Consider the following 57,671-nt stretch of genomic DNA (forward strand, 5'->3'; position numbering starts at 1 on the left):
CGCAGCGCGACAACGCGCGCTGCGCGGCACCTCCCGCCCAGCGCCACGACGCACGCCGGGAGCGGCTCTGCGCCCCTTCGATGCAGAGCGCGCTTCCCTGGCATGCGCGGAGCTTATTTGCCGCCCTTCAACTCACCCAAATCGATGAAGCCGTCTTCCTGGCTGTATGCAGGCACGCCGTGGATGCCGACGTCCAGGCCGACCAGTTCTTCATCTTTGCTGACGCGAAGCGGAACGGCGAGGTTGATCAGCTTCAGGACCCCCCATGTCAGCAAATATCCCCAGATGCAAACGACTGCAAGGCCGAGAGCCTGCACGCCGAGCAGCCCGAACCCGCCTCCGTAAAACAATCCGGCTGTTCCTTCGCGGATAGCATCCGGCTGCGCGAACAAGCCTACTGCAACGGTTCCGATACACCCGCTTATGCCGTGAACCGGGAATGCGCCTACAGGATCGTCGATTCCCTTGGATTCCAATATTTCAGTGGCATACACCATGGCGATTCCGCATACGATTCCGATAATAATGGCCGCGACGTCACTTACAAACGCACATCCGGCGGTAATCCCGACAAGGCCCGCCAATGCGCCGTTGATGACCATCGGAGGATCGGCTTTGCGGTACCGAAACATGGTGAACAAAATGCAGGTTGCGCTTCCGGCCGCAGCGGACAGCATCGTCGTTACCGCAATATGTCCGATGGAGGTATTCGTAGCGCTGAGCGTGCTTCCCGAGTTGAAGCCGAACCAGCCGAACCAGAGAATAAAGGCGCCTACGGACGCGAGCGGCAAGTTGGACGGAGGCACGATGTTGGCCGACCCGTTTGCCGAAAATTTGCCGATGCGGGGACCGATAATGATGGCTGCCGCGAGCGCCGAGAAGCCCCCGAGAGCGTGTATGACGGCGGACCCGGCAAAATCGACCATGCCCAGCTTACCCAGCCATCCGTTAGCGGCCCAAACCCAATGGCCTGCGATCGGATAAATCATTCCCGTCATGGCGATTGTATATAAAATATAGGCGCGGAAATTGATTCTCTCGGCAACGGCGCCGGATACGATAGAGATGACCGCGATAACGAAAGCACATTGAAACAGCCAGTACGTTTCATGGGATATGGATAAATCGATATGTGTCAAGTCTCCTCCCATGAAAAATCCGCTCGTGCCGATGAAGCCGCCGGCATCTTTTCCGTACATGAGCCCAAAGCCGACAAAATAAAAAATAAGTGCCCCGAAAGCGATATCGACGAACACTTTCATAATGATGCTTACCGCATTTTTTTGCCTGACAAAGCCTGCTTCCAGCAAGGCGAAGCCGCCTTCCATGAGCAAAATCATGGCTGCCGTCAGAACGACCCAAATGGTGTCCAAACCGCTGGAAAGCTGTTTAATTGCATCCATTATCCCATCTCTCCTTGTATATTGAGCAATACTTTCGCCTAAATTATACGTTTCTGATGATAAACATGTCAACGAATGACGTAAGAATACGTAACATATTATCCGTAATGTTCGTAATCTGCCAAAAAGCATGTAAGTTATTTCGCATATACCTGCAAAAACTCGGTCTCCAGACTGAGGACACCTTCAATCCCTCGTCTCTTTTCATTGCCGGCTGCATCTTATAGACTAGAGGTATCTTAACAAACACGTACACAATTGGAGGAAGCAAGCATGAATCCGAATCTGTTCGGGCGAATCTTCTGGGGGCTTATTCTTGTCACCGCAGGCGCATTTTTCCTGCTGGATCAAATGGGGCTCATCAAAATCGATATCGCGTATATCTTTTCCACTTACTGGCCAATCATTCTCATTTTCTATGGTTTGACGGGATTCGTTTGGCAGCGCAAGTATCATTGGGGAAGTTCCGTCTGGAGTGTACTGCTGTGCGGGGTAGGCACCATTTTTTTGCTTCATAACTTGAAGCTTACCGATTTGTCGATCGGGGAAATGTTTCGATACCTTTGGCCGGTGGCGCTGATTTTGTTCGGGCTGAATGTGATTTTCAAACCTTGGAAAAAGCATTCGCACGCCGATCGGGATGCTTACCGCGATGCGAAAAGAGACGCAAGGGAAGCGCGGCGCGCGGCGCTTCGCGAAGAGCGCGAGAAATACAAGCGTCAATGGAAGGAATTCAAGTGGGAGCATCATGCGTCATCCGATGCATCGGCCCATAAGGAAGACAAGCCCGAGATCAAGAGAGAACTGAGCGAAGAAGAGAAGGCGGTGCTGAAAGACATTCACGGCGAGTTTGATCCGCACAAATACGGCGATGCTTGGAAAACTGCGGAGGAAACCGCTTCGATTAACCTGTCCAAGCATGAAGACGCGACCGGCAAATCGCACCGGGGGCCCCATCACAATCACCGGCATCCGCGCTATCAAACGTTTGGCGGCGATCATTCCGGAGATACGATTCACAGGCACGGCTTTATCGGCGACGTGCACATGGGGCAGGAGCCATGGGAGCTCAAGCCGCTGCACATCTCTCATTTTATCGGGGATTCCGTCATCGATTTGACCCGCGCCTCCGTTCCTTTGGGGGAGACGCCGATTTTTGTGACGGCTTTTATCGGGGACGTGAAAATTTTTATTCCCAACGATATCGATCTGGAGGTCAAAGTGATGGCCAACTCGTTTATCGGGGATATGAAGGTACTCGATCGCCGGGAAAGCGGGTTTATGAGCAGCGTTCGGACGGAAACCGCCCATTTTGACGAGGCGCAGCGGAAGCTGATCGTGACGACCAGCATGTTTATCGGAGATATTACGATTAAAAAAATAGGTTGAGGTCGGATCATGTACAAATTGCGGATGTTCAATATGAAGTGGCAGCTTTTGAGCTACTTCTTTATTGCAAGCTTGATCATAGTGTCCAGCATCTTTATCGCGCTTGAATATTTCCAGGATTATTTCGCTTACTGGGAATTCAAAATGTGGTTTTTGATCGCCATTCTGGCGGTTTGTTTATCCACGGGCTATGTGGCAACGAGAAGGTGGCAGCGCAAAGTGGACGAACTTCACCTGGCCATGCTGGAAATATCGAAAGGCAACTTTTCCAGCCGGATTGAACTGGAACCGGTCGAGCCTTTCCTCTACCTGTATGATACGTTCAATACGATGGCTTCGGCTATCGAGGCCCGCGTACAGCTGCTGCAGCAGTTGGGCGAGGCCGAGGCGATTCGTGACCAGGAACTCACCGAAACCGCGGTTATGGAAGAAAGGCGGAGGCTTGCGCGCGATCTGCATGATACGGTCAGCCAGGAGCTGTTCGCTATCCATATGTCGGCGTCCTCGCTTCCGAAAATGCTGGAAAAAAATCCGGCCGCAGCCGAAGGCGTCATGACTCAACTGATTCAAATGTCGCATCATGCGCAAAAGCAGATGCGCGGACTCATCTCGCAGCTGAGGCCGATCGAGCTGAACGATATGACGCTGCAAGAAGCTCTGGAGAAATGGTTCCCCGAATATTGCCGGGCCCATGAACTTCAGGGCCAGCTTGATGTTATCCTCGGCGAAGCCATATCCGAAGCGATCGAGCACCAGCTGTTTCTCATCGTACAGGAAGGGATGGCGAATGTCGTTAAGCACGCTTCCGCGGAGGAAGTCCGCTTGTCGATTCACGAGCGGGAGCACCAATACATTTTGCAGCTGCAGGATAACGGCCAGGGCTTTGAACGGAGCGGCATTCCTTCGGCCTCGCACGGGCTGACGACGATGAAGGAAAGAGCGCAGAAGCTCGGCGGCGATGTGGAAATCTTCAGCAAACCGGGAGCGGGAACGAGGGTGCAGGTGAAAATTCCGCGTTTTGCGGACGATACCGAAGAAGCGATTGTCAAAAGGAGAGGAAAAGTCGAATGAGTAACGCGATAAAAATTATGATCGTCGATGATCACGATATGGTCCGGGTGGGGCTACGAACTTATATATCTTTGGAACCGGATTTGGAAGTGATCGGGGAAGCCGGCAACGGAAAAGAAGCGCTCGACCTGCTGGAGGGCGCACTTGCGGAATCGCTCCCGGACATCGTGCTGATGGATCTGACGATGCCTGTCATGGACGGTATTGCCGCCACCAAGCTGATCGGCGAAAAATATCCCCGGACCAGAGTCATCATGCTGACGAGTTTCCTGGAAGAGGCGAAGGTCGTTGAAGCGATCGAGTCCGGGGCCATCAGCTATATGCTCAAAACCGTCTCATCGGATCAGCTCGTCCATGCCATTCAGAGCGCATACCGCGGTATGCCGGTCATGAATTCCGACGTTTCTCTCGCGCTGACCAGAGGGATCCGGCAAAAAAGCGCCAAGCCTGAGGAGGACGTACTCACGACCCGCGAAAAAGAAGTGCTTCTCCTCATCGCCGATGGGAAGAGCAATAAAGAAATATCCGAAGAGCTGTTTATCAGCATCAAAACGGTAAAAACCCACGTCAGCAATTTGCTGATGAAGTGCGAGCTGGAGGACCGGACGCAGCTTGCCATCTACGCCCACCGCAAAGGATGGGTTTGACCGGAGGCGGATTCGCACATAAAATCTACATTTTGGCACATTCTAAAGCGTAAGAACTTCAATTCGAACGACTAAAGGAGTGTCAGACCCATGCAACTCATTTCTTCCTCGCTGGAGCAAGTGCAGGAGAGTTTCGGCAGTGTGCGTGAACGCTTGCATGAATTCGACTTTGCCCTGGGCGGCAACTGGGACTACGATCACGGATATTTCGACCGGCATTTGGACGAGGCGAACAAAGTTTGGCTGCGCATCCCGTTCCAAGTCGTAACCGGTCGAATCGAAGGCGACAGTGAGGCGACGGATGCCGTCGTCAGGCTCGGAACGCCTTTTGTGCTTAAGCATGTATATAATGAAGGACTCGATTACGATGCCGAAGCTGCAACTTACGGCGCGATGGTCGATCAATTTCAGACGCCTCTCGATTCCGACGCGAAAATTGAGGAAAATTGGATCGAAGAAGCGGCGGAATTACTGCAAAAAGTGGAGCAATCCTGGGCGCAATAAGCAAAATTTGTTTTTTTACCTCCCGTTTATTGATTTTTAATGTTGGTTTAAGGTTATGGGTGCATGATAGAGCCATAGACAACTAGACCTACAATATTTGGACCCCATAGCATGCACTCATTCTTATTCAAACATGGAGGTAAGAAAAATATGGAAGACAATAAAAAGGATTACAGCGATTTTTTCAAGCCGCAGAACAACGATAACGGCTCGGACAAACCGCACAACGAGCAATCATCCAACCAAGAAAGGCCTTCCTACTATTATTCTTACGGTCCTTACAAGTCGGCATTCAGCGATAACAACAGCTCGGAGCCTTTGACCACATCGGTTTCTGGCGCAGAGGGCACATCAAGCGTTGAAGTGACCCCGCCCAAAAACCTGCGTTCGTTCAGCTTCCAGTCCGAGTCGGGGCAACCGGGAGGTCCGGGGCAATGGGATTACAATACACGTAAACGTACGTCCGGCAAAAGCATTTTCGCCGCCTTCATGGCAGGCGCTCTAGTAGTTGGCGCATTGATGTTCGGAGCGGACAAAATGAATCTGTTCACAGGCCATCAACCGCTGTCAGCCAGCAGCTCTTCCGCATCGACGAAAACTTCGGCCGCTGGCTCAAGCAGCGGCAGCAACGATTTGAAAAACGTAGGACTCGACTTCGCGCGTCCGAACAACATCTCCGAGATTGCGCAAAATGCGGGTCCGGCCGTAGTCAAAGTCGAATCTTTTGTCAAGGCGAAGAAATCGACCCGCGGCAGCGGAAACTCCTTGTTCGACGATCCGTTCTTCCGCCAATTTTTCGGCGATGACGGCAGCGGCGGCAGTGGCGGTGGAAGCCAAAACGACAGCCAGCAAGATTCAGGCAGCGGCACCTTGCAGGAAGCGGGCATGGGTACAGGGTTTATTTTTGAAAAATCCGGCTACATTTTGACCAATGAGCACGTGGTCGACGGCTCCGACGAAGTTCACGTAACCGTTCAAGGCTACGACAAGCCGTTTACCGCCAAGCTGCTGGGCAACAGCTACGATCTCGACTTGGCGGTGCTCAAAATCGAAGGCGCCAAAGACTTCCCGATCCTTCCGCTCGGCAAAGCCGAAGACGTGAACGTCGGCGACTGGGTCGTCGCGATCGGCAACCCTTACGGGTTCGACCATACCGTAACCGTCGGCGTGCTCAGCGCCAAAGAGCGTCCGATCAGCATTCCGGATTCCAAGGGAACCCGCGAGTACAAACATTTGCTGCAAACCGACGCATCGATTAACCCCGGCAACTCCGGCGGTCCGCTGCTGAACTTGAACGGCGAAGTTATCGGCATCAATACGGCGGTAAGCGCGCAGGCGCAAGGCATCGGATTTGCGATTCCGACCAGCACGATCTCATCCGTTCTCGAAAACTTGAAAAACAACGTGGAAATTCCAAAAGAGCCGGTTCCGTATTTGGGCGTAGGCTTGCAGGATATCGGCAAGGATTGGGTCAGCGAACTGAAGCTTGAAAATACGGACGGCGCCCTTGTAGGCAGCGTTCAGCGCAAAAGCCCAGCTTTCCAAGCCGGACTGCGCCAATATGACGTCATCGTCGATATTAACGGCGCCAAAGTGAAAAGCTCGCAAGATCTGATCACGAAAGTTCAGGCGACCAAAGTGGGCGACAAAGTGACGCTGGGTGTTATCCGCGACGGCAAACGCATGGAAGTCCCCGTAACGATAGGCGATAAAAACACATTGTCGGCGACAACCAACAAATAAGACTCAGTTGCATTAAAGGAAGTGGAGACCCGCGGCCGCAAGCTTGCAGGCTCTGCTTTCTTTTTGCTTTCGCGCGATTTTGTTACAATGTATATATCAGGGTTGTAAAATGAAGGGTACAAGAAAGGCGGCTGCTTGCATGAGAGAAAAAATTTTAGTAATAGACGATGACGAAAAAATCACTTCAATGTTGAGGCGGGGCCTTGCCTTTGAAGGATATATGGTAGTGACCGCAAGCAATGGCGCCGAAGGCTTGAAGCAGACGCTGCTGAACGATCCGAATCTGATCGTTCTCGATGTGATGATGCCGCAGATCGACGGCTGGGAGGTCGTGCGCCGGGTTCGCGAGAGCGGCAGCGAGGTGCCGATTCTGATGCTGACAGCCAAGGACGAAATCAGCGACCGGGTCAAAGGTCTCGACCTCGGCGCCGACGATTACCTCGTGAAGCCTTTCGCGCTCGAGGAATTGCTGGCGCGGGTCCGCGTACTGCTGCGCAGACGCGCTGAGCGTCCGGAGCAGCCGACAAACCGGCTGACTTACGAAGATGTGACGCTCGATCTGGATACGCGCGAAGTTTTTCGCGAAGACAAGCTTGTCGAGCTGACGACGAAGGAGTTCGATCTGCTGCATTTGTTTATGCTGAATCCGAAGCGGGTGCTGTCACGGGACATCATCATGGAAAAAATTTGGGGCTACGATTACAGCGGCGAATCCAACGTGCTCGAAGTTTACATCGCCCTGCTTCGCCAAAAAACAGAAGAACACGGGCACAAGCGGATCATCCAGACAGTCCGCGGCGCCGGCTACGTGTTGAGAGGGGAATCGTAAGCGATGTCTCTCCGCCTCCGACTAACGCTCTGGTATTCCGGCATATTGGCGGTGACCATGCTTGTTTTCGGTATCGGGCTTTATTTTTTTCTGAACTATTTTTTGTATGATGGCGTGAAAAGCGATCTCAAAGAGGAAGCCGAAATGAGCTATTCCCGCGTGCAAAAAAGCGTCGCTCTTTCGATCAAAGGGCTGGTCATCGATCTGGAGCTGGAGAACAGAGACTTGAATTCCAATAACATCTCATTGCAGCTGTACAACGTAAAGCTCAAAACGGTGACCCGTTCGGCATTGCTGCTATACAACGGCATTGCTCTGCCTGTTCCGCCGCTTGACAAATTTGCGCATACACCGTCTTATTTTGAAAAGACGAAAGTAGCCGGGAACCAGGATATCCTCATTTATCACATGGGAATATACGGGAGCCTGGACAGACCGGATGAATTGGTCGGGGTGCTGGAGGCTGCTTTTCCGATCGGACACTATGAGTCGACCCTGCTCAAATTGCGTTATGCGCTGGTATTCTGGGCTTTGATTACGATTGTTCTGGCTGCATCCTTGGGCTGGTTCATGTCCAGAAAAGCGTTGATGCCTATCGATCAGGTCATCGAGGCGGCGAATCAGATCGAGAGCGGGACTGACCTTGAGAAGCGGATTCTTTATGACGGTCCGCAGGATGAAATCGGCCGCTTGACGGAAACGATCAACGGAATGCTGTCCCGCATTCAAGTGACGTATTCCGATCTGGAGGAAGCTTACCGGGCTCAGCGCCGCTTTGTATCGGATGCTTCCCACGAGCTGCGGACGCCGCTTACGACGATACGCGGGAATGTGGATTTGCTTGAGAAAATGTGGAAGCAGACTTCCGGCAATGCGCAGCTCGCCACGCCGGATCAAATGCAAATATCGCTGGAAGCGATGCAGGATATCGCCGGTGAAGCGCAGCGCATGAGCAGGCTGGTGAACGATCTGCTCGCGCTTGCGCGGGCGGATGCGGGAGTGCAGATGGAGATGTCCGAGCTCGATATGCTGCCGCTTGTTCAGGAGGTCATACGCCGAACGCAATTTTTGTCGCGTACAGCCGACTGGCAGGTGGGCGATCTGGATGCGCTGAACGACGCCGTCGTGCAGGGAAACCGCGACTATTTGCAGCAGCTTTTGTTCATTTTCATCGAAAATGCTTTCAAATATACGCCGTCAGGCGTCGTCATGCTCGATGCGCTTCGCTCGCCGGGCCTTGTCGGGCTGCGGATCGCCGATACCGGGATCGGCATGAACAAGGAAGATGTGCCGCACATTTTCGACCGTTTTTATCGCGCGGATCTGTCCAGAGGCCAGACGAGCGGCACAGGACTCGGCTTGTCGATCGCCAAATGGATTATTGACGAGCACCGCGGCTCGATCGAAGTTACAACCCGCAAAGACGAAGGCAGCACTTTCATCATCTGGCTTCCCGCCAACTTCCCTCTAACCGTTTAATCCGTTATAATGAAAGAACAAAACTTATATCCGGAGCAGGTGGAGCAAGCATGAAAGTTGTCAAAATATCGCCAAGAGGCTACTGCTACGGCGTCGTAGACGCAATGGCTTTGGCTATGCAAACGGCTAAAAACCTGAATCTGCCAAGGCCTATATATATATTAGGAATGATCGTGCATAATTCGCACGTGACCGACTTCTTTAAGGAAGAAGGCGTAATTACGCTCGACGGCGAGAATCGTCTGGACATTTTGGAGCAAATCGATACCGGAACGGTCATCTTTACGGCGCACGGCGTTTCTCCGGAAGTAAGGCGCATGGCGCGGGAAAAGGGGCTTACCGTCGTTGACGCCACATGTCCGGACGTTACCAAAACCCATGACCTGATCCGCGAAAAGGCTGCCGATGGCTATGACGTGATATATATCGGCAAGAAGGGCCATCCCGAGCCGGAAGGCGCTGTCGGAGTCGCTCCGGGACACGTGCATCTGATCGAGAAGCTGGAGGAAGCGGAGAAGCTGGACATCCGTTCGGAACGAATTATTATTACGAATCAAACGACGATGAGCCAGTGGGACATCAAACATATTATGAACCGCCTGCTGGAGCTGTTTCCCAAAGCCGAAATTCACAATGAAATATGTCTGGCTACCCAGGTACGGCAGGAGGCGGTGGCCGAGCAGGCTAAAGAAGCCGATCTGGTCATCGTCGTCGGAGATCCGAAGAGCAACAATTCCAACCGTCTGGCCCAAGTATCGGAGGAAATTGCGGGCGTCAAGGCGTACCGGATATCCGATATCACCGAGTTGGACCGGAACTGGCTTGCCCATGTTCGCCAGGTAGGCGTCACTTCGGGCGCTTCCACGCCGACTCCGATCACCAAAGAGGTCATTGCGTATTTGGAGAGCTACGATCAGAAAGACGAAACCACTTGGGAAATGAAACGTACTATAAATATGAAGAAGCTCATTCCGGCTGCAAAATCCAAAACAGCGGCGAACGAGTAATTGTTACCAATTCAACTTGATAGGATTGAGAACCGGCATGCAAAGTGCACAGAAGGTGAAACCCAAACATATTCGCTACGATTGGAAAAGCACCAAGAAATGGTTCAAGTATAAGTATTTGCTGCTTTTGCGTGCCAAAGGGGGGCCGTCAAAAGTAGCGCGGGGATTTTCGATCGGTTTGGCAGTCGAAATGTTCACGCTGCCTACGGCCGGATTTGCCTTCCTTCTCATCTTTCCTCTAGTATATTTGCTAAGAGCGAATTTGGCGGGGGCATTAATCGGATTTGTGTTCGGCAAAATCATTTATATCCCGCTCGCATTTTTGAACAAGCATGTCGGAGACCTGCTGGTTCCTAAGCCTTTCAAACATTATCTCATTCATCATTTGCCCGACCTGTTATCGAATATTATCCGCGGAAGCCTGGATTTGATCGTAGGCGGGATGGTCGTTGGAACGATGCTCGGCATTATTATGTATTTCCCTATTTTATTGCTGCTGAAATATCATACGAACCGCAGGAAAGAAAAGCGCAGAATTCGCAAGGCGGAGCTCCTTTTGCCGAACGGCGCGGAATAAAAATAAATTAGTGCTTGACGAACTTTCGTCAAGCATTGTATATTTACTTTAGTGATTAAAAGCGTAGAAGCGAGCAAGCGTTTAAGCATTTAAGCGTTCAAGGGGTTATGCGACAAGTTGGAGCAACACAGTTTATCGGCCAGCAGTAGACTGGTTCATATTTTAAGGAGCGTGAATTCAGATGATCGCAATTACATCGAACAAAATTTCCGGCGAGCGGATCCAGGAGCTCGTTCAATGGATTGAAAAGCACGACGTGCAAGCGCACGTATCCAAAGGGGAAGACCGCACGGTTATCGGTATTATCGGCAAAGCGGATCCCAAGATGGCGGAGCAGCTTCGTCAAATGTCGGGAGTTGAGCAAGTGGTGAAAATTTCCAAATCCTACAAGCTGGCGAGCCGTGACTTCCACCCGGCCGATACGGTGATCAAGATCAAAGACGTGGAAATCGGCGGAGAGCAGCTCGTCATCATGGGCGGCCCTTGCGCGGTGGAATCTCCGGAGCAAATCGACGAGATCGCCCGTCTGGTCAAAGCCGCAGGCGGCCAAGTGCTCCGCGGCGGCGCATTCAAGCCGAGAACAGGTCCTTACAGCTTCCAGGGCGTAGGCGTCGAAGGCTTGATCATGATGGCCGAAGCGGGCAAAAAGCACGGCCTTCTGACCATCACGGAAGTGATGACGCCGGAATACGTGGACGTATGCGCGGAATACGCAGATATCCTGCAGGTGGGAACGCGCAATATGCAAAACTTCGATCTGCTTCGCAAATTGGGAACGATTCAGACGCCTGTACTGTTGAAGCGCGGCTTCAGCTCTACATATGACGAGTTCCTGAACGCGGCCGAATACATTCTTGCAGGCGGAAATCCGAACGTTATGCTCTGCGAACGCGGAATCCGAACATTTGAAACCTACACGCGCAACACACTGGATCTTTCGGCAATTCCGGTGCTCAAACAGCTCAGCCACCTGCCTGTCATTTCCGATCCGAGCCACGGCACGGGCCGCCGCGAACTGGTAGAGCCGATGACCAAAGCATCGGTTGCAGCCGGAGCGGACGGTTTGATTATCGAAATGCATACGGATCCTGATAATTCAATGACAGGCGACGGCGTGCAATCCCTGTTCCCGGATCAATTTGCCAAATTGCTGGTCGATTTGGAAAAGCTCGCACCGCTTCTCGGAAAGAAATTCGATACGAAAAAAGAGCCGATTCTGGCTTAAATAAAGCTCTCACCGGAGGCTGCGCTTCTTCGAAAACGAAGAAGCCGGCCTTTTTCCTGCTTTTTTCACAAATCTGTGAACAGTGTAAGCATAGCTGACACATCCATAAAAAATACCTGACATAAGTATTGACGGTAAGAAGTTAAAAGCTATATAATATGTGCAAGATAACAAGAAAAAGTTGAACAATCATCATGCAAAGTACGTTGAATGTACGGAAATAGGAGGTATTTTTAAAATGTCAGTTCAAAACGTGTTGAACCTCATCAAGGAAAAAAACATCGAGTGGGTAGATTTCCGTTTCGTAGGTCTTTCCGGTAAACAGCAGCATATTTCTTTGCCTGCGACGGAAGTGGACGAAGATACTTTCGTAAACGGCGTAGCTTTTGACGGTTCCTCTATCCCGGGCTTCCGTGGTATCGAACAATCTGACATGGTTATGATGCCAGATACCGAGACTGCGTATGTAGATCCTTTTACAGCGCATCCGACTTTGGTTATTATGAGCAACATTCATACTCCAGAGGGCGAACGCTATGACCGCGATCCTCGCAGCATCGCTCAAAAAGCTGAAGAGTACCTGCAAACTACAGGTATCGGTACAACTGCAAATTTTGCTCCTGAATCCGAGTTCTTCATCTTTGACGATGTGCGTTACGAGTCCGGCATGAACAAATCCTACTTTGAAGTGGATTCCGAAGAAGCAGCGTGGAACTCCGGCCGCAAAGAAGAAGGCGGAAACCTGGCTTACAAAATCCCTGTTAAAGGCGGTTACGTTCCAGTAGCTCCAACCGACAGCCAACAGGACATTCGTTCCGAAATGTGCCGTCTGCTTGCGGATACAGGTCTTCGCATCGAGCGTCACCATCACGAAGTTGCTACAGCGGGTCAAGCTGAAATCAACTTCCGTTTCGACACTTTGACTAAAACTGCAGACAACCTGCTCAAATACAAATACATCGTTTCCAACACAGCTAGACAATACGGCAAAGTGGCAACATTCATGCCAAAACCTCTGTTCGGCGACAACGGCAGCGGTATGCACGTTCATATGTCCATCTTCAACGGCGGAGAGCCTCTGTTCTATGAAAAAGGCGCTTACGCGAACTTGAGCGAAATGGCTATGCATTATATCGGCGGTATCCTGTACCACGCTCCTGCGCTGATCGCAATCACAAACCCAAGCACGAACTCTTTCAAACGTCTGGTTCCTGGTTACGAAGCGCCGGTTAACCTGGTATTCTCCAAAGGCAACCGTTCCGCAGCCGTTCGTATTCCGATCGCAGCTGTGACTCCTAAAGGCTGCCGCATCGAGTTCCGTACTCCGGACAGCACGGCTAACCCATACCTTGCTTTCGCAGCTATGCTGATGGCGGGTCTTGACGGTATCAAAAAGAAAATCGATCCGACCGCTCTTGGTTACGGTCCTTTCGACAAAAACATCTATGAAATGTCCGATGCTGAAAAAGCGGAAATCCGCAGCGTTCCTGGCACGCTGGACGAAGCTTTGGACGCTCTTGCGGCAGATTCCGACTTCTTGCTTGAAGGCGGCGTATTTACGCAAGATTTCATCGACAACTACATCGAATTCAAACGCGGAGAAGCAAAACAAGTGGCTATCCGCATTCATCCGCACGAGTACTCCCTGTACTTCGATTGCTAATCTGTACGCTCTTATACTATTATTAAACAAGCTGGTTCTTCGGCAGTCATTTGCCGGAGGACCAGTTTTTGCATCTAAATACGACACCCACTGACGGGAAGGATGAGCTGGAATGAACATAGCCTTACTTGCGGGAAGCAATCGGAAAGCGGCAGCGAGCACGGGGCTGGCCAAATATATCAAGCAAGCGATCGAGCGGAAGGGCAATCAGGCTGTGTTGATTGATTTGTATGCAGCGCCTCTGCCGTTTTATTCGCCCGATACGGTATATACCGATCACGAAGGGCTGGCCGCGCTGGCAAAAGCGATGCTGGGTGCCGACGGCATCGTGCTCGCATCGCCGGAATATCACGGCAGCATGACCGGCGTTCTCAAAAATGCGCTCGATCACCTTGGGCAGGATCATTTTAAGGGCAAAGCCGTGCTCGCAGCCAGTTCCGCCGGAGGGGCGGTCGGCGTCAGCACGCTCCAACATATGCAAGTAACGGTGCGCAACCTGCACGGCATCAACTGCCCGGAATGGATCTCGATCGGCGGCGATCAGAGAGCAGGCTTTGAAGACGGGCCTATAGAAGCCCAGATAAGCCCCAATGTGCAAGCCCGCGTTCACCGGGCGGTTGACGCTTTTCTGCATCTGGCGGGCTTGCTTAGGAAATAAGCATGGCTCTAGCCGGATGGGGGGGGCTGGAGCCCTAAAGTTTGGCGCGGCCGTTCATGAAACGGCTGGCTGAGCAGCCCGGAAAACCTGCGAAAGTGCAGGTTTTTTCCGGGAAAGCGGCTCGTTTTGGCGAAATTCCTGCAATTGTGCAGGAATTTTCGATGAAAATGAGCCTGAGCCCGCGCATTCGATGAAAACCTGCACATTTGCAGGAATTTTTCGTTGCCGGCGTATTGACGAGCAAAAACCTGCACTTTTGCAGGTTTTCTTCGCGCAGCCGGGCAGATGTGCTGCTGGGCCAAGCAGGCTGCCCTGTGTCAATGCGCAGCCAGAGCTGTAACGGTACCGCCGATGATTTCCGGCGGTCATCTCCAGCGGACTGTACTAAAGCCATGAATCTTGGCTGAGGAACTGGCCGGACTCCATTGCAAGCTTGGCGTGTCAATGCCTTTTAGTGGTAAAATGATAGAGAATTGGAGAACGAACGAATAGCGGGAAGAGCGGCAAGGAGAAACCCATGGAAGCAAAGCCAATAACCGACCATTTGCAGCATCATTTGCGGATTCTTTTTATCGGCTACAATCCGAGTATCCGCTCGGGAGAGACGGGCCATCATTATGCGAGCCCAAGCAACCGTTTTTATCGCATTTTGCATGCGGCTGGGTTGACGGATCGCTTGTACAAGCCTCAGGAGGACGGGGACATGCTCCGCCTTGGTTACGGCTTCACGAATATTGTCGCCAGACCTACCCTGACGGCCGCCGAGATTGCGCCGGAGGAATATAAGGAAGGCCGGGAGATTTTGCGCAAAAAAATCGAAATTTACCGGCCGCGAGTCGCATGTTTCGTCGGAAAAGGCGTGTATGAGCAGTACAGCGGCAGACGGGGAATGGCCTGGGGAGTACAGCCGGAACCGGTCGTGCCCGGCGTCATCGAATATGTGTGTCCCTCCTCCAGCGGCCTCGTTCGCATGAAATTGGAGGAGATGGTGTCAATATTTGGCGGGATGCTGACGTTAAGCGAAGCAGAGGAGGATAAAGGATGAACATTCCATGGCTCGAATGGGCGAAACAAATTCAGGCGATCAGTCAGGCCGGGCTTGAGTATGGCGAAAACGGGTACGATCTGGAGCGCTACGAGGCGCTGCGCAGCATCAGTGTCGAGATGATGAGCTACTTTACCGAAACGCCGGTTGAAAAGGTGAGAGAGCTGTTTGCCAGCGATTCGGGCTATGCGACGCCGAAAGTGGATGTAAGAGCCGTCGTCTTCAGGGAGGACAAGATTTTGCTTGTCCGCGAAAGAGCAGACGGCGCCTGGTCTATGCCCGGAGGCTGGGCGGATATCGGCTACACGCCCTCCGAGGTCGCCGTCAAGGAGACCAAGGAGGAAGCCGGCTACGACGTCAAGCCGGTCCGTTTGCTGGCGCTGCTGGACAAAAAGCGCCACCCGCACCCGCCCTCGCCGAACCACGTGTACAAGATATTCATCTTGTGCGAACTGGAAGGCGGCGAGGCGTTGACGGACGCCCTGGAGACGACGGGCGTCGGCTTTTTCGGCGAGAGCGAGCTGCCGCCGCTCTCGATCGAGCGGAACACCGCCTGCCAGGTGCAGCGAATGTTCGAGCTTTACCGCAGCCCCGGTTCGCAGGCGCTGCTTGATTAGCATAACGTTGCAAGCATACGTTCAAACTGTACCGAATCGTTCAAGTTTTAAACGTAATCCCAAAAAGCTTTTGTGAATGTAACGAGCCGAGACACCCTTATTTCGTGGTAAACTGTCCGTTTGAACGATGGGGGAACCGGTTCGTTACAATGCAGCTGCCGGTCAGAGCGTTTGAAGGAATGCGTAAATCCGTTCCAACGCTTCGTCCAGCAAAACCTGCGAAGTCGCGTAGGAGCAGCGGACAAACCCTTCTCCGCCGGAGCCGAAAACTTGCCCGGGAACGGTTACGACATTGGCCTCCTGCAGCAGCCTGTGAGCAAACTGTTCCGAGCTTAACCCGGTATGCGCGATCGAAGGAAACGCATAGAAGGAGCCCAGCGGTTCGTGGCAGGGAAGCCCGACCTGCCTTAAGCCTTGGACGAACGACTTCCGGCGCTTATTGTAGGAGGCGATCATCCGGTCTTTTTCCTCCAGGCCGTTCCGGAGGGACTCGATAGCGGCAATCTGGCCCAAAATAGGCGCGCACATGAGCGTGTACTGGTGAATTTTCAGCATCGCCGAAATGAGCTCCCGGTGGCCGCACACATAGCCGACCCGCCATCCGGTCATGGCGAACGCCTTCGAAAAGCCGCTGACCACCAGCGTCCGGTCTTTCATTCCGGGCAGCGAAGCGAAGCTGACGTGTGTGCTGCCGTACGTCAACTCGGCGTAAATTTCATCCGAAATTACTACGAGGTTGCGTTCTTCCACAATTTTAGCTATCGGCAGCCAGTCCTCGCGGGTCATAATTCCGCCTGTCGGATTGTTCGGGTAACAAAGCACAAGCACTTTGGAACGGGGAGTCAGCTTTGCTTTCAGCGACTCTGCCGTAAGCTTGAACTGATCTTCGGCAAAAGTTTCGACAGCTACGGGCTTGCCCCCGCCCAGAAACGTAATCGGCGAATAAGAAATGTAGCAGGGGACCGGGATCAAAATTTCATCGTCCTGCGTAATCAGGGCGCGCAAGGCCAGATCGATGGCTTCGCTGCTGCCTACGGTAACCATGATTTCGTCAGCGGGGTCGTACGTCACCTGAAAGCTAGCGGACAAGTACTCCGCAATCGCCTCCCGCAGCTCGGGCAGCCCGGCGTTGGGCGTGTACGAGGTTTTGCCTTTTTCCAGCGCATGAATGCAGGCGTCCCGGACGTGCTTTGGCGTAACGAAATCCGGCTCGCCTACGCCAAGCGAGATTACGTCTTTTCTGCCTGCCGTGAAATCGAAAAACTTGCGGATGCCCGAAGGCGGCATATCGCGCACCGCAGGCGTCAATAGTTCCCTTATGGATGAATGAGTCATGCTGGTTTCCTCCTTTTTTTGGAAAACAAAAAAACCCGCCCCATAAGGGACGAGTTATTACCCGTGTTACCACCCTAGTTTCACTTCATGCGAAGCGACACTCCGTTCACGTATCCATCAATACGTGTTCCCGTTAACGCTGGAATTGCGGCAGCACCTACTTGGTTTTCAGCCTGCTTCTCGGAGATGGCTTTCGGTTATCGTCTGAACGTTGGCTCGCACCTGCCCCAACTCTCTGCGGATCAGCCGGATAACTTACTCTTTCTCTTCACAGAATTTCGAACTCATATCAAGTTGAGGTTATTATAAGCATAGACGCTGGAAAAAAGCAAGACCTAAATTATTCAACTCGCTGAAAAGTGGGGAGCAGGTATCGCATGCAGGCCCCTGGGACAAGGCGGCTTGGCAGGGGAAAGCCTGCGAAAGTGCAGGTTTTTTCTGTAATCAATGGGTCATTTTGGCGAAAATCCTGCGATTGTGCAGGAATTTTCGATAAAAATGAACCAAAGCCCATATTCGCGGCGAAAAGCCTGCACAATTGCAGGAATATGTCGTAGCCAGCGTGTCAACCGAGTAAAAACTGCACTTTTGCAGGTTTTCTTCGCGAAATCAGGTGAATTGTGCGTCAGGTTCAGGCATGTGAGGTTCTGGGAAGCTTGCAAAAAGAAAGTGCAGGGATTTTCGCCCAAAAGACAAAGAGACGGGGCTTTAGTCGCCTAACCTGACAGTATTGGCGGGTATCGGCGGGAGCGACATCGGTGGGTGCTGATGGAAGTTGGCGCTGCGAGAGCGGCACCGGCGTGAGCGGGCAGTGGCGAGCGCGACAGGCGGAAGCCGGAGCTAGCGGAAGCGGCTCATCGACGAAAGCGGCGAGCCTCACTGGGCGCGGGTATCAGCGGAAGCAGGCGCCCACGAAAGCGGCATTGACGAGCGAGCGCGGGTACCGGCGTGAGCGGGCGCCCGCGAAAGCAGCATCGACGAGCATGGGTACCGATAGCGGCGGCAGTGAGAGCCAGCGGAAGCAGGCGCCCACGAAAGCGGCATTGACGAGCGAGCGCGGGTACCGGCGTGAGCGGGCGCCCGCGAAAGCAGCATCGACGAGCATGGGTACCGATAGCGGCGGCAGTGAGAGCCAGCGGAAGCAGGCGCCCGCGAAAGCAGCATTGGCGAGCGCGGGCACCGGTAGCGGCGGCAGTGAGAGCACCATTGGCGAGCGCGGGCACCAGTAGCGGCGGCAGTGAGAGCCAGCGTGAGCGAGCAGTCAGTGGCGGGAGCGAGCGCCGCTGGAAGCCGGCCGCGCGGCGTCAGTGCAGACCCGGCGCGCCCAGCGGGAACGCGCCGAGCGGCTCGTAGGCCGGCTGTCGGCCCAGGTGGCTGCGGTAGAGGACGATGTCCTCTACCCGCCACGCGGCCCAGCCGGCCGCAGGCGCCGCCTCCGCCAGCGCGGCGCGCCGGAAGGGCCCCGCCGCTGCGCGGTAGCGGCGGGCCAGTGTGATGTGCGGCCGGTAGGGGCGAGCCTCGGCCGGGAAGCCGTGGCGGGCGCAGGCGCCGCTAACTTCGCGCTGGAGCTTGCCCAGCGCATCGAGGTCGCCGGCAACGCCCGCCCACAGCACCGTCGGCGCCGCCGGCGGCCCGAACACGCCGAGTCCTTCGGCGTGCAGGGCTAGCGGTGTCGCCGACGCGGCGAGCTGGCGCAGGTCGTGCGCCAGCGCTTCCGCAGTCCCGGCGGATGCGTCGCCGAGGAAGCAAAGCGTAATGTGGACGTCCTGCGGATGCGTCCACTTGTGAAAAGGCAGCTTCTCCTGAGCGCTGCCTTTCCACGCGTCCAGCGCCGCTTTGGACGCGTCGGGGAGACGGATGCCGACGAACAGCCGGTACGGGTCGGCGGAAAAATTTTGAAGAGACATACTATTCCTCCTAGAGCTTTGTATTGGTGCCGTTTGACATGCGGACTTAAAGCTTAGCATGTCCAGCAGAGGTTTTACTTGATGCGTGAGGCGAATCTTGCTATCATAACCATAGTATATTAAGCAAAGGTGGGTTATTCATGAGCAATCGTGCGTATAATTTTAATGCGGGGCCTGCGGCGCTTCCGCTCGAAGTGCTGCAAAAGGCGCAGGAGGAGCTTGTCGAATTTAAAGGAATCGGCATGTCGATTATGGAAATCTCCCACCGCAGCGCGGAATATGAGCAGGTCCACAACGAAACTCAGCAGCTGCTCAAACAAATTTTCGGCATTCCGGAAGGGTATCAGGTGCAATTTCTGCAAGGCGGTGCGAGCACGCAGTTTGCCATGATTCCGATGAACTTCCTCAAACAGGGCAAAGTGGGCAGCTATGTTCTGACCGGCGCTTGGGCGGAGAAAGCGGTTCAGGAAGCGGGATTGTTCGGCGAAGTGTCCATCGCAGCCAGCTCGAAAGAGCAAAAGTTTATGAAAATTCCGGATTTAAGCGAAATCAACATTCATCCGGATGCAGCCTATTTGCACCTCACTTCCAATGAAACGATCGAAGGGGCGCAGTTCCAAAGCTTTCCGGACACAGGCAGCGTGCCGCTGATCGCCGATATGTCCAGCGACATTTTGAGCCGTCCTGTCGATGTGTCGAAATTCAGCATGATCTACGCGGGCGCGCAAAAAAACCTCGGTCCGTCCGGCGTTACCGTCGCTATCCTGAAAGAGGACATGCTCCAGGATTTGCCAAAAACCATTCCAACGATGCTGCGCTATGAAATCCATGGCAAAAACAACTCGTTGTATAATACGCCGCCGGTGTACTCCATCTACATGGTAAACCTTGTGCTGAAATGGATTCAAGAGCAGGGCGGACTTGCGGCCATCGAGAAAAACAACCTCGAAAAAACAGGCCTGATCTACAGCGCGATCGATCAAAGCGGAGGCTTCTACCGCAGTCCGGTCGATGCGGGCAGCCGTTCGATGATGAACGTGACGTTCCGTCTGCAGGATGAGGAGCTTGAGAAGAAATTTATTAAAGAGTCCGAGCAGAACGGCTTTGTCGGTTTGAAAGGCCATCGCAGCGTAGGCGGATTAAGAGCTTCGACTTACAACGCGGTAACGTACGCTTCCTGCAAAGCGTTGGCTGACTTTATGGCCGATTTCCAAAAGCGCAACGGATAAATCGACCGGCTGGACTTGTATCATTCAATTTTTAAAGCTATTCAGGGCGTTGTTCCGTCCCTGGATAGCTTTGTTTGGTGTTTTGGCATAAAATTGGATTTATTTGGGAGAGAGGGCTTCGTCCCGTTGTTGTTGCATGGGGTCCTAAAGGCCTATGAGGATGCTGGCATGGACCTATTTTTTTGTTTTTGGTGCACCACTTTCGTACCGGATTATCCCCAGTTTATCCCCAGATTTGCAAGCGAATATCCCCAGCGCATTGCTCTGAATGATGAAATCAGGACTCCGATTTAGCCCGCGCCGGACAAGGAACAGCCGAAAATGACGTTCCTTATTTTGCCATTTCACGCCTTTTATCCACATTTTTTTTGCCGTTTTTTATAGCTGAACGAGGCTTCCGAAATGAGAGATTTTCGAGGTTTGATAGTCGGATTTGCTCATTGACAAACACTATATCTTGATATAAATTGAAATCTATCAACTATATCTCGTGATGGATAGGTGCTTCGCGTTCTAGAGACACGCACGAAGCTTAATAGGGAAGTCCGGTGCAAATCCGGCGCGGTCCCGCCACTGTTCAGGAGGAGTTTTCATCCGATTGCCACTGGCTTGCTCCGATAGGAAAGCCGGGAAGGCGGATGGGAATGATGATCCCAAGCCAGGAGACCTGCCTATTCGTAAGAATCACCCCTACGGCAGATAGGAAGGTGTCCAGACTCCCACTCCAGTGGCAGGCGTTATGTTCGCATGTTCCTGTGGCGTATTCGGTCCTTCTTTTTGCCGAATGCGCCATTTTAATGGTTTTGACAGAAGGAGACGAAATCCCATGCTGATTGCTTACGATTCCAAGACGGGAAATGTCCGCAGATTTATTAAAAAATTAAATTTGCCTGCGGTTCAAATTGAAGAGGCGATGAAGATGGATGAACCTTTCGTGCTTGTCACCTATACGACAGGCTTTGGTCAAATTCCGGAGAAAGTCGCACACTTTTTGGAGCGGAACCATCCTAGGCTCCAAGGCGTAGCGGCCAGCGGGAACCGGAATTGGGGAGATGGATTCGCAAAGAGCGCGGACCGCATCGCCGAGCGTTACGGCGTGCCTGTGCTCGGCAAGTTTGAACTGTCCGGAACCCGGCAGGATGTTCAGCGATTTGTTCAGGAGGTGCACGCAATTGCGGCATATTGAGTTAAACAACCAGATCATGCAGCGCGGTGTCGACGGCTTTTTTCAATTGGAGAAAGACCGGGAAGCCGTGCACGAATTTATGGAAGAAGTGAACCGCAACAGCCTTCATTTTGCCGATACGGCTTCGAAGGTTCGTTACATGATAGATAACAACTTTTACGAGGATGTTTACGAGAAATATTCCGCATCCGAAGTTGAAGATACATACAAAATCACTCACGAATATAACTTCGAATTCTCCTCGTATATGGCGGCTTCGAAGTTTTATACGGATTACGCTTTGCGCAGTGACGATAAAACCCTTTATCTTGAGCATTATGCGGACCGGGTCGCGATTGTGGCGCTTTACTTGGGTCGCGGCGATGCGGAAACGGCGAAACAGTTGGCGAAATCGATGATGGAACAGCGGCTGCAGCCTGCGACGCCGACGTTTTTGAATGCCGGCAAAAGCCGCAGGGGCGAGATGGTATCCTGCTTCCTGCTGGAGATGGACGATTCGCTGAATTCGATTAACTATGTGCTGGGCACGTGCATGCAGCTGTCCAAAATCGGCGGCGGCGTGGCCGTCAATCTGTCCAAGCTGCGCGGCCGCGGAGAATCGATCAAAGGCGTCGAGCGTGCGGCCAAAGGCATTATGCCGGTGCTCAAGCTTATGGAGGACGCTTTTTCCTATGCGGATCAGATGGGCCAGCGCAAAGGTTCCGGAGCGGCGTATTACAACATCTTCGGATGGGACCTCATGGAATTTTTGGACAGCAAAAAAATCAATGCGGACGAAAAGTCGCGCCTCAAAACGCTGTCGATCGGTTTGATCGTGCCGAATAAATTCTACAAACTGGCCGAAGAGAACCAGCCGCTGCATGTGTTCGCGCCTTATACGGTATACAAAGCGTACGGCAAGCACCTTGACGATATGGACATGGACGAGATGTACGACACGCTGCTGGCGGACCCTAGAGTCAAAAAGAAACCGGTGATGAGCGCCCGCGAAATGCTCGTAAAAATCGCCACGACGCAGCTGGAATCCGGCTATCCTTACATGATGAACCGCAGCAATGCAAATTTGGCGCACCCGCTCAAGCAGATCGGCGCGATCAAGATGTCTAACCTTTGCACGGAAATTTTTCAGCTGCAGGAGACGTCGGAGATCGGCGATTACGGCGATGAGAACCTGATTCGCAGAGATATTAGCTGCAATCTGGCTTCCTTGAACATAGCGAATGTCATGGATCTGAAAAAGCTGCGCGAATCGGTGCACGAGGGCATGATTGCGCTGACCTCCGTCAGCGATATGACGACGGTCGCCAACGCGCCGGGCGTAGCGAAGGCGAACCGCGAGCTGCACTCGGTCGGACTGGGTGCGATGAACCTGCACGGATATTTGTCCAAAAACAAGATCAGTTATGAGAGCGAAGAAGCGAAAGATTTTGTCCGCACGTTTTTCATGGCGATGAATTTCTTCTCGATTGAAAAAAGCATGGAGATCGCGAAGTCGAAGGGCGAGACGTTCGACGGGTTCGAGCTTTCGGAATATGCCGGCGGCGCTTATTTTGACCGCTACTTGCAAACCGATTACCGCCCGGTCACAGACAAGGTGAAACAACTGTTCGAGGGCATGCAGATTCCTTCTCCGGACGATTGGGCCAAGCTGAAGGAAGAAGTGCGCGCTCACGGGCTTTACCATGCGTACAGAATGGCTATCGCTCCTACGCAAAGCATTTCGTACATCCAGAATGCGACTTCCAGCGTCATGCCGATCGTCGAGCCGATCGAAACGCGGACGTACGCGAACTCGACGACGTATTACCCGATGCCGTATTTGCGAAGAGACAATTTCTTCTTCTATAAATCGGCGTATCAAATGAACCAATTCAAAATTCTTGACCTGATTGCCGAAATCCAGACGCATGTCGATCAAGGCATTTCGACGGTGCTTCATGTCAACAGCGATGTGACGACCAGACAGCTTGCGCGCTATTATTTGTACGCTGCCCGTGTCGGGTTAAAATCGCTCTATTACACGCGGACGAACCAGCTCTCCGTTGAAGAGTGCGTCAGCTGTTCGGTGTAACGGGAAGGGGAATGAATACAAGATGACCACCAAGAGAGCCGTCAACTGGAACCGGCCTGACGACGATTTTACGATCACGTTCTGGAATCAAAATATTATGCAGTTTTGGACGGACGAAGAAATTCCTCTGTCTGACGATAAAATGTCCTGGATGACGCTGAACGAAGCGGAGCGCGACCTGTATATGAAAGTGCTGGGCGGGCTTACGCTGCTCGATACGATGCAGGGCGGCGTAGGGATGCCAAGAATTTTGGAGCATGTGGACGGGCTGCAGCGCAAAGCGGTGCTCAGCTTCATGGGCATGATGGAGCAAATTCACGCCAAATCGTACAGCAGCATTTTTACGACGCTGTCTACGACGGAGGAGATCAACGACATTTTCCTCTGGGTGGAGCGAAATCCGTATTTGCAGTTCAAGGCGAATACGATTGCCAAATATTACGACGGCATTCACACCCGCAAGGATCTGTATTTGGCGATGGCGGCATCCGTGCTGCTTGAAAGCTATTTGTTCTATAGCGGCTTTTTCTATCCGCTGTATTTGGCCGGCCAAGGCAAGATGACGAGCAGCGGCGAAATCATAGATCTGATTTTGCGCGACGAAAGCATTCACGGGCTGTATGTGGGCGTGCTTGCCCAGGAAGTGTACGAGGAGCTGACTCCGCAGGAGCAGGACGAGGCTTACGAGACTTTGACCGCGCTTCTGAAGGAGCTTCATGCGAATGAGGAAGGGTACACGGAGGATCTGTACAGCGCGATCGGCCTGGACCGGGAAGTGAAGGCGTTCCTGCGTTATAACGCGAACAAGGCGTTTATGAATCTCGGGCTCGACCCTGCATTCCCGGAAGAGGAGATCAATCCGATCGTGCTGAACGGACTCAGCACCAAGACGAAGCAGCACGACTTTTTCTCCAAAAAAGGCAACGGCTACGTTCGCACGATTCATGTGGAGCCGCTGAATGACGACGATTTTGTTTTTGACAATTTGTAAGAAAAGCTTGTATAAAAATTAATATTCATGTATAGTTATACATTGTATCGAATGTAAGCAGACAATTGCATATTGTGGAGACAGGTGCTCTTGCCCGAACGAATCGTTCTTGGGCTTGAGTTTAAAAGGGAAGTTCGGTGCAAAGCCGACGCGGTCCCGCCACTGTAACAGAAGAGTCGCAGCAAACATCGCCACTGGTTGAATGAATAACCGGGAAGGCTGCTGCCGATGATGACGCTGATAGCCAGGAGACCTGCCTGTTTCAACGACACTGCTTTTACCTACGGGAGATAGGGAGGTGTTAGATGGCAACCGATAAGTATAATCGCGAGGCGTCTTTCCCTTTGTCTTTTTGAGGGAACGACGTCTTTTTTGTGTTCCGCTCAGAAAGTACAAATGAGGAAAACGGAGGCGAGCTTAAGTGGCTGGTGCAATAAAAATTGGCAATTTGGGATATCCGAGAATCGGTGAGGACCGGGAATGGAAAAAAGCGCTGGAGGCGTTCTGGTCCGGTAAAATAAGCGAGCAGGACTTAGTGGCGGAGATGGAGCGGATCCAGCTCGCGCATGTGCAATTTCAAAAATATGCGGGGCTGGACGAAATCCCGGTAGGCGATTTCACTTATTACGATTCGATGCTGGATATGGCGGTCATGTTCGGTATCGTTCCGGCGAGGTTCGCGCATTCGGGAGGGCGCGTGCCGCTTGCCACTTATTTCGCGATGGCGCGCGGGAACAGTCAGGGTGCAGCCTGTGAAATGACAAAATGGTTTAATACGAATTATCACTACATCGTCCCGGAAATCGGGGAGGACGCACCAACGTTAACATACAACAAACCGCTGGAGGCGTACCGCTTTGCCAAGTCCAGGGCGGACGTCGAAGGCAAACCTGTGCTGGTCGGGCTGTACACGTTCCTCAAGCTGTCGAAGGGGTTCGCGGCTTCGCGGCTCGGCGAGAAAGTCGGGCAGTTTTTGCCGGTCTATTTGCAGGTGTTGAAGGAACTGGCGCAAGAAGGCGTCGCTTGGGTGCAGATCGATGAGCCCGCCTTGACGACGAATCCGTCTGCGGAGGAACTTGAGCTTGTGGAGCAAATTTACGGCGCCATCCATCGGGAAGTGCCGGGGTTGAACGTGATGCTGCAGACTTATTTTGAGGCGGTCGAGCATTATGAGCGGGTGGTCCGCTTGCCTGTTCAAGGCATCGGACTGGATTTCGTGCACGATGGCGGGGCCAATTTACGGGCTGTGGAGGCGCACGGATTTCCGGCCGACAAGCGCCTTGGCGCAGGCATTATCGACGGGCGCAACATATGGCGCGCCGACCTGGAAGCGAAGCTGCTGCTGGCGCAAAAGCTTGCGGCACACGTACCGCACGAGCGGCTGGTGCTCCAGCCGTCCTGCAGCCTGCTGCATGTGCCTGTAACCGTTGTGCGGGAAACGAAGCTTCCCGCCGCATTAAAGCAGGCGCTTGCTTACGCCAACGAGAAGCTGGTCGAACTGAGGCTGCTCGGCCAGGCGCTCGCAGGCGGACAGGAATCCGCTGCGGCCGAGTGGCAGTGGAACCGGGAGGCGCTTGCCGGCTTCCGCGCGCTGCCTGAGCGGAACCGCCAGGATGTGGCCGCGCAGTTGGCCGGGCTTGAGGCAGTCTCGCATACGCGCGGTCTGCCGTTTGCCGAGCGCTTTGCGCTGCAAGCCGCCCACTGGAAGCTTCCGCTGCTGCCGACGACGACGATCGGCAGTTTCCCGCAGACGCCGGAGGTACGCAGCGCCCGCCTGAAATGGCGGAAGGGCGAGCTGGACACGGCGAAGTACGAAGCGTTCATCGATCAGGAGATTGCCAGCTGCATCAAGATCCAGGAAGAGATCGGCCTGGATGTGCTCGTCCATGGCGAGTTCGAACGCACGGACATGGTGGAATATTTCGGCGAGAAGCTGGACGGCTTCGCCTTTACGCAGAACGGCTGGGTGCAATCGTACGGCTCCCGCTGCGTCAAGCCGCCCGTCATTTACGCGGATGTCGCATTCGCGGCGCCGATGACGGTGAAGGAAAGCGCCTATGCCCAGTCGCTGACGGCTCTTCCGGTTAAAGGCATGCTGACCGGGCCGATCACGATTTTGAACTGGTCGTTCGTCAGAGACGATTTGAGCCGCGAACAGGTGACGAACCAGATCGCACTGGCGCTGCGCAAGGAAGTCGAAGCGCTGGAGAGCGCAGGCATCGAGATGATCCAGGTTGACGAGCCGGCGCTCAGAGAGGGCTTGCCGCTGAAGGTGAAGGATCAGCAGAGTTATTTGGAATGGGCGGTCAAAGCGTTCCGTATCGCCACTTCCAGCGTCAAGGATACGACGCAAATTCATACCCACATGTGCTACTGCGAGTTCCATGACATGATCGATTCCATACGCGCATTGGATGCGGACGTGATCTCGATTGAAACGTCCCGCAGCCACGGCGAGCTGATCTCGAGCTTCGAGCTGCAGGGCTACGATCACGGCATCGGTCTGGGCGTGTACGACATTCACAGTCCGCGCGTGCCGCAAGCGGAGGAAATGACCGAGATGATCGGGCGGGCGCTCCGGGTGCTGCAGCCGGAATTGTTCTGGATCAATCCCGATTGCGGCCTGAAAACGCGGAAGTGGGAAGAGACGGAAGCCTCTTTGCGGCATATGGTGGAAGCGGCCCGTCAGGCACGCGAAGCATTTAGCGAATCAGTTCGGGCTTAATAGACGGCAGGAATAAAAAAGAGCACCTCCAACCTCTCCGGTAAAGAGAGCTGGGGGTGCTTTTTCGTTCATGAGGGGGATGCGCCAGTTGCGGCTAGGCAAGCGATTCCTTCACTGCAGGCTCGGTCAGCTTGTAGCCGACGTTGCGAATCGTGACGATATATTCGGGGTTGCGCGCATTGTTCTCGATTTTATCGCGCAAATGGGAGATGTGAACGTCGACAATCCGCGTATCGCCGAGGAAGTGGTAGTCCCATACGCCGTGCAGCAGCTGCTGGCGGCTGAGCACTTTCCCGCGGTGCTTGCAAAGGAAGAGCAGCAGTTCGAACTCTTTGGGCGTCAGCTCGATCGGAGTGCCGCTGACCGTAACTTCGCGCTGATCCGAGCGGATCGTAATCTGGCCGATGTGCATAGGCGCGTTCTCGTTCGTGGACGGCAGCGCCTGCACGCGCCGCATAATAGCCTGGATGCGGGAGATCAGCTCCTGCGGGCTGAACGGTTTGGTCATATAATCGTCCGCTCCGTTGTCCAATCCGGCGATTTTGTCGGTCAAGTCCTGCATAGCGGTCAGCATAATGATCGGCACGAGATTGTTTTGGTTTCTCAGCTTGCGGCAAACCTGGAAACCGTCCATTTTGGGCAGCATCAGATCCAGTACGATCAAATCCGGACGGAACGTCTGAATAGCTTCAAATACGGCTTCGCCGTCGTAAACGCACTGTACTTCGTATCCTACCAGTTTCAAGTTGAATTCTATAAGCATCGAAATGGACGGCTCGTCATCCACAACTAATATTTTTCTTTTCATCGATATGTCGGCTCCTTTAATCGAATGATAAGTCTATTATGAAGGTATTCTATCAACGACATATTAAGATAAAGTTATCCCTGTGTTAAATTGATTTCCTGCTGCTCTTATAATAGGATATAATGTGAGGTGAATTTGACGGAAATGGCTTTTCATATCGTGCTGGTCGAACCAGAAATACCCGCAAATACAGGCAATATATCCCGCACTTGCGCGGCGACGGGAACTTATCTGCATTTAGTAAGGCCTTTAGGCTTCCAAACCGACGACAAAACGTTGAAACGCGCGGGGCTTGATTATTGGCATTCCGTAAAGCTGGAATACCACGATTCGTTTGACGAGGTGCTGCAAGCATATCCGGACCGGAGGTTTTTCTTCGCGACGACGAAGGCGGAAAAGCGTTACACGGATTTTACATTTCAGGACGGCGATTTCTTTGTTTTTGGCAAGGAAACCAAAGGCTTGCCTGACTCTATCCTGAGCGCGCATCCGGAAACTTTGATGCGGATGCCGATGAGCGATGCGGTGCGGTCGCTTAATCTTTCCAACTCCGCCGCAATTATTTTATATGAAGGTTTGCGGCAGACCGGTTTCGCCGGCCTCACGTAAGCTGGCGGATTGATCGCCGGGCCCAGGCGCTGCGGCGCGGCAAAAAAGCCTATGAGCTGCCCGTTTCCGAAAGGAAGCCGGCAGTTCACAGGCTTTTTTTCACTCCATCGGGAAATTGTCCCATGGCCATTTGTTTTTTTCGATGCCTTTCACCCATTGTTCGGAAAAGCTCACGTATTTAATGTGCGTGCGGGTGCCGAATGCATAAGCGGCATGGATCATTCCGTCTTTCGATTGGATGAGAAAGGGGTATTCGTATCTCCGGTTGAACCGCGCATTCTTTTCCCCGCAATAATGATCTCCCGTGTCAATATGCCGCATGTACGGCCAAGTTTTTCCTTCGTCCTCGGAAATTGCTATCGTAACGGGAACTCTTTCATAGGGCCAAATCGTTACATCCGGATCTTCGTTTGCGCTGCAATTGTTGAAAATGATGGCGATGCCGCCGCTTTGGAGGCGAATGGCGCGGATCGATGCATTGTTGTTCGGGAGCGCCGTTTTCTCGGGTACGGTCCAGCTTTCCCCGTAATCCGACGATCGGCTGGAATAAATCCGGTCCGCATTGCGGCTGCGGAAAAAAGCAGCGAGCTTGCCGTCGTCAAGCTCCACGATGGAAGCGTGGACTCTCCCTCTGCTGCCGGGAATTTCAATTTTTCGCCATGAACGGCCCTCATCGTCGGATACGTGTACGGCGCTGTAATCGTGGCCGAATTGCTTCGTTTCGTCGAGACTGCTGTACCAGACGGGGAATATCCAGCGGTTGTTGCTCAATACTGCAATGGGATGACGGCAAAAAGTTCCCGGCTCGTCAAACAGCGCCTCCGAAGGCCTCCAATGCTCCCCGTTGTCGGCGGAGATCCGGCATTGCACCTGTGACGTATGCTGCATGGCGAACGGCCCTGACGCCTCTTTGCTTTTGAGCATGGCTTGCCATTCGGCCAGCGAGCAGCCGCGGGTGTCCATCGACGTGTGCAGCAGCCAAACTTTTCCGTCGGGGGCTTGAAACAGGGACGGATTTTGATCGGCTTTGGCAAAGTCGTCGGAGAGGCGGACAGGGGGCGTCCATTGCGCCTGCCGGTGGTCCAGCCTGGACATGTAAATTTTAATGTCGCCGGCCCCTTCGTCCGATCCGCCAAACCATACGCACAGCAAGTCTCCGTTATCCAGTTCGATCAAAGCGGGGGCGTGATTGGTCGGCGCAGCGGCAGGAATCAGCGCTTCGATCCGGTCGGATTCATGATGCAAATAGCATTGCCCGTCTTGCAGCAGCGTTTTTAAATGGACGATTTTGGTTTGATCCATACGAGTTCCCCTCATTCTGTGCAGGATATAAAGCGCTTTCTAAATTTTGCGGGTGTGTTAATTAATACGGCAATTCGGTGTATTGAGATGATTGGATTTACTAATATGTGTTGCGATATAGCGCTTTTTAACGAATATATCATGTGATGGATAGGTCGTCAATTCATTTATTGTTATATTTTGAAACAATACTGCTGAATTAGCGATTGTTGTGAAGCGGTTGCCTGGCGGACAAAAATATATCGAAATTTCTTCGTTTTCATAATTGCAATTTTCGCAGAATTGAGCTATATTATGCCTAAAATTGCAACAGAGGGTGTAAACGTGAAAATAAAGACATTGGTCATTGCCCCGTATCGCGGGCTTTTGGAGCTGATCAACAATTTGGAGAGCGAGCTTCCGGAATTTGAGATTACAGCTATTCAGGGCGACCTGTCCGAAGGCCTCCATGCGTTCAAAGAACGTTATATGAACAGAGAGTTCGATGTCGTGATTAGCCGCGGCGGCACGGCGAGGCTGCTCCGGAATCATATTCCGCAGCCCGTAGTTGAAATCCAGGTTTCGGGATTTGACATTTTAAGAATTTTGACGCTGCTGAAGGGCTACAAATCGAAAATCAAAATCATCGGATTTCCCAACATCATTCAAGGCTTCGGCGCCGTATCGAGCTTGATGAATATCGAAATTCCGTGCGCGGAAGTTCAGGGGGAACATGAAGTCGAGCCCGCTTTGAGAAAAGCGAAGGAAGAGGGAGTTATCGTCGTTGTCGGCGATAACGTGACGACCCGCCTGGCCAATGAGCTCGGCATGCAGGGGGTTTTGATCACGTCGGGGCGGGAGTCGGTGCTAGATGCTTTTTACTCGGCCAAGCAGATGTACCGGGTGCTGAACTCTTCCAAAATCCGCAATGTCGTCTATGAGGATTTGTTGAACCAGGTGGATCAGGGCTTCGCGATCGTCAATGAGCAGGGCGTATTGGAGTATGCCAATGCTTTGTTTAAGCAGCGCCTGCAGTTGGAAGAGCAAGAGAGCGAAGCGAATTCATTGTTCGCGGATCATCCCTACTTTTTGAAATTAATCGAGGATTTGCAGCGGGAGCAGCCCTTATATGAGCCGTTGAATTTTTATGCGGCCGGCAAGAAGCTGACGGTTTCGGCAAAACTGCTGAACCTTGTTCCTGCCAAACCTTCATATTTGTTCAAATTGACTGCCTCGGAGGATGCAGCGGACAGCTTGCATATCATTTACCATAAAAAAAGCGGGGCTTCCGCATTTCCCCCGATCATAACGCTCGGCGAACCGTTTCAACAGGCGTTCATCGCCGCGGAACAGCGGTTCCGGGAGCATTTGCCGATTGCCGTTTACGGCGAGACGGGAAGCGGGAAAATGCTGTTTTGCGATATGCTGTATCAAACGGAGCGGTATAAAGACGGGAGCATGATGGAAATCGTGATCCAGGATGGCAGCGAGGAGACGTGCACCCGACTGCTTAAAGTTGTGCAAAACGCCCAAGCCGACTCGTTGGTGTACATCAGAGGCCTGGAAAAAACGCCGGCTTCTTTGCAGCGGAAACTGTGCCAAATGCTGCCGAAGCTGACAAGCTATTTTGTGTTTTCGTTTTTGCGCAGCCCGGATCAATTGAAGGACGAAATGCTGCTCGATTCGAAAATGTTTGAATCGCTCAGCCGGGCGAGCTTGTTTTTTCCGCCGCTTCGCGATCATGCGCGATATTTGGAGGAGCTGGTGCGCACTTTTATAGTGCAAAGCAACGAAAAATACGGCAAACAGGTCGTTGGCATCCGTCCTGCGGTGCTGGAGGAGCTGCGGACGCACCCTTGGAAAGGGAACTTTATCGAATTGAAAGAGATGATCGAGGAATCCGTAAAAAATGCGAGCGGCGAATATTTGGAGGATGACGCGCTGCAGCTCCTTTACGCTTCGAACAGCGGCGACAAACGGCGCGGCGGAGCGGCCGGGCGCATCGATATCAGCCGCCCGCTGGAAGATATCGAACGGGAAATCATCCAGCTTGTTCTGGAGGAAGAAAACATGAACCAGTCCAAAGCCGCCAAAAGATTGGGCATCAACCGCTCCACTCTATGGCGCAAAATAACGGAAAACAAATGAGAACAAGGCGCGTATCCTTCGGGAATGCGCCTTTTTTGTGCGTGGTCGGCCGCCGACCGCCGTTATGCAGAGGCAACACCCGTACGGTATTTCACTTGACGGGAGACTGGGGTCTTCTGCCCGCGCAAGATGGCGCAACCGGCTGGGTGGCGAAAGCTGAGCCCGGCTTGCCTTGCGAAAACGAAAACCTGCAAAAGTGCAGGAATTTTCGGCTGTAGTGGCTCGATTAGGGGAAAAGACTGCAAAAGTGCAGGAATTTTTGCCGAAAACGGGTCTGAACGAGAGTTTGGGCGGAAAAGCCTGCACATTTGCAGGAATATTCCGCATCGAGCGAATCAGGGCGTAAAAAGATGTACTTTTGCAGGTTTTTGCGTGCGGTGCTGATCAGTAATGCGTTAGTGCAGGTTTTCTGCGCGATGCTAGACCGGGGAAGCGCCGGCGGATGAGGGGCGGAAGCGGGGCAAGGCATGAGACGATAGGAAAATTTTGATTCTATTTTCCTGTTCGGCAGTTGTGTTATGTTGAACTCAATCGGGCGGGGGCGGTACAGGTGGGCTTCCTGTTCTAATCTTTTTTGCATCAATTTTGTTCGTTGATAATATTTTATTTCAAAAAAAGGTTGATTTATTGTTGTAAAATGATATAAATTATTCTTGTAAGCGTTATATTTCATGAAAATAGAAAATTTAGGAGGTTAATGTTGCTAAATGCAATATGTCACTGAAAACTCTCCGATTTCTTGAAAGCGTTTGCCTTAGTAAAACAAATCGAAAGGGGAAGCTTTTAATGAACATGAAGCGGGCTATGAAAGTAATACCGGCTGTGACGTTGACAGCGACGTTAGTTTTATTGAGCGCGTGCGGCAAAGATGGCGGAGGCAGCGCCGGGGCAAGCGCGGCTCCAACCGGCAGCACTGCTGCGGGATCAAATGGAAGCGCTTCATTCTCTTATATGATGGCGGGCAAGTACGTGAACTGGCTGAAGGATTTGAAATGGTTTCCGGAACTGCAAAAAGCAACCGGCACTCAGGTCAATTTGGTTAACGGCGGGGAAGACGACGATGTTTATCAAAAAAATCTGGATTTGAAAATCGGATCGGGTCAATTCCCCGATGCCGGCATCGTATCGCTGGCCCAATCCGAGGTTTACGGCAAGCAGGGCGTGTTTGTGGATTTGAAGCCTCTCATCGACAAATTCGCGCCGAATATAAAAAGCTTTTTGGACAAAAATCCCGACTACAAAAATCTGGTGACCAACAAGGACGGAAACATTTTCGGTTTGCCGCAGGAATACCCGACTATTACCGGCGTTACTTTTTATCGCGAGGACATGTTTAAAAAGGCCGGTATTGCAAGCAACCCCAAAACGATCCAAGAGTTTACGGACGATTTGAAAAAGCTGAAAAATACGTACAGCAGTGATCCTAACTTTTATCCGTTCACTGGACGCGACGGTTATCTCAAATTTGCCGAAGTGTTCGACGCTAACGATAAAGTGGATTCCAGCGGCAAAGTTCACGGGATTTATGAGAACGGTTTGGGTTTCGATCTGAACAGCGCCGGGTTCAAAAAGCAAATCGAATGGTACAAACAGTTGTATGCGGATAAGCTCATCGATCCGGAGTGGGTGGCCGGCACCGCAACCGAAGAAACGTGGCAGACGAAAATGCTCACAGGCAAAGGAGCGATCGGCAACGACTTCTTTACGCGTCCGTCGTGGTTTATGAACAATGGCGGGCCGAAAAATGACCCGAACTACTCCATCAAGGTCATGGATCCGTTCATGACGATAAGCGGACAGCAAAGCAAGGTTCCGCCTGCGGCACAAAAATACAAAACGGACCGCGTGTTTGTCATCAATTCCAAATCGAAAGATAAAGCGGAGGCTATCGTCAAGTTTATGGATTATGTGTTCTCCGATCAAGGGAGAACGCTGATGGACTATGGCGTGGAAGGCCAATCCTACAAAGAAAACGGCGGCAAAAAAGAATTTACCGTCGAGTTTGCCAAAGAAGGCAACCAGCCGCTCGGCACGCCTGTCTGGAATTTCCTGCAGGACAGACTGACGTTCCCGGCGCCGGTCAACAACGCCGCTTATTATCAATGGATGGACCCGCTGACGAAATCTTTTGCAACGACTTATTTTGATAAGTTTACTGCTCTCGATTTGCCGATTATCAAATATTCGGCCGACCAGTTAAAGGAAAGAACAAGCTTGCTGGCCGCCGTGAAGCCGGAGCTGAACGCCAATCTCGTCAAGTTCATTACCGGTAAGCGGGATATGTCCCAGTGGGATGCGTTCCTGAAAGAGATGGATCAATTGGGTTACGGCAAAATCGTTCAAATCGATCAAGCCGGATTCGACGCCATGAAAAAATAGCTTGCGGCAGCGTTCACTCCATCCGTTCACGCAAGGGATGGAGTGAACGCTCAAACGCATGTCGGAACAGGAACGGGAACGGGAACGGGAACGGGCTTTCAACCCATCGAAAAAAGGTGATTCCATATGAATGTACTAACCGAAAAGAAAACCGTCGGGAATGTAAGAACCGCAGCTCGGACCCGCAGCAGTTGGCTAAAGCCGATATGGGATGCGAGATTGCTGTATCTCATTCTTTTGCCGGGCCTTGTCCATATGATCATATTCAAGCTGCTGCCTTTGTTCGGACTCGTGATCGCGTTTGAGGATTATAACGTGTTTCAGGGCGTGTTTGGCAGCCAATGGGTCGGCTTGAAGCATTTTGTCACGTTTACGCACGATCCTTATTTCTGGAAACTTGTGGCGAACACGCTTTTGCTCGCTTTTTACAACCTGCTGTTCGTATTTCCGATTCCGATCGTCTTTGCGCTGTTTTTGAATGAAGTCCGCATTTCGTTTGTGAAGCGGTTTGTTCAGACGTTCAGCTTTTTCCCGTACTTTATTTCTTCCGCCGTCATGGTGAGCATTTTGTACAAACTGCTCTCTCCGCAGGGCGGTTTGGTCAACCAGGCGTTCGGGGCGATGGGAATCGAGCCTATTTTTTTCATGGCGGATCCCGGCTGGTTTCGCTCCTTGTATGTGGGCTTGAACGTCTGGCAGCTGTTCGGCTACAGCTCGATTATTTATTTGGCGGCGATGACGAGCATCGATCCGAGCTTGTACGAATCAGCCGAAATCGACGGGGCGAACCGCTGGCAAAAAATAATGAAAGTGACGCTGCCCTCGATTTCCAGCACGATTGCGGTCATGTTTATTGTGAACATCGGCCAAATATTAACCGTCGACCTGGACAAAATTTTGCTCATGTACAACCCGAGCGTTTACGATACGGCGGATGTGATCCAAAGCTATGTGTACCGCCGCGCATTCGCGAATACGGGTTTCCCCGATTACAGCTTCGGGGCCGCTGTCGGCTTGGCGCAGTCGGTTGTCGCTTTCATACTGGTCATCGCCGCCAACAAGGGTTCGAAAAAATTCTCTGAATCCAGATTGTTCTAGGAGGCGATAGTGATGCGCACAAAAATACAAGCCTTCGACTTGGTCAACAATACGATTTTGATCATCATCGCCCTGGCGTGCGTATACCCGTTTCTCAATATTTTGGCGACTTCGCTGAGCGACGGTGCCTATGCCGCTTCCGGGCAGGTGTATGTGCTCCCCAAGGGCTTTAATTTCGAGACCTATAAATATATTTTGACAAATTCCAGAATCGGCGTGACTTCAGGGTTGATCAATTCCCTGTTCTATACGGTCGTCGGCGGAATCGTCGCAGTTGCCGTAACGTTCATGACAGCGTACCCTTTGTCCCGGAAAAGGCTGAAAGGACGCTACGTCATCATGACGGTTTTCATTTTCACCTGGGTTTTCGAAGCGGGAATCATTCCGAACTATATCATATATAACGCGCTCGATCTGGTGAACTCCCGGCTTGTCATGATACTGCCAATGGCTGTCAACACGTTTTTGCTTATCATTACGAAATCGTTTTTGGACGCTTTGCCGTACGAGCTGGAAGAGGCCGCTTTTATTGACGGGGCGAACGACTGGAAAATGATGTGGAAAGTGTTCTTCCCGCTGTGCAAGCCGATCATCGCTACGATTACGGTTTTCAACGCGGTGCTCATTTGGAATCAATTTTTGATTCCGGTCATTTATTTGCAGGACAGGAACTTGCAGCCGATTACCGTGATTTTATACAACATGATCATCAATTCCAGCAAATCGGGAACGACGCTTGAGAACATTACTGTCAATGGCTATCAGCTGCTGCCGCAAAATCTTCAAGCCGCGGCGATCTTTTTGGCGGTTTTGCCGATTTTGTTTGTTTATCCGTTCACGCAAAAATATTTCACCAAAGGCATGCTGCTGGGTTCCGTCAAGGGGTGATCCGCCTGCTGCTTTTGGACATTGACGATTGGGGGCATGAACGTGAAGTACGCCAAACCAGTAACGCCTGAACAAATGGAGCATACCGTCATTTATCGAAATTCCGGCGAATTTTGCTCCTGGCCGTTTAACGGCGGCATGTGGAGAATCGCCAAGGACAACATTCTGGTCGCTTTTATGAACATTGCCTGCGATTATTCGATCCCGGGGAATTTGAACCATGACCGGGTCGAGACGTTCGGCAAAATTATCGGGGTGCGGACAAGAGACGGCGGGCGAACGTGGAGCGGGCCGATCGAGATCGCCGACAACAACAAACTGAACGACGAACTTCATTACGGCAGGCCGCACATCTGCACGGAAGGATGGGATTTTGCCGATCCGAATACGCTTCTGGAATGCTGGTGCACGCCAAACTCGGCGGTCGGCCATGCGCAGGCATGGGTGAAAATGTCGAGCGACGGCGGAGAGACGTGGGGAGAGCCGGTGATGCTTCCCGATTGCGGAATTCCGCGCTATCAGGGAAGACCGTCGTACATCGTACGTCCGGACGGAGTCGTGCTGCTGTTCTTGACGGCAAGACCGCACAACAACGTTCATGACCGTCCGGTCGTGTTCGCCTCTTTCGACCAAGGCTGCAACTGGGCGCTCGTTTCGTTGATGCCGCACAGCAACGAATACCGGGTCATCTGCCCGTCACCGGTTATGCTGCAGGACGGCACGATTGTCGTGGCGGTCAGATGCAAGCCGTCCATGGTTGCGGCGTGGGATGAGCTTTACGCCTCGGAAGACGGCGGGCTGACCTGGCGCTTAGTCTCGCGGATCAACGATCACGGGGATACGGTGCATTTGACGCGGATGGAAGACGGCCGCCTGTTTGCCGTGTACGGGTACAGACGGCCGCCGTTCGGCATCCGGGCGCGCGTCAGCGAGGACAACGGGCTGACGTGGGGGCCCGAGCTGATTTTGCGCGACGATGGAGGAAGCAACGATCTCGGCTATCCGCGGGCCGTAGAAATAACCCCGGGCCAAATGCTCGCCTCCTATTATTTTAACGACCGTCACGACATCGTCCAGCAGCGGGGCGGAGTTCGGTATATCGGAGGCACGATCCTGAATTTGCGGCAATAAATGAACGCGCTCAAAGAGAAGCCCGGGACGATGGTTGTCATCATCCCGGGTTCTCTTTTTATGATCAATAGAAAAATAAAAAAATTCAGCCAGAACTAGAAGGAATTTCATAAAAGGCGGCGAAATAGGTACGTACTCAGTGCACCTACATATATTGAAGTAGTGCCAGGGACATGGAAATCAAGAAAAAGAGAGGTGAGGTCCTATGATGAAACCAGCAGGGGTCGTGCGAAAAGTCGATCAATTAGGGCGGATTGTACTGCCGAAGTCGCTTAGAAAACGGTATCAAATGAATGAAGGGGATCCTGTAGAAATTTTGGTTCAGGGCGACCATATCATTTTGGAAAGATACCGCCCCAAATGCGTGTTCTGCGGAAATATGGAGGCTGTCAGCGAGTTCAGAGAGCGCCATATTTGCAGCGTATGTCTGGGCGAAATGAACATGCTGAAAACCCAAGTATAAGCTGTCGACGCAAAGAAAAAGCATCGCTCTCAACGGAGAACGGATGCTTTTTTTGCGTTTAAGAGGCGCATGGCTTACAGGCCTCTGGTTTTATCCTCGTTATAAGCAGCCGTCATCATGGCGACAATAAACAGCACGAACGTCGTAATGACCAGCCAAAAGGTAGATGATAATCCAAACATATTGTGCACCTCCTATAAAATTGAACGCTTACAGCCGCAATTAAAATCTATTATACCCAACCTGCGAAAAAAAAGAAACAAATTAATGTGAAATTTTCTCATTTGAAAAACAGGAAGTGCGTGGCGAGCGGCCTCAGCTTTCCGTCCGACGGGCGGTTAATGACGCTGCCGTTGAAGATGAGGGTGGAGGACCCGCCCCCATCCAGATTGTAGGCGTCGACGATGCCGAGCTGCTGCAGCTTGTCCTGCAGCTCCGCCAGCGTCGCTCCGGAATTGCCGCTTTCATCCTGCCCATCGGTGACGACGAACAAGAGCTGGTCGTGCTTGTAGCTGCCGACGACGGTCCGCGCGGCTCTGGCCGGCGAGCTCTGCCATATGGCGGGAATCGACGTCTTGCCGCCGTTCTTCAGCAGCGTCGGCACGAAGGTTGAGCCCATCAGCGGGTTCAGCTTGTCCAGCTCCGACTGGCTGCTGAATTTGCCGCCGATCAGCTTGCGGTCTTTGTTCAGTCCGATAAAGATCGAATCGTTGTTGCTCGGAAAAAATCCGTTTACATATTTGCCGCCGATGATCGTCGTATCCAGCGGAAAGCGCCTGCCTTTGCTGTCGTCGGCAAAACCGCCGGCGTTCACGCCTGCAATCGCGCCGTACCGTTTGGCGGCATCCAGCGTCGTTTCGCTGCTGCCCATCTTGTCGTTGCCCAGCACGAGTTTGACCGCTTTATCGCTCTTGAGGTTCACTTTCAGGGCATACCCGGAATAATTGCTGTCGCTCAGCGCGAACAGCTTCAAGTCGATATTGCCGGAAGACGCTTGCCGGATCGGGCTGCCCAGCTTCGCGGTAATCCGGTTGTCGTAGATCAGGCCGGGCTTCGCGGCTTGGGCGATGGCGCTTGTGAGCATGCCGGCCACTTCTGCGTTGCTCTTTTCGTACAGTTCAAAATATTTCTCGATCGTCGATTTGGTTGCCGCGGCATCGCCGTTCGCCTGATCCAGCTTGCCGTTCATGACCTGCGCTTCGCTGCGGATCGAAAAGCCGGACGCGGTAGGGGCGGCAAGTCCCGGCATCTGCACATGCGTGTTCACGAAGAGCAGCCAAACCAGCATGCCGAGAAAGGGGGCCAAAGCGAGCAAAAAAAGACGGTTGATTTGTTGAATCGAATTCATTATTTCAACACATCCAGACTTTTCTCCAGCTCGTCCAGCTTTTTCTTCACATCGGCTAGCTGGGTGTACAGCTGGTTGCTGTTGTCTGTTTTGCTGTTTGCGCTATCTTTCGTAAAAGCGAGCAGTTCGTTGAGCGAGTCCACTTTCTTCTGCAGGGCGGACATGTCCGTGGTCACGCTTTGCTTCAAATCGCTGACCTGCTTTTGGTAATCCGCTTGAATCGCCTGCAATTGCTGTTGGGTCTGGCCGGCAATGTCCACTGCGATTTGCTGTCTCAAATGCTCGGTGTACAGCACGGTTGCCGTCACTCCGATCGCGATCAGGAGAGCCCAGCCCAGAAACAGGTAGATGTACGTTTTTCTCTTTGCCTTGGATGCCTTCGATGGTCTCGAAATTGCGTTAGCGGCAGTCGTCTCGATAGGCATGTTCATGAAAATCACCTCTGTCATAGTAGTATAGCATAACGCCGTTTAAGTCTTAGACCTGTTTTTTGCGGTATTCGTTCGGGGAGACTCCCTCTTGTTTTTTGAACACTTTGCTGAAATATTTCTCGTCCTGGTATCCGACCATTTCGGCGATTTGCGAGATGCGCAGGTGCGGATTCAGCAGCAGCAGCTTCGCTTTGTCCATGCGGATTTGCCCCAGGTAGTCGGACAGATTGACGGAAAACTCCTGCTTGAATTTGCGGGAAATGTACTCCCGGCTGAGAAAGAAGCGGCCCGCAATATCCTGCAAAGTGATATCCTCATGATAATGATTTTCCAAATATTTGGAAATTTCGAAAATGACGTTTTTATCCTGCTGCCGGTGCACCATCATCACCTTGGAAAGCTGCACCATATTGCGCGTGAGCTCCTGCTGCCACACGGACAAGGACAAAATGCCGCGCTCATCCAGCGGAACAATGATGCCGGCAGGATCGTCCGCGACGATTTCCTTGTATTCGTCCTCGCTGAGGCCGGGGTTCATTTCCTGCACCCAGCGGCGCTTCAGCACGCAGTATTCCCGCCACCAGCGGTCGAGGTGATCGGGCGTCACGGTATCCAGCTGCTTGATGGCATCCATCCACAGCTTTACGGCCGTTTGAATTTGTTCGGCGCTGCCGCTTTGGACGGCAAGATGGATGCGCTCCTCGAAATCGCTGAACTGCGGCATGCGGCCGGCCGGCTTAAGCGGCTTGCCGGCGCTATGTATCCAGGTCTCCTTGGACAGCAGATTGCGCTGTCTGAGAGCATCCCGCGCTTCCTGATACGAAGCGGAGAGACCGGCCGGGAACGGCATGACGCTGCCCAGGCCCAAATCAACGCGGCTGCGCAGCGCCGAGCGCATCCCGTCGTTAATTTGCGCGAGCAGCGTCTCCGCCTCGCCAAGCTCTTTCCATAGCAACAGCACGATTTCGTTGCCGTTGTTCCAGTAACGGAAGGCAAAGCCGCGCTGCCTGACGCGCAAAAATTCATTGCAAATATTAATGAGAGAAAAAAACAATAAATCCAGGTTCTGGGCGAATTTGTCCTTGAGCGTGCGCTCCATCGTATCCAGGCTCAGGACGGCCGCTCTGCAGCTTGCCGTGCCTGGCGCAAGTCCAAGCTCTTTTTCCAGCTGTTCCGCGCAGCTGTCGTAGGAAGAAGGCTCGGCAAGCAGGCCTGAAAGCAGCTTGTCCCAATAGACCGGCTTCAGCTGATTCATTTCGATGTTGCGGTTCAGCTCCGTCTGGCGAAGCTCTTCTTCCTTGCGCCAGGCATGGATGGCCTTCTCCAGCGCCTCGTTAAGCTGCTCGGCGTCGATCGGCTTGAGGATATAGTCGGTTCCGCCGTATTTCACCGTATGTCTCAGCAAAGCGAAATCGTCATGGCCGCTGATCACGATCGTTTTGCTCTCCGGGGCGTGAGCGTACAGCCATTCGAGCAGCTGCGCGCCGTTTTTATTCGGCATCAACATGTCCGTCATAATGATTTCCGGCTTCTCCGACCGGATGCAGCTCATGGCCGCATCGCCATCCGCAGCTTCGAGAACCGTGTCGATCCCGTGCTGCCGCCAATCTACGAGCAGGCGAATCGCATCCCGGACATGTTTTTCGTCGTCGACGATGAGTGCTTTCATTCCGTTGCATCCTTTTGTAATGGTATGGTAATGACGATTCGCAATCCCTGCGGCTCGTTGGCGCTGATTTGCAGGTCGGCCTCGTCGGAAAAATAAAGCCGTATGCGCAGCAGCACGTTGCTCAGGCCGATACCGTCATCGTCGGCAGACACTTTGCGGAGCGTTTGCCTGACTTCCTGCAAACGTCCTTCCGTCATGCCTTGTCCGTTGTCTTCGACCTGAATTTGCAGCACATTACGATGTTCTTCTACAATTTTCGTCGTTTGAATGCGCAGCAGCCCCGGTCCAAGGCTCGGCTTGAAGCCGTGCTTGAAATAGTTTTCCACCAGCGGCTGCAAAATCATTTTGGGCACCGGTATCGCATAGGTGCTCTCTTCGATGCTGAAAGAAATGTCGAATTGCTGCTCGAAGCGCTGTTTTTGCAGCTCCAGGTACGATTTGACATGATCCAGCTCCTTGCGCAGCGGCACGACGGATTCGCTTGTGTTCATGCTGTAATGCATCATTTTCGCCAGAGACGAGATGAGCGCGTAAATTCTGGGCGCCTCATGCTGCAGGGCCAAAGTGCCGATCGATTGCAGGGCATTGTTCAAAAAATGCGGGTTAATCTGCGCCTGCAGCGCCATCAGCTGATTGGATTTGTTGGCAAGCTCCAGCCTGTATTCCCTCAGCACCATCTGATTCAAATCCTGAATTAGCGTATGGAAGCGGTTGGCCAGAATGCCCAGCTCATCGGTTCGTTCAAGCTCGATATCCGCGTGCATCTGGCCCGTTTGAATGCGCGTGATGTAGCGGATCAGCTTTTTGATAGGAGCTGTGAAGCGGATCGAGATATAGATCGTGCCGATAATAGCTATAATAAGCGAGAGCGTAAGGATGAACAAATTGATCAGCGTCAACTGGCGGGCGTTCTCGTACAGCTTACCGTAAGGCAGGCGTTTCACGATGATCCAGTCCACGGAATCGGTTTTCATCTTTTCATACAGATTGATGCCTGCGAGACTGCCTTTTTTCCACTCGATCGTTCCCTGCTCCTGCTCGCTATGTACGGCTTCGCTCACCCAGGCTTCCTGCAAAGGCTGCCCCCATTTGGCCGGGTCCGGACCGAATACGATCTTGCCCTCGTTATCCAAAATGTACAGCTCCTCTTTGCCCTCTTCATATAAATTGCGGCAGATGGAAGCGATCAGATCCAGATTGAGATCGATGACCAGTTCGCCGAGCGTATCGTTTGCGGGCGAGTAAATAATTTTGCGATGCATAGACAGGACAGGTTCGGGAGCAGTATAACTGGTAAGCGGAATGTCATAATTGCCGCTCATATGAGTGGTCTCGAAGTAGATGACTTTGTGCTCCGGAAATGGCTTCAACTCCGGATATTTGCCCTCTGCGCTGCGGCGGATCTCATTGACGATCAGGTAGGACCGGTTGCTGGAACCGGCATACATATAGATTTGTTTGATTTCTTTGATGGAATGGTACATGTCAAGCAGGCTGAGCGTGACTTCCTTGTCGCTCTGGTAGTCGATTTCTTGATTGTAGAGCAAAATATTGTACCATTTCTCATTCGTATAGATCGTCAGCGACGTTTGCATAACGCTGTTCAGGTAATTCAGCAAATTGGCCTTGCCTTGCGCGAGCAGGGCGGAATTGTTCTTGATGGTATCCTCGGTCACCTTCTGATTCGTAAACCAATAGGAAACGATCAAAGACGTGGCAAAGGGGATAAGCAGAGCCGCCAGCAAAAAAAGAATCAGCTTGTTGCGGATGCTGTTTTTGATCAAAAGGCATCAACTCGGTTCGCTGTAGGTGTTTTTCCCCTACAATTGTAGCAGGTGAGGTCAACAAATTCCACCTAAAGCGTCACCATAGTCGGTGTTGGGCTCCCCGCAACGAATCTATACTTGGTATATAGTTATTTCATCGCAAGGGGGCAAATCCCGTGAAAAACAACAAAGGAATGGCAGGGCTTCTCCAGCAATGGGTATTCGTCGGCCCGGCACTGCTCTTTTTCCTCGTCATTGTCGTTATCCCTTTTCTCATGAGCATTTATTATTCGTTCACGGAATGGAACGGCGTTACTACGGACGTCAAATTCAACGGCTTGGACAACTTCAAGCAAATTTTGCTGCATGACGACGATTACCGCAATGCGTTTTGGTTCACGACCAGATTGACCGTAACCAACGTCATTTTGACCAATGCGGTCGGGTTTCTGCTGGCGCTGCTGCTCACTCAGGCGCTCAAAACGAGAAATGTGCTCCGCACGGTATTTTTTATGCCCAACGTCATCGGCGGGCTGCTGCTCGGATTTATCTGGCAGTTCATTTTTGTCAAAGGCTTCGCTACGCTCGGCGACCTGACGCACATCGGATTTTTTGAACTGCCATGGCTCGGCGACGCACCGACGGCTTTCTGGGGAATCGTCATCGTCAGCGTATGGCAGGGGGCCGGATATTTGATGATTATCTACATCGCAGCTCTGTCGAACGTGCCCAAAGATATGCTGGAAGCGGCTTACATCGACGGCGCGTCGCGCATGCAGGTGCTGCGCAGCATCATCGTTCCGCTCATTATGCCGGCTGTAACCGTCTGCCTGTTCCTGACGATTTCGTGGTCCTTCAAAATTTTCGACCTGAACTTCTCGCTGACGAAGGGCGGTCCTTTCAATTCGACGGAATCGGTCTCGATCAACATTTATCAGGAAGCGTTCCGCAACAACCGGTACGGTCTGGGCACGGCCAAAGCGTTCATATTTTTCATCGTGGTTGCGATCATATCGACCATCCAGGTGATGTATACCAAACGGAAGGAGGTCGAAGTGTAAATGGATGCAGCCAAAAAATATTCCGCGCGCCTGCTGTCGCTTGAAGTGCTCGGCATTCTGGTCGCGCTGCTGTTTCTGGTGCCTTTTTACTTCGTCATCGTCAATTCGATGAAAACATTCCCCGAGCTGGCGGCGAATACGGCCAAGCTTCCGAAGAGCCTGAACTTCGACAATTTCGTTAAAGTATGGTCGATCATGAAGTTCCCGAAAGCGTTCTTCAACTCGTTGTTCATTACTGCTCTAAGCAATATCGGTCTCGTCGTGATCAGCTCGTTGGCCGCTTACCGGATGGTAAGAAGGCCGAGCAAGTTCAACAATCTGGTGTTTCTGGCTTTCGTGGCGGCCATGGTCATTCCGTTCCAATCCATTATGATTCCGCTGGTGCGCGTGGCCAGCCAGGTCGGACTAATGGACAGCAAATTGGGGCTCGTCGCGTGTTACTTTGGATTCGGCGTATCCCTGAACGTATTCCTGTACCACGGCTTCATCAAATCGATCCCGCTGGAGATCGAAGAATCGGCGACAGTCGACGGAAGCTCGGCTTACGGCGTGTTTTGGAGAATCGTGTTTCCTCTTCTGAAGCCGATGTCGATCACCATTATTATTTTGAACAGCTTGTGGATATGGAACGATTATTTGCTGCCGTCGCTCGTCCTGGGCAGTCCGGAACTGCGCACGATTCCGCTCGCTACGTTCTCTTTCTTCGGCCAGTATACGAAGCAGTGGGATTTGGCCCTTGCAGGTCTGACGCTCAGCGTGCTTCCTATCGTCATCTTCTTCCTGTCGCTGCAGCGGCATATTGTCGAGGGCATTACGGCAGGATCGGTCAAAGGATAAAACAAGCATTTTATCTAATAAATAGCTATTTTGTTTAATATCTTCCACCTTAATGTTCAATATTGTCCGTGTTGCGGAGTTACGCAGCAGCTTACAATAAACCGTGTAAGGCGAAACGAACCATAAAAAAGGGAGGCTCACTCAAATGAAAAAATTGACGATGCTCAGCATGGCGGCGGTGCTCACTCTATCTGTGGCAGCGGCCGGATGCGGAAAAAAAGATGAGACAGCGCCGGCTCCGTCTTCGACGGCAGGAACGGCGGCAACAACAGCGCCGGCGGCCGGCGGCAAAGAAGTCACCATTAAAATGTTCCAATTTAAAGTAGAGATCGCAGACCAACTGGCGAAGCTCGTACAAGAATATCAGAAGCAAAATCCGAATGTGAAAATCCAGGTGGATACGGTAGGCGGCGGTGCCGACTACGGCGCGGCATTGCTGGCGAAATTCAACTCCGGCGACAAACCGGACATTTTCAACAACGGCGGCTTCTCCGACCTGGACAAATATATCGACAACCTGGAAGATCTCTCCGATCAGCCGTGGGTTAAAGATCTGGTCGACGTAGCCAAAGAGCCGATGACCAAAAATGGCAAGCTGTACGGCCAGCCGCTCAATCTGGAAGGCTACGGATTCATTTACAACAAAGACCTGTTCTCCCAAGCAGGCATCACCGAACTGCCCAAAACGCTAACGCAATTGGAAGATGCCGCGAAAAAGCTTCAGGCTAAAGGCATCACACCTTTCGAAAACGGCTATGCGGAGTGGTGGGTGCTGGGCAACCATTTCGTGAACCTTCCGTTCGCTTATCAGCCGGACCCGAATGCGTTCATCGACGGATTGAACAAAGGAACGGCGAAAATTCCGGGCAACGAAGTGTTCAATAATTGGACGAAGCTGTTCGACCTTCAGTTGAAATACGGCAACAAAAACCCGCTGCAAACGGATTACAACACGCAGGTGACTGACTTCGCAACCGGCAAAGCGGCTATGACGCAGCAGGGCAACTGGACGCAAGTGCAAATTTCCAAAACGAATCCTGACATTAAAATCGGATTCCTGCCGATGCCGATCAGTGATGACGCGACAGCCAGCGATAAACTGTTTGTCGGCGTGCCGAACAACTGGGTTATCAATAAAAACTCGCCTGTAAAAGAAGAGGCGAAAAAATTCCTGAACTGGCTCGTGACCTCGGATACAGGCAAAAAATATATTACCGATGAATTCAAGTTTATCCCTGCCTTCAAATCGATCAATGCCGACGAGAAAGTGCTCGGGCCGCTGGCCGCCGATATTATCACTTACAGCAAAGCGAACAAAACGCTCAGCTGGAACTGGTTCAAATTCCCAGGTGGCGAAGCGTCGAGCAAAAAATTCGGCGATGCGATGCAAGGCTATGTCGCGAAAAAGTATACGAAGGATCAAATGCTGGATGAATTCCAGAAAACGTGGGATAGCCTCAAGAAGTAAGTCGATAACGAGCTTTAATGAAGCCTCAGCGTCTTTGCTGGGGCTTTTTGCCGTTTAACAGGGCCCAGGTACCCTGATACAATGAGAAAGATTGGAGGGTTGCCGCATATGTTAGGTCAAATTCAGACAAGACTTCTGGCCAAAAAGAATCCGCTTCCACTGGAAAAACGTCTATCGCGGGAAGCCATCATTTCGCTCACCATTCATTCGACCTTTCAATTCGGCGCTTCGATGTCGGGAGTATTCCTGAACTTGTATTTGTGGCGGCTCACGCAAAGTTTGGCTGTCAACGGCACGTACAACATCATCGTTTATTTGCTGACTCCGATCGGCTTCGCGCTTGGCGGCTGGATGATCAAGAAAAAAGACAGAATGGTATCGTACAGACTGGGAATCACGTTGATCGCCGCGTTTTATTTGTGCGTCATCCTTGCGCAGGGGAAGCTGGTCGATTACTACATGCTTTTTGCCGTTTTCAACGGTTTGGCGGCGGCTTTTTATTGGGTCGGTTATTTGACGCTGATGTATGACGTATCGACGGAACAGAACCGGATCCGGTATTTGGCGTTCAATATGATATTTTTTACGGCGGCGACGCTCGCCGGCCCTGCGCTGGCAGGCTTCATCATCCGTCAGGAGGAAGGGCTGCGCGGCTATACGATCGTTTTTTCCATCGCGTTCGTCATGTTCCTGATTGCTACGCTGATCAGCTTGAAAATCAAGGCGACGGGCGGTCATCACAAAGCTTATTATTTGAAATTCGCCGGGCTGCTGATGAAAAAAGACCGCAGGTGGCGGTATTCTTTGTTCGGATTTTTCGGCATGGGCCTGCTGCAGGGGACGATGCTGTTTCTTCCGAACATACTGCTGTTTAAAGTGCTGCCGCGGGAAGATTTGGTCGGATACCTGGGGGTGCTGTTTTCCAGCTTGAGCATCGTGACGGGCATTTTCATTTCCAAATATGCGCAGGCGTGCAAAGCGCGCTTATATTTGACCATATCGACGGCAGGTTATGTCATCGGCTCGCTGCTTTTGATCGGCAGCATGAATCTGGCTTCGGTCATCTGCTTTATGATTTTATATTCCATATTTTCACCTTTGCAAGGAAACACGATGACAGGCTATTACTACGGGCTGATCGCCAAGCTGCCGCTCAAAGGCGAGCTGCGCGTAGAGAGCGTTGTCACCAGAGAGCTCTTTTTGAACATCGGCCGGGTCATTTCAATTTTGTGCCTGATCGCTTTCGGGGGCGGGCTGGACGGAGGGTCGATTCCCTGGATTTTGACCGCCGCATCGCTTACCCAGTTCGGCATTGTGAAATTAATTAAAGATCATTAGCGGCATCGTCCGGGTACGGCATTGAATCGTCCGAGTGCGGGTATCCTACATACAGGAAGTGTACATACAACCAGATTGCAGAAGAATGCGGGAAAAGAGGGCGCATAGGCTAATGGATCACTATGACAGCATAATCGTCGGCGGCGGCATCGCCGGTCTGCAAGCGGCCATACAGCTGGGAAGATACGAGCATCGGGTGCTCGTGATCGACGCCGGCTATGGCCGTTCTACGTTATGCCGCAGCTATCACAACGTGCTCGGCTGGCCGGACGGCATATCCGGCAGCGAGCTGAGACGGCTCGGCAGGCTGCAGGCGGAGCGGCTCGGCGTCGTTTTCGTCCGGGGCGAAGCGGTCCAGGCGGTCCGAAAGGGCGAAGACGGTGCGGGATTCGAGCTGTGGGACCAAACGGGCAAAAGCTATGAGGCCGTCACACTGCTGCTCGCGACAGGATTGCTGGACAGCTTTCCCGATCTGCCCGGCTTGACAAGCTGTCTTGGCCTTACCGTCTACGTATGTCCGGATTGCGACGGCTACGAAATCAGCGGCAGGCGGACGATCGTCTTGGGCTCAGGCGACGCGGGAGCCGGTATGGCGATAACGTTAAGCAGCCGGACAAGGGAGATCGTCTATATCAATCACGGGAAAAAAACGGTCAAGGAAGAGCTTATGAAGCGGCTTGAGCAGCTCGGCATTGCCTGCATCGCGGAGGATATCAAGGAAGTGTCGTCGAGCGGGGACGGCGAATTCCACGGTGTCCGGCTCGCGGACGGGAGGCCGATCGAGGCGGAACGGGGCTTCATCGCCTTCGGCGGCAATGAAGTAAAATCCGATCTGGCCCGCCAACTGGGCGCGGAACGGCTGGAGAACCGCCACATCATGACCGATCCGCGCAGCAAAATGACCAGCGTACCGAACCTTTGGGCGGCCGGAGATGTCGGCGTGCATGCGGAGCAAGTTACGATCGCCATGGGCGAAGGCTCCCAGGCCGCGATTTGGATGCACAAGGCGCTGATCAAGCGGAAGGAAGCGGAGCTTGGGCGAAAAGAGCCGGTTCGGAGTTGATAAGCTCGGGAGAGGAGCGTTGAAGGCGAGACTCCTAAGGAGTCTCGGAAACCTGCTCGTCGAAGGCGGACGCTACTTCCGGTCAGACGGCAGGAAGCGGAGCTTGGCCGGAAAGCGCCGTCGGAGCTGATAAGCTCGGGAGAAGAGCGTAGATGGCGAGACTCCTAGGGAGCCTCGGAAGCGGGAACGCTGAAGGCGGACGCTACTTCCGAATATGTATCCAGCGCCTGCTCGCCGAGCGGGGTAATGCCGTAGATGCCCCGGCTTTGGCGGACGAACCAGCGGTAAAAGTTTTTTTGCAGCAGATCGCCGGCCGCCTTGTTGCCGGTCAGCTCGCGAAGCCGGCGCGGGCTTAACGGCCCCTGCAGGCGGATCAGATAGGCGCAGTGCAACGATTTTTCGCGGTAGGCGGTCATCAGTTTCCGCTGGGTGCTGCCGCCTACGTTGTAATCTCCGCTCCGTTCGCGAAATTCGTGAACGACCCGGGCGGCTGCGCGCTTATTGTGGCGCGGCGTGTAAGGAACGGGCTCGCAGACGATGTCGACTGCGGGTTGTTTGCGTTTGTAAAATTGCACGGTTATGATCCCGAGGCCGAGCCTCCGGCATAAGCGCCGCACGTCGTCCCAATGCAAGCGGTGCGGAGCGCGCCCTTTGTTCGGCAGCTCGAAGGCGACGTACACCTGATCGGTCATTTTCAAGCGGTCGATTCCTTGCACGAGCAGCGGAATGTTGAAGCTCTTTTTAAGCTCGACGATGACGGGAGGCTCCTCGCCCCGCATGGCGACCAGGTCGCAATGCTTCACCTCGCCGCGGACCGTATATCCCAGCTTTTCGAAGTATTGTTTGATCGGAGCGTACAGCTCCGTTTCGCTTTGAATCGGCATAACGGCAAACGTCCTCCTGCGCTGGAATGCTGAAGTAGTTGTACCATTATAGCACAGGATTTGATAGAATAGGGACAGATCTACTTGTACGTACATGTTCAGAGGGGATGCCCGGGACGACCGGGGGCTTTATGGGGCAATTGCATGAATTCGTGGGAGGATGAGGACAATGAAATCGACTCAAGGGGATTCCGTATTGGACGCATGGCTGGACCAAAGCTTTGATTGCGAATGCGGCAAACGGCATGAGGTGCCGATCCGCCGCATCGTCATCGAGCGCGGCGCATTGGAGGCGGTGGCCGGCTATGTGAAAGAAGCCGGCTACAGCCATGTGACGCTTGTTGCGGACGGCAAGACGCAGCAAGCGGCGGGAGAAAAGCTGCGCGGGCTGTTGGAAGCGGCGCAGCTGAACGTTTCGGTCAGCGTGATTCGCGAGAACACGCTGGGCGAGGTTGCCGCCGACGAGGAGGCGATCGTGCAGGTACTGCTCGATACGCCGCTGGCGTCGCAGGCGCTTGTGGCCGTGGGCGCGGGCACCGTCCACGACATCGTGCGCTTCGCCGCCCACCGGACGAAGCGGCCGTTCTTGTCCGTGCCGACGGCCCCGTCCGTCGACGGCTTCGCGTCCGTGGGCGCGCCGCTGATCGTCCGCGGCTTCAAGCAGACGATCGCCTGCTCCGCCCCGGAGGCGATCTTCGCCGACCTCGCCTTGCTGGCGGAGGCGCCGCAGGCGATGGTCGCGGCCGGCTTCGGCGACATGCTCGGCAAGTTCACATCGCTTGCCGACTGGGCGCTGGGCCGCCTGCTGCTGGACGAGCACTACTGCGAGCTGTGCGCGCGGCTGACCGTGCAGGCCGTGGAGCTGTGCACGGCCCATTTGGACGAGATCGCCGCGCGCAGCGATCTCGGCATGCAAAAGCTGATGGAAGGCCTGATTTTATCCGGCATTTCCATGCTCCTGATCGGCCATTCGCGGCCGGCCTCGGGGGCGGAGCACCATCTCTCCCATTACTGGGAGATGGTGCTTCTGCAGCAGCGCCGCCGGGCGCTGCTGCACGGCGCGAAGGTCGGCGTCGCGACCGTGATGATGGCGCAGCGCTACCAGGCGCTGCTCGCGGTCACGGCCGGCGAGGCCGCCGCGCGCCTCGCGCAAAGCGCTGTCCTGGGCGGCGCGGCGGATGCGGAGCGCATCCGGCAAGCCTACGGGGACATGGCCGGGCAGGTCATCGCCGAGAATTTCCCGGCGGATGCTGCGGCCGTCGATGCGCGCGCGCTGAAGGCGCACATCGCGGAAAAATGGGGCGATGTGCAGGACATCGCCCGTACGGTCCCTGCACCCGAGCAGCTTAGCGCGTGGCTCGCGGCGGTGCAGGGACCGGTGACGCCCGGGCAGCTCGGCGTGGAGCCGGAGCTGGTTGAGGCGTCACTGCGGGATGCGCTGTTCGTGCGCAACCGGTTCACGATCTTGCGCTTGCAGCGGCTGCTGTAAGCGCCGAGCAAGGCGGCAGAAAGCGATCTTCGTTGCTTTCTGCCGCCTTTTTGTTGGCGTCCTTTGGGAGCGCCGCTCGCTCAGTGCAGCGGCTACCCTGAAACCAACACGCCGGAGCCGGTAACCCATCTACCTGGTTGCGCGTAAAAAACCTGCAAAAGTACAGTTTTTGCTCGACGGATACGCTATCCACGACAAATTCCTGCAATTGTGAAGCTTTTTCACCTCGAACATGGGCTCAGATTCATTTTCATCGAAAATTCCTGCACAATCGCAGGCTTTTTGACCAAATGAACCATTTTTGCAGAAAAAACCTGCACTTTCGCAGTTTTTTCCCTGCCAAGCCGCTTGATCCCCCCACTTCAGCTCTGCAATCCGAGCATGGAGTGGCGTGGGATTGGAGAAGAGCGGCTATGCCCCCTCTAACCTAACAATCTGTTTTTCGCAGGTTTTCTACGCGTTTTTAGAGTTCTGTCTCTCTAATGTTCGTTTTCTGGGGCAGCTTGAAAAGTACAGCTTTGTCGATGCAAACGGGCCGTTTCGGGGAAAATTCTGCGATTATGCAGGAATCTCCAGTTTAGATGGACTAGAACGGTAGTTTTGGTGGAAAAAGCCGCAAATGTGATCGTCCGACCGCCGTCAAGCAGCGCAACACCACGCACTGGGAGTTACGCGCAGTGCGAAAAAGTCCAATGAATTTCCCCTCACATGAGAGGAGGGGCATTCGCCTCCATTCCTATGCGCAATCTGGCGCGGAAGGTGTGGGAGTCCTGCCATTTAAGCGTTCTGCACGATGGTGAGTTAGTCGTGCTGCATCAGGCGGAGAGCCCCGGAAAGATCCGCTTTTCCATCGAAGTGGGCTCCAAATTCGACGCGCTGCATTCGGTATCGGGGCGGCTCCTGCTCGCTCACCTTCAGCAGGAAGAAAGAGAGCGTTATTTGGCGGAACACGAGGGGTATCAAGCGGCGGATGCCGAAGAGCGGCAGTGCATCGTCTCGGAGCTGGATATGAAATCCATATGTGGATCGCGATATCGCCGTGCTGGCGGGCAATCCGAAGGTCGGGCTGGCGGCCGCTGTGGCCGTGCCCAGCCTGATCGTATCGGGGAGGCAACTGGCGATCGAGCTTTTAAGGAAAGAACTGACCTTCTGCGCGCTTGAAATTACGAAAGCTATGGGGCTCAGCTCCGCTTCCGAACAGGGCTGATTTTTTGGCCTTTTGCATCGGCAAGAAAGCCGGTCTTTCACGTCTGCGGCAAAAATTTCGGGAAACTTATCCTCCATGAGTGCATAGGATTGTAATACACAATTCACCATCACGAGCCGACCTGGCATCACAAAGGGGGCTGTGAAAGGAGGTACCCATGGACATATTTAAAAGAATCACGGAGCATCGTACGGAGAAGGAAATGCTGGCCTGGACCGGTACGTTCGCGGAGTACATAGAGTTGGTTCGCAATAACCCTGGCCTCTCGAAAACCGCACACTCCCGTGTTTACGAAATGATCGCGTCGCAAGGCATTAACGATGAAACCGGCAATAAATCTTACAAATTTTTTAATCAGGAAATGTTCGGCCTTGACCGCGCTATCGAGAAGCTGGTGGAAGAATATTTTCACTCCGCCGCACGCCGTCTGGATGTCCGCAAGCGGATACTGCTGCTGATGGGGCCTGTCAGTGGAGGGAAATCGACCATTGTGACCATGCTCAAGCGGGGGCTTGAACAATTCTCCAAAACGGACCGCGGTGCCGTCTACGCCATTAAAGGCTGTCCGATGCATGAAGATCCGCTTCATTTGATTCCGCATGAGCTTCGCTCCGAAGTGGAGCGCGAGCTCGGCGTGCGCATTGAGGGAACTTTGTGCCCGTCCTGCCAAATGCGTCTGAAAACGGAATACAAGGGATGCATCGAGGACGTGCTCGTCGAGCGCGTGCTTATTTCCGAAGAAGGGCGGGTCGGCATCGGGACGTTCAGCCCGTCGGACCCCAAATCGCAGGATATCGCGGATTTGACGGGAAGTATAGATTTTTCGACCATCACGGAGTACGGCTCCGAATCCGACCCGCGGGCTTACCGTTTTGACGGGGAATTGAACAAGGCGAACCGCGGCATCATGGAATTTCAGGAAATGCTCAAATGCGACGAGAAGTTTCTTTGGAACTTGCTGTCTTTGACCCAGGAGGGCAACTTTAAGGCAGGCAGGTTTGCGCTTATTTCCGCCGACGAGCTGATCATCGCGCATACGAACGAGACGGAGTACAAATCGTTTATCGCCAACAAAAAAAATGAAGCACTGCAATCGCGGATGATCGTGATGCCGATTCCTTACAACCTCAGAGTTGCCGACGAGGAAAAAATTTACTACAAACTCATCGGGCAGAGCGACATGTCGCACATTCATATTGCTCCGCACGCCTTGAGAGTCGCGGCTATTTTCTCGATTCTCACGCGACTGAAGGAAACGAAAAAACAAGGCATGGATCTTGTCAAAAAAATGCGCATGTATGACGGCGAAGCCGTCGAGGGCTACAAGGAAGCGGATTTGAAAGAGATGCAAAACGAGTTTATCGAGGAAGGCATGAGCGGAATCGATCCGCGGTATGTCATTAACCGCATCTCAAGCGCCTTGATCCGCCAGGATCTTCAGTGCATTAACGCGCTGGATGTGCTTCGCGCCTTGAAAGACGGACTAGATCAGCATCCGTCCATCACAAAAGACGAGCGGGAGCGCTACCTCAACTTTATTTCCATAGCGCGCAAGGAATACGACGATATCGCCAAGAAAGAGGTGCAAAAAGCGTTCGTCTACTCTTTTGAGGAGTCGGCCAAAACGCTGTTTGACAATTACCTCGACAACATCGAAGCCTACTGCAACTGGGGCAAAATTAAAGATCCGCTTACCGGCGAGGAAATGGATCCGGATGAGCGGCTGATGCGCTCGATCGAGGAGCAGATCGGCATTTCCGAAAATGCAAAGAAAGCGTTCCGCGAAGAAATTCTCATTCGCATTTCGTCGTACTCCCGCAAAGGCAAAAAATTCGATTACAGCAGCCATGAACGGCTCCGCGAGGCGATTGAGAAAAAGCTGTTTGCCGACCTGAAAGATATTGTAAAAATCACGACATCGACCAAAACGCCGGATGAGAAGCAGCTTAAGAAAATCAACGACGTAACGAAACAATTGATCGACGAGCACGGATACTGCCCGGTTTGCGCGAATGAACTGCTTCGCTACGTAGGCAGCCTGTTAAACCGGTAATCCCGCTTGGTCGAAACGAAGACCGCCTCCCGAATTTGCGGATTCAGGGGAGCGGCGCGATGAAAACCGGCGTGCCGCGAAGAGAACTCGCACCCGGTGCTCCCGGTGTGATGTAAAAACCACCGCGCGCAGAACGCCTGCAAAAGCACCATCGGCGGAGGCCACGCGCGGAAAGCGGCAAAAGCACCACCGTCGGCGGCCACCACGCAGAACGCCTGCAAAAGCACCATCGGCGGAGGCCGCGCGCGGAAAGCGGCAGAAGCACCGCCGTCGGCGGCCACCACGCAGAACGCCTGCAAAAGCACGATCGGCGGAGGCCGAGCGCAGAGAGCCGGCAGAAGCACCACCGTCGGCGGCCACCACGCAGAACGCCTGCAAAAGCACCATCGGCGAAGGCCGCGCGCGGAAAGCGGCAGAAGCAACATCGGCAGCGGCCGCGCGCAGAACACCTGCAAAAGCACGATCGGCGGCCACCGCACGCAAAAAGCCTGCAAAAGTGCATCTTTTTGCGCCGCGATATGCCGGATGAGGATTATTCCTGCAAATCTGCAGTTTTTTTTGCTAAAATGCGGGTCTCCGCCCACGTTGATCGGAAATTCCTGTACAATTGCAGGCTTTTCGCTGAAATGAGCCATTTTTAGGGAAAAAAACTGCACTTTCGCAGGTTTTTTCCCTGCCAGCCGCTTTGCGCCTCCCACTTCGGCGTGCCAACCCGAGCGTGACGGCGGGGAAGAGTGGCTGCGCCCTCTCTGAGTCCTCTTTCGCTGGTTTCGCGAAAGCTGCTGCATCGGCCCCTCCGGCCCGATGGACGTCAAACCCTCCACGGAACGATCGTACCGTGGAGGGAACGCTCCGCCCGGGGCCGGCGGAACGATGAAAACCACCGCGCCGGCCCTCCGGCCGCTCAGCGCCCAAAAGCCTCCATCCCTTACGGATATGGAGGCTTTATTCCGTATCAAGGGGAGACCCCCTTGATATTTTTATAAGTGGGCAACGTGATTTCGACAACCGTGCCCTGGTTCATTTTGCTTCGGATGTGCATGCGGCCGTGGTGGTTTTCGATGATCCGGTAGCTTACCATGAGACCGAGTCCGGTGCCTTTTTCCTTCGTCGTATAGAAAGGCTCGCCCAGCCGCGGAAGCCTGTCCTCCGGAATGCCGACGCCGTAGTCGGTAAAGACCAGGGCGATTTCGTTTTCACCGTGGAGCCGGGCCTCGACGAATATTTCCCCGCCATCCGGCATGGCGTCAATCGAATTGTTCAGGATGTTGATGCACACCTGCTTGATCTGGTTCTCATCGCAGTGAATCGGCGGCAGGCCGTCTGCCAAATTGCTGGCGATTTCCACATTGTTCATGATCGCCTGAGAGCTGAGCAGGGCAATCGTGTTCGTTAAAATCTCCTTGATATCTTTGGGCTGGAAAGAAACGGCTTGCGGTTTAGCGATGACGAGGAATTCGCTTACAATAAAGTTAATCCGGTCCAGCTCGGAGAGCATAATGTCGTAATAATGCCGGTAATCGGTAGTTTTGTTTTGCAAAAGCTGGACAAATCCTTTGAGCGAAGTAAGCGGATTGCGGATCTCATGGGCGACACCGGCGGCGAGTTGTCCGACGATGGAAAGCTTTTCAGACTTGATCAGCATTTCTTCCGACCTTTGCTCCTCCGATATATCTTTGCAGATCGCATATACGCCGGCGATTTGCTCGTTGACAATAATGGGCACGTTGATCACGCTTAAGGATACCGGCTGCCCGAGCTTGTGAATGAACGAAATCCGGTAAGTTTGCGTTTCGCCCTCCAAAGCTTTTTGAAAATGCTGCTCCCAATGCTCCACGTCCTGCGGAACGATCATGTGCTTCATCGATTTTTGCAGCAGTTCGTTCGCAGGGTAGCCGGTTATTTTCTCCGTAGCCGGATTGACACTTATAAAAATGCCGTCCGAATCGAACGAACATATCGCATCGGGATTGTTTTCATACAATGACTTGTACCGCTGCTCGCTTTGCTCCAACAGCTTTTCGGCCCGCGCCCGTTCGTAGATCGCCTGAATCATCGCATAGGATCTGTAAAACTGATCGTCGCCGTTCTGCGAAATCATTTTACGGAGCTTTTCGTCGGAATCGCTGTCTGCAGGGAAGCCCTTATCCTGCTCGTGGCTGGCAATGCGAAGCATTTCCATCACATTGGTGATATGTTCGCGATGAATGCGCGCCGCGGAGGCCGTTTTGGAGAACTGCTTGCCTGGAGTGCCCAAATAGACGATGCCCTTGCCAGGATCGTAGTCGGTAATATAGTTCATATTGACCAAATTCGTCTGATCGATCAGCCGGAATCCGTCTTCATACAGCCATTCTTCAAAAGCATCGGGAGAGGAGCAGTAATAATAAGCGTCCTCCAGCGTATGGATGATGTACTCCTTGTTGCGGATACATTCAATCTTGACTACGTCTTCTGATGAGATGAGCAGCGTTTTCGAACCGCGTTTACCATCGCGAGTAACGGGTATCTTGGGCATACTTTCAACTCCTGGTCCATTCATGCTGTATGAATCTCATTATACAGTTTTCTGTGAAATATTTCTTTATTTCGTATAAAATCGGAGCAAAAACAGGATTGCAAAACAAAGTATGAAAACGATTTAATACAATTATATACATTATGTAACATTTTTGTAAATTTAAAAAGTTCAATCTAAGAAAACCTTGATAAATCAAGTGTTATTTATGTTTACCTCACTTTCGCTCATCACCAATTCCGGGAATCGGAACGGGTGTTTTTGTGACAAGAATATCCTGAGCTGATTGTCCGGCAGGTGGATTGAAGTGTTTAGCGTTTCATGTACAAGTTACAAAAACTGCATTGGTGGTTAGAGAAGGGGACGACTAGCCCCCTCCTGCTCAATTTCTCATCGTATAGGCAAATTATTTCGATATTGATTTGGGGTCAGC

The 57,671-nt window shown here is 52.9% G+C and carries 47 protein-coding genes, 1 pseudogene, 2 riboswitches and 1 other annotated feature (1 of these 51 cut by a window edge); of the genes and pseudogenes, 35 read left to right on the forward strand and 13 right to left on the reverse strand.

The genetic code is table 11. The features are described from left to right. Positions 1–113: 113 nt before the first annotated feature. Positions 114–1,403: an ammonium transporter gene (locus tag AC0LWT_RS22220; protein ID WP_474683468.1), complete on the reverse strand. Its 1,290-nt coding sequence runs from the start codon at positions 1,401–1,403 to the stop codon at positions 114–116. A gap of 273 nt (positions 1,404–1,676) precedes the next feature. Here AC0LWT_RS22220 and liaF point away from each other — a divergent pair, with 273 nt between their 5' ends. From liaF to AC0LWT_RS22290, 14 genes are all read left to right on the forward strand, one after another. After that, positions 1,677–2,792 (forward strand): cell wall-active antibiotics response protein LiaF, encoded by a 1,116-nt coding sequence (gene liaF / locus AC0LWT_RS22225; RefSeq protein ID WP_474683469.1) that lies wholly within the window; start codon positions 1,677–1,679, stop codon positions 2,790–2,792. 9 nt (positions 2,793–2,801) lie between these two features. Beyond that, the gene (locus AC0LWT_RS22230; protein WP_474683470.1) at positions 2,802–3,863 is read left to right on the forward strand and encodes a HAMP domain-containing sensor histidine kinase; all 1,062 of its coding nucleotides are present in this window, start codon (positions 2,802–2,804) and stop codon (positions 3,861–3,863) included. Then, positions 3,860–4,510, forward strand: a complete 651-nt coding sequence (locus tag AC0LWT_RS22235; RefSeq protein ID WP_474683471.1) for a response regulator — start codon at positions 3,860–3,862, stop codon at positions 4,508–4,510. The genes AC0LWT_RS22230 and AC0LWT_RS22235 overlap by 4 nt, the downstream gene beginning before the upstream one ends. Positions 4,511–4,600: 90 nt before the next feature. After that, positions 4,601–5,014, forward strand: a complete 414-nt coding sequence (locus tag AC0LWT_RS22240) for a YugN family protein (protein ID WP_474683472.1) — start codon at positions 4,601–4,603, stop codon at positions 5,012–5,014. Positions 5,015–5,164: 150 nt separating this feature from the next. Then, the gene (locus tag AC0LWT_RS22245) at positions 5,165–6,757 is read left to right on the forward strand and encodes a S1C family serine protease (protein WP_474683473.1); all 1,593 of its coding nucleotides are present in this window, start codon (positions 5,165–5,167) and stop codon (positions 6,755–6,757) included. Positions 6,758–6,896: 139 nt separating this feature from the next. After that, entirely contained in the window at positions 6,897–7,586 is a 690-nt protein-coding gene (locus tag AC0LWT_RS22250; protein WP_474683474.1) for a response regulator transcription factor, read from the forward strand. Between the two features lie 3 nt (positions 7,587–7,589). Continuing rightward, positions 7,590–9,065, forward strand: a complete 1,476-nt coding sequence (locus AC0LWT_RS22255) for a sensor histidine kinase (RefSeq protein ID WP_474683475.1) — start codon at positions 7,590–7,592, stop codon at positions 9,063–9,065. A 50-nt stretch (positions 9,066–9,115) separates the two neighbouring features. Further along, positions 9,116–10,072, forward strand: a complete 957-nt coding sequence (locus tag AC0LWT_RS22260) for a 4-hydroxy-3-methylbut-2-enyl diphosphate reductase (protein WP_474683476.1) — start codon at positions 9,116–9,118, stop codon at positions 10,070–10,072. A gap of 55 nt (positions 10,073–10,127) precedes the next feature. After that, on the forward strand, positions 10,128–10,649 hold the full coding sequence (locus AC0LWT_RS22265; protein ID WP_474683477.1) for a DUF2062 domain-containing protein: 522 nt from the start codon (positions 10,128–10,130) through the stop codon (positions 10,647–10,649). 181 nt (positions 10,650–10,830) lie between these two features. Further along, a complete protein-coding gene (aroF, locus tag AC0LWT_RS22270) occupies positions 10,831–11,874 on the forward strand; it encodes a 3-deoxy-7-phosphoheptulonate synthase (RefSeq protein ID WP_474683478.1) in 1,044 nt (347 codons plus the stop codon). Positions 11,875–12,112: 238 nt separating this feature from the next. Next, the gene (gene glnA / locus AC0LWT_RS22275) at positions 12,113–13,537 is read left to right on the forward strand and encodes a type I glutamate--ammonia ligase (protein ID WP_474683479.1); all 1,425 of its coding nucleotides are present in this window, start codon (positions 12,113–12,115) and stop codon (positions 13,535–13,537) included. A gap of 112 nt (positions 13,538–13,649) precedes the next feature. Then, positions 13,650–14,195, forward strand: coding sequence for an NADPH-dependent FMN reductase (locus AC0LWT_RS22280; protein ID WP_474683480.1), 546 nt, complete (start codon positions 13,650–13,652; stop codon positions 14,193–14,195). Between the two features lie 517 nt (positions 14,196–14,712). Beyond that, positions 14,713–15,240, forward strand: a complete 528-nt coding sequence (locus AC0LWT_RS22285) for a mismatch-specific DNA-glycosylase (protein WP_474683481.1) — start codon at positions 14,713–14,715, stop codon at positions 15,238–15,240. After that, complete coding sequence (locus AC0LWT_RS22290; RefSeq protein WP_474683482.1) at positions 15,237–15,857, forward strand: NUDIX hydrolase; 621 nt, start codon at positions 15,237–15,239, stop codon at positions 15,855–15,857. The genes AC0LWT_RS22285 and AC0LWT_RS22290 overlap by 4 nt, the downstream gene beginning before the upstream one ends. Positions 15,858–16,019: 162 nt before the next feature. Here AC0LWT_RS22290 and AC0LWT_RS22295 read toward each other — a convergent pair whose 3' ends face one another. Next, complete coding sequence (locus tag AC0LWT_RS22295; protein ID WP_474683483.1) at positions 16,020–17,192, reverse strand: aminotransferase class I/II-fold pyridoxal phosphate-dependent enzyme; 1,173 nt, start codon at positions 17,190–17,192, stop codon at positions 16,020–16,022. A gap of 42 nt (positions 17,193–17,234) precedes the next feature. Next, positions 17,235–17,473, reverse strand: a binding site (T-box leader). Positions 17,474–18,496: 1,023 nt separating this feature from the next. After that, entirely contained in the window at positions 18,497–19,099 is a 603-nt protein-coding gene (gene thpR / locus AC0LWT_RS22300) for an RNA 2',3'-cyclic phosphodiesterase (protein WP_474683484.1), read from the reverse strand. 140 nt (positions 19,100–19,239) lie between these two features. On the opposite strand from thpR, the gene serC reads away from it, so the two are divergent. From serC to metE, 5 genes are all read left to right on the forward strand, one after another. Next, a complete protein-coding gene (gene serC / locus AC0LWT_RS22305) occupies positions 19,240–20,328 on the forward strand; it encodes a 3-phosphoserine/phosphohydroxythreonine transaminase (RefSeq protein ID WP_474683485.1) in 1,089 nt (362 codons plus the stop codon). A 482-nt stretch (positions 20,329–20,810) separates the two neighbouring features. Beyond that, positions 20,811–21,017: riboswitch (cobalamin riboswitch) on the forward strand. A gap of 137 nt (positions 21,018–21,154) precedes the next feature. After that, positions 21,155–21,514: a class Ib ribonucleoside-diphosphate reductase assembly flavoprotein NrdI gene (nrdI, locus tag AC0LWT_RS22310; protein WP_474683486.1), complete on the forward strand. Its 360-nt coding sequence runs from the start codon at positions 21,155–21,157 to the stop codon at positions 21,512–21,514. Further along, positions 21,501–23,585, forward strand: coding sequence for a class 1b ribonucleoside-diphosphate reductase subunit alpha (gene nrdE, locus AC0LWT_RS22315; RefSeq protein WP_474683487.1), 2,085 nt, complete (start codon positions 21,501–21,503; stop codon positions 23,583–23,585). The genes nrdI and nrdE overlap by 14 nt, the downstream gene beginning before the upstream one ends. 22 nt (positions 23,586–23,607) lie before the next feature. Then, a complete protein-coding gene (gene nrdF, locus AC0LWT_RS22320; protein WP_474683488.1) occupies positions 23,608–24,576 on the forward strand; it encodes a class 1b ribonucleoside-diphosphate reductase subunit beta in 969 nt (322 codons plus the stop codon). Between the two features lie 65 nt (positions 24,577–24,641). Further along, a riboswitch (cobalamin riboswitch) is annotated at positions 24,642–24,851 on the forward strand. Between the two features lie 146 nt (positions 24,852–24,997). Continuing rightward, on the forward strand, positions 24,998–27,301 hold the full coding sequence (metE, locus tag AC0LWT_RS22325) for a 5-methyltetrahydropteroyltriglutamate--homocysteine S-methyltransferase (RefSeq protein ID WP_474683489.1): 2,304 nt from the start codon (positions 24,998–25,000) through the stop codon (positions 27,299–27,301). A gap of 94 nt (positions 27,302–27,395) precedes the next feature. Here the strand turns inward: metE and AC0LWT_RS22330 are convergent, their stop codons facing one another. Beyond that, entirely contained in the window at positions 27,396–28,109 is a 714-nt protein-coding gene (locus AC0LWT_RS22330; protein WP_474683490.1) for a response regulator transcription factor, read from the reverse strand. Between the two features lie 144 nt (positions 28,110–28,253). Here AC0LWT_RS22330 and trmL point away from each other — a divergent pair, with 144 nt between their 5' ends. Then, the gene (trmL, locus tag AC0LWT_RS22335; RefSeq protein ID WP_474683663.1) at positions 28,254–28,718 is read left to right on the forward strand and encodes a tRNA (uridine(34)/cytosine(34)/5-carboxymethylaminomethyluridine(34)-2'-O)-methyltransferase TrmL; all 465 of its coding nucleotides are present in this window, start codon (positions 28,254–28,256) and stop codon (positions 28,716–28,718) included. Positions 28,719–28,817: 99 nt separating this feature from the next. Here trmL and AC0LWT_RS22340 read toward each other — a convergent pair whose 3' ends face one another. Beyond that, positions 28,818–30,020: a sialidase family protein gene (locus AC0LWT_RS22340; protein WP_474683491.1), complete on the reverse strand. Its 1,203-nt coding sequence runs from the start codon at positions 30,018–30,020 to the stop codon at positions 28,818–28,820. A gap of 324 nt (positions 30,021–30,344) precedes the next feature. On the opposite strand from AC0LWT_RS22340, the gene AC0LWT_RS22345 reads away from it, so the two are divergent. The 6 genes from AC0LWT_RS22345 to AC0LWT_RS22370 all read left to right on the forward strand — a co-directional run bounded on the left by AC0LWT_RS22345 (position 30,345) and on the right by AC0LWT_RS22370 (position 38,106). After that, positions 30,345–32,147 (forward strand): PrpR N-terminal domain-containing protein, encoded by a 1,803-nt coding sequence (locus tag AC0LWT_RS22345; RefSeq protein ID WP_474683492.1) that lies wholly within the window; start codon positions 30,345–30,347, stop codon positions 32,145–32,147. Between the two features lie 786 nt (positions 32,148–32,933). After that, on the forward strand, positions 32,934–34,526 hold the full coding sequence (locus AC0LWT_RS22350) for a type 2 periplasmic-binding domain-containing protein (RefSeq protein WP_474683493.1): 1,593 nt from the start codon (positions 32,934–32,936) through the stop codon (positions 34,524–34,526). 126 nt (positions 34,527–34,652) lie between these two features. Continuing rightward, positions 34,653–35,624 (forward strand): ABC transporter permease, encoded by a 972-nt coding sequence (locus tag AC0LWT_RS22355; RefSeq protein ID WP_474683494.1) that lies wholly within the window; start codon positions 34,653–34,655, stop codon positions 35,622–35,624. Between the two features lie 12 nt (positions 35,625–35,636). Beyond that, a complete protein-coding gene (locus AC0LWT_RS22360) occupies positions 35,637–36,512 on the forward strand; it encodes a carbohydrate ABC transporter permease (protein ID WP_474683495.1) in 876 nt (291 codons plus the stop codon). Between the two features lie 42 nt (positions 36,513–36,554). Further along, positions 36,555–37,643, forward strand: a complete 1,089-nt coding sequence (locus AC0LWT_RS22365; protein ID WP_474683496.1) for a sialidase family protein — start codon at positions 36,555–36,557, stop codon at positions 37,641–37,643. 208 nt (positions 37,644–37,851) lie between these two features. After that, positions 37,852–38,106, forward strand: coding sequence for an AbrB/MazE/SpoVT family DNA-binding domain-containing protein (locus AC0LWT_RS22370; protein WP_474683664.1), 255 nt, complete (start codon positions 37,852–37,854; stop codon positions 38,104–38,106). 280 nt (positions 38,107–38,386) lie between these two features. On the opposite strand, the gene AC0LWT_RS22375 is transcribed toward AC0LWT_RS22370, so the two are convergent. The 4 genes from AC0LWT_RS22375 to AC0LWT_RS22390 are packed head-to-tail and all read right to left on the reverse strand — an operon-like array spanning position 38,387 to position 43,338. Beyond that, positions 38,387–39,454 carry a phosphodiester glycosidase family protein gene (locus tag AC0LWT_RS22375; protein WP_474683497.1) on the reverse strand — a complete coding sequence of 356 codons (1,068 nt, stop codon included), beginning with the start codon at positions 39,452–39,454 and terminating at the stop codon, positions 38,387–38,389. After that, on the reverse strand, positions 39,454–39,885 hold the full coding sequence (locus AC0LWT_RS22380; RefSeq protein WP_474683498.1) for a hypothetical protein: 432 nt from the start codon (positions 39,883–39,885) through the stop codon (positions 39,454–39,456). Before AC0LWT_RS22380 ends, AC0LWT_RS22375 begins: the two co-directional genes overlap by 1 nt. Before the next feature lie 46 nt (positions 39,886–39,931). Beyond that, positions 39,932–41,554, reverse strand: a complete 1,623-nt coding sequence (locus tag AC0LWT_RS22385) for a response regulator (RefSeq protein ID WP_474683499.1) — start codon at positions 41,552–41,554, stop codon at positions 39,932–39,934. Next, the gene (locus AC0LWT_RS22390) at positions 41,551–43,338 is read right to left on the reverse strand and encodes a cache domain-containing sensor histidine kinase (protein ID WP_474683500.1); all 1,788 of its coding nucleotides are present in this window, start codon (positions 43,336–43,338) and stop codon (positions 41,551–41,553) included. The genes AC0LWT_RS22385 and AC0LWT_RS22390 overlap by 4 nt, the downstream gene beginning before the upstream one ends. A 176-nt stretch (positions 43,339–43,514) precedes the next feature. Here AC0LWT_RS22390 and AC0LWT_RS22395 point away from each other — a divergent pair, with 176 nt between their 5' ends. From AC0LWT_RS22395 to AC0LWT_RS22415, 5 genes are all read left to right on the forward strand, one after another. Next, positions 43,515–44,381, forward strand: a complete 867-nt coding sequence (locus tag AC0LWT_RS22395; protein ID WP_474683665.1) for a carbohydrate ABC transporter permease — start codon at positions 43,515–43,517, stop codon at positions 44,379–44,381. Further along, positions 44,382–45,218 (forward strand): carbohydrate ABC transporter permease, encoded by an 837-nt coding sequence (locus AC0LWT_RS22400; RefSeq protein WP_474683501.1) that lies wholly within the window; start codon positions 44,382–44,384, stop codon positions 45,216–45,218. A 145-nt stretch (positions 45,219–45,363) separates the two neighbouring features. After that, positions 45,364–46,686, forward strand: coding sequence for an ABC transporter substrate-binding protein (locus AC0LWT_RS22405; RefSeq protein ID WP_474683502.1), 1,323 nt, complete (start codon positions 45,364–45,366; stop codon positions 46,684–46,686). 108 nt (positions 46,687–46,794) lie between these two features. Then, positions 46,795–48,024, forward strand: a complete 1,230-nt coding sequence (locus AC0LWT_RS22410) for an MFS transporter (RefSeq protein WP_474683503.1) — start codon at positions 46,795–46,797, stop codon at positions 48,022–48,024. Between the two features lie 112 nt (positions 48,025–48,136). Next, entirely contained in the window at positions 48,137–49,087 is a 951-nt protein-coding gene (locus tag AC0LWT_RS22415) for an NAD(P)/FAD-dependent oxidoreductase (protein ID WP_474683504.1), read from the forward strand. Between the two features lie 164 nt (positions 49,088–49,251). On the opposite strand, the gene AC0LWT_RS22420 is transcribed toward AC0LWT_RS22415, so the two are convergent. Next, entirely contained in the window at positions 49,252–49,971 is a 720-nt protein-coding gene (locus AC0LWT_RS22420) for a DUF2161 domain-containing phosphodiesterase (protein ID WP_474683505.1), read from the reverse strand. 169 nt (positions 49,972–50,140) lie between these two features. Between AC0LWT_RS22420 and AC0LWT_RS22425 the strand changes: the two genes are divergently transcribed. The 4 genes and pseudogenes from AC0LWT_RS22425 to AC0LWT_RS22440 all read left to right on the forward strand — a co-directional run bounded on the left by AC0LWT_RS22425 (position 50,141) and on the right by AC0LWT_RS22440 (position 54,720). Then, entirely contained in the window at positions 50,141–51,460 is a 1,320-nt protein-coding gene (locus AC0LWT_RS22425; protein WP_474683506.1) for a sn-glycerol-1-phosphate dehydrogenase, read from the forward strand. Positions 51,461–52,198: 738 nt separating this feature from the next. Further along, positions 52,199–52,414: pseudogene (locus AC0LWT_RS22430) on the forward strand (IclR family transcriptional regulator domain-containing protein); the annotation flags it as partial. 67 nt (positions 52,415–52,481) lie between these two features. Next, on the forward strand, positions 52,482–52,667 hold the full coding sequence (locus tag AC0LWT_RS22435) for a hypothetical protein (protein WP_474683671.1): 186 nt from the start codon (positions 52,482–52,484) through the stop codon (positions 52,665–52,667). A gap of 157 nt (positions 52,668–52,824) precedes the next feature. Further along, positions 52,825–54,720: a PrkA family serine protein kinase gene (locus tag AC0LWT_RS22440; protein WP_474683507.1), complete on the forward strand. Its 1,896-nt coding sequence runs from the start codon at positions 52,825–52,827 to the stop codon at positions 54,718–54,720. Here AC0LWT_RS22440 and AC0LWT_RS22445 read toward each other — a convergent pair. The 3 genes from AC0LWT_RS22445 to AC0LWT_RS22455 all read right to left on the reverse strand — a co-directional run. Beyond that, the gene (locus AC0LWT_RS22445; protein WP_474683508.1) at positions 54,693–55,508 is read right to left on the reverse strand and encodes a hypothetical protein; all 816 of its coding nucleotides are present in this window, start codon (positions 55,506–55,508) and stop codon (positions 54,693–54,695) included. The two genes, AC0LWT_RS22440 and AC0LWT_RS22445, sit on opposite strands and share 28 nt — an antisense overlap. Before the next feature lie 167 nt (positions 55,509–55,675). Beyond that, a complete protein-coding gene (locus AC0LWT_RS22450; protein ID WP_474683509.1) occupies positions 55,676–57,238 on the reverse strand; it encodes a PAS domain S-box protein in 1,563 nt (520 codons plus the stop codon). Between the two features lie 390 nt (positions 57,239–57,628). Further along, positions 57,629–57,671: the final stretch of a response regulator gene (locus AC0LWT_RS22455; RefSeq protein ID WP_474683510.1), read on the reverse strand. 1,553 nt of this gene lie beyond the right edge of the window; the window shows 43 of its 1,596 coding nt (coding positions 1,554–1,596); the start codon falls outside the window, past its right edge — the gene reads right to left on this strand; it ends in the stop codon at positions 57,629–57,631.

The sequence above is a fragment of the Paenibacillus sp. sgz302164 genome, assembly GCF_056120505.1.

What these genes read in the sequence shown, in the direction of transcription:
- nrdF (WP_474683488.1), top strand. Translation starts at nt 23,608, where the DNA reads ATGACCACCAAGAGAGCCGTCAACTGGAACCGGCCTGACGACGATTTT.
- AC0LWT_RS22355 (WP_474683494.1), top strand. Translation starts at nt 34,653, where the DNA reads ATGAATGTACTAACCGAAAAGAAAACCGTCGGGAATGTAAGAACCGCA.
- AC0LWT_RS22420 (WP_474683505.1), bottom strand. Translation starts at nt 49,971, where the DNA reads ATGCCGATTCAAAGCGAAACGGAGCTGTACGCTCCGATCAAACAATAC.
- AC0LWT_RS22410 (WP_474683503.1), top strand. Translation starts at nt 46,795, where the DNA reads ATGTTAGGTCAAATTCAGACAAGACTTCTGGCCAAAAAGAATCCGCTT.
- nrdI (WP_474683486.1), top strand. Translation starts at nt 21,155, where the DNA reads ATGCTGATTGCTTACGATTCCAAGACGGGAAATGTCCGCAGATTTATT.
- AC0LWT_RS22245 (WP_474683473.1), top strand. Translation starts at nt 5,165, where the DNA reads ATGGAAGACAATAAAAAGGATTACAGCGATTTTTTCAAGCCGCAGAAC.
- AC0LWT_RS22220 (WP_474683468.1), bottom strand. Translation starts at nt 1,403, where the DNA reads ATGGATGCAATTAAACAGCTTTCCAGCGGTTTGGACACCATTTGGGTC.
- AC0LWT_RS22260 (WP_474683476.1), top strand. Translation starts at nt 9,116, where the DNA reads ATGAAAGTTGTCAAAATATCGCCAAGAGGCTACTGCTACGGCGTCGTA.
- AC0LWT_RS22340 (WP_474683491.1), bottom strand. Translation starts at nt 30,020, where the DNA reads ATGGATCAAACCAAAATCGTCCATTTAAAAACGCTGCTGCAAGACGGG.
- AC0LWT_RS22295 (WP_474683483.1), bottom strand. Translation starts at nt 17,192, where the DNA reads ATGACTCATTCATCCATAAGGGAACTATTGACGCCTGCGGTGCGCGAT.
- AC0LWT_RS22255 (WP_474683475.1), top strand. Translation starts at nt 7,590, where the DNA reads ATGTCTCTCCGCCTCCGACTAACGCTCTGGTATTCCGGCATATTGGCG.
- AC0LWT_RS22415 (WP_474683504.1), top strand. Translation starts at nt 48,137, where the DNA reads ATGGATCACTATGACAGCATAATCGTCGGCGGCGGCATCGCCGGTCTG.
- liaF (WP_474683469.1), top strand. Translation starts at nt 1,677, where the DNA reads ATGAATCCGAATCTGTTCGGGCGAATCTTCTGGGGGCTTATTCTTGTC.
- aroF (WP_474683478.1), top strand. Translation starts at nt 10,831, where the DNA reads ATGATCGCAATTACATCGAACAAAATTTCCGGCGAGCGGATCCAGGAG.
- AC0LWT_RS22250 (WP_474683474.1), top strand. Translation starts at nt 6,897, where the DNA reads ATGAGAGAAAAAATTTTAGTAATAGACGATGACGAAAAAATCACTTCA.
- AC0LWT_RS22360 (WP_474683495.1), top strand. Translation starts at nt 35,637, where the DNA reads ATGCGCACAAAAATACAAGCCTTCGACTTGGTCAACAATACGATTTTG.
- glnA (WP_474683479.1), top strand. Translation starts at nt 12,113, where the DNA reads ATGTCAGTTCAAAACGTGTTGAACCTCATCAAGGAAAAAAACATCGAG.
- AC0LWT_RS22240 (WP_474683472.1), top strand. Translation starts at nt 4,601, where the DNA reads ATGCAACTCATTTCTTCCTCGCTGGAGCAAGTGCAGGAGAGTTTCGGC.
- AC0LWT_RS22445 (WP_474683508.1), bottom strand. Translation starts at nt 55,508, where the DNA reads ATGCAGCAGCTTTCGCGAAACCAGCGAAAGAGGACTCAGAGAGGGCGC.
- AC0LWT_RS22450 (WP_474683509.1), bottom strand. Translation starts at nt 57,238, where the DNA reads ATGCCCAAGATACCCGTTACTCGCGATGGTAAACGCGGTTCGAAAACG.
- AC0LWT_RS22380 (WP_474683498.1), bottom strand. Translation starts at nt 39,885, where the DNA reads ATGAACATGCCTATCGAGACGACTGCCGCTAACGCAATTTCGAGACCA.
- AC0LWT_RS22395 (WP_474683665.1), top strand. Translation starts at nt 43,515, where the DNA reads ATGGCAGGGCTTCTCCAGCAATGGGTATTCGTCGGCCCGGCACTGCTC.
- AC0LWT_RS22425 (WP_474683506.1), top strand. Translation starts at nt 50,141, where the DNA reads ATGAAATCGACTCAAGGGGATTCCGTATTGGACGCATGGCTGGACCAA.
- AC0LWT_RS22235 (WP_474683471.1), top strand. Translation starts at nt 3,860, where the DNA reads ATGAGTAACGCGATAAAAATTATGATCGTCGATGATCACGATATGGTC.
- serC (WP_474683485.1), top strand. Translation starts at nt 19,240, where the DNA reads ATGAGCAATCGTGCGTATAATTTTAATGCGGGGCCTGCGGCGCTTCCG.
- AC0LWT_RS22375 (WP_474683497.1), bottom strand. Translation starts at nt 39,454, where the DNA reads ATGAATTCGATTCAACAAATCAACCGTCTTTTTTTGCTCGCTTTGGCC.
- AC0LWT_RS22350 (WP_474683493.1), top strand. Translation starts at nt 32,934, where the DNA reads ATGAACATGAAGCGGGCTATGAAAGTAATACCGGCTGTGACGTTGACA.
- AC0LWT_RS22405 (WP_474683502.1), top strand. Translation starts at nt 45,364, where the DNA reads ATGAAAAAATTGACGATGCTCAGCATGGCGGCGGTGCTCACTCTATCT.
- AC0LWT_RS22290 (WP_474683482.1), top strand. Translation starts at nt 15,237, where the DNA reads ATGAACATTCCATGGCTCGAATGGGCGAAACAAATTCAGGCGATCAGT.
- thpR (WP_474683484.1), bottom strand. Translation starts at nt 19,099, where the DNA reads ATGTCTCTTCAAAATTTTTCCGCCGACCCGTACCGGCTGTTCGTCGGC.
- AC0LWT_RS22385 (WP_474683499.1), bottom strand. Translation starts at nt 41,554, where the DNA reads ATGAAAGCACTCATCGTCGACGACGAAAAACATGTCCGGGATGCGATT.
- trmL (WP_474683663.1), top strand. Translation starts at nt 28,254, where the DNA reads ATGGCTTTTCATATCGTGCTGGTCGAACCAGAAATACCCGCAAATACA.
- AC0LWT_RS22230 (WP_474683470.1), top strand. Translation starts at nt 2,802, where the DNA reads ATGTACAAATTGCGGATGTTCAATATGAAGTGGCAGCTTTTGAGCTAC.
- AC0LWT_RS22280 (WP_474683480.1), top strand. Translation starts at nt 13,650, where the DNA reads ATGAACATAGCCTTACTTGCGGGAAGCAATCGGAAAGCGGCAGCGAGC.
- AC0LWT_RS22285 (WP_474683481.1), top strand. Translation starts at nt 14,713, where the DNA reads ATGGAAGCAAAGCCAATAACCGACCATTTGCAGCATCATTTGCGGATT.
- AC0LWT_RS22400 (WP_474683501.1), top strand. Translation starts at nt 44,382, where the DNA reads ATGGATGCAGCCAAAAAATATTCCGCGCGCCTGCTGTCGCTTGAAGTG.
- AC0LWT_RS22440 (WP_474683507.1), top strand. Translation starts at nt 52,825, where the DNA reads ATGGACATATTTAAAAGAATCACGGAGCATCGTACGGAGAAGGAAATG.
- AC0LWT_RS22370 (WP_474683664.1), top strand. Translation starts at nt 37,852, where the DNA reads ATGAAACCAGCAGGGGTCGTGCGAAAAGTCGATCAATTAGGGCGGATT.
- AC0LWT_RS22330 (WP_474683490.1), bottom strand. Translation starts at nt 28,109, where the DNA reads ATGAAAAGAAAAATATTAGTTGTGGATGACGAGCCGTCCATTTCGATG.